Source organism: Pseudonocardia sp. (assembly GCF_050250275.1).
GTDB lineage: Bacteria > Actinomycetota > Actinomycetes > Mycobacteriales > Pseudonocardiaceae > Pseudonocardia.
This window is the reverse complement of the sequence record NZ_JBFWOY010000024.1, coordinates 1-55,645: the sequence shown is the minus strand read 5'-3', so window position 1 is coordinate 55,645 and position 55,645 is coordinate 1. Positions and strand designations below refer to the sequence as shown.

Here is a 55,645-nt window from a genome sequence, read left to right as displayed (position 1 = left end):
CTTCGTCGCGCTGCTGCGGATCTTCTCCGGCCCGCTCGCCGGTGCGCTGGGCATGCACTATCCGCGTTTCCTCCTGGCCAACGCGTGCGGCGGGATCGTGTGGGCGACGGGGACGACGCTGCTGGTGTACGCGCTGGGTGTCGTCGCGGAGCACTGGTTGTCGCGGTTCTCGTGGGTCGCGCTGCTGGTCGCCGTGCTCGCCGGGATCGCCGTGACTGTGTTCGTCCGGCGCCGCACCCGACGCATGGCGGAGTCGGTCGCCGCCGAGGACCGGCAGCGCGACTACGCCGCCGAGTCCGACGACTGAGCCTGCGCCACCAGCATCGACCGGTCGAGCGTGGGCGGGTTGGGGCCGTAGGCGTTGCGCCGCGCGGCCCGCACCCGGAACCCGGGCAGCGCCGTGACCAACCGCAGGATCGTGGGCGGAGACATCGGTGTGCCCCGCTCCCGGGCCCTGGCGACGCGCTTCTCCGTCCGCACCTGTTGTGCCTGCACGGTCTGGATGGCGGGTTCGCGGTCGGCCTGGATCGCGGCCAGCACGTCGGGACCGGCCGTGCCCGCCCGCAGCGCCGGGACCAGCCGGTTGGTGGCCGCGACCGCGTCCTGCAGGGCCATCAGGATGCCGTTGCCGCCGACGGGGGAGATGACGTGCGCGGCGTCGCCGATCAGCAGCAGCCCCGGCCGCCACCACGTGCGGACCCGGGAGATCTCCACCGACAGCAACGTCGTGTCGGCCATCGACGTGAGCGCCCCGACACGGTCGGCGAGCCAGGGGACGTGCTCGGCGACGAACCTGCGGATCGGCTCGACGCCGGCCTCCCGCACCGCGGGGTAGCCGCCCTTGGGCAGCGAGTAACCGACCTGCCAGTCGCTCGGCCCGCCGAGCAGCCCGACGTAGTGGTGCCGTCCGAAGTAGAGGTCCACGTCGGCCTCGGGCGGGTCGTCGTCGAGGCGGGGGAGCCGGAACCACAGGAGGTCGCTGCTCGCACCGAGCGGCTCGGCCGTGAGCCCAGCGAGCCGGCGCACCCGGGAGAAGCGGCCGTCGGCGCCGATGACGAGAGGGGCGCGCAGCTCGTGCTCGGCGCCCGAGCCGGCGTCGCGGTAACGCACCCCCGTGACGGCGGGCGCGCCCTGCGCGGTCTCCCCGTCGACGAGCAGGCCCGTCACCTTGGCGCCGAGGCGCAGTTCGAAGCCGGGGAGCTCGGCGGCGCGGGCGGCGACGAAGTCGAGGAACCGGGCCTGCGGCATGAGCGCGACGTAGTTGAACCGCGTCTGCAGGCCGCCGTAGTCGGTGGTGCGGATGGTGCCGTGCGGGGTGTGGAAGCGGAACCAGCGCGCGGCGAAGTGCGGCTGCGCGAGCAGGTCGTCGGCGATGCCGAGGCTGTCGAGCAGCTCGAGCGTCCAGGGGTGCAGCGAGTCGCCGCGGAAGTCACGGTCGAAGTCGCGGTGCGACTCCAGCAGGGTGACGCGCACACCGCTGCGCGCCAACAGGTACGCGGTGAGCATCCCGCCCGGCCCGCCGCCGACGACGACGCACGCCGGCCCCCGGCCGCTCACGCCGCTTCCCGCGGTTCGAGCCGCAGCACGCGGATGGTCCGCAGGTGCGGGCGGATCTCGTCGGGGGTCGCGTCGGGGCCGACGGGGAACGCGCGGACGGCGAACGGCAGGTCGCGCATGGCCGACAGGTAGGTGGCGACGACGGGGGCCGCCTCGTCGTCGGGGACGGGCAGGGCGGTGGCGGGCTGCTCGTCGTCGCGGGAGGCGATGCTGCAGTCGGGGTCGGCGGCGAGGTTGTGCGCCCAGTCCCGAGCGGTGTCCGGGCACACGAGGTAGTGGCCGCCGTCCAGGCCGACGACACCGATCGGCGTCGAGCGGACGAGCCCGCTGCGACGGCCGCGGGTACGCAGCACCCGGCGCGCGTAGCCGCCGTCGACGATCGGGTCGGGCGGTTCGCCGAGAATTCTGTCGATCATGGACGCGTTCAGCGCAACCAGGTCGGGGCCGGGCACGTCTCGACGGTAACGGCGTCCGCGCGAATGCGCTCGGTGGATCCGCGAACGGTGATCTTCTCGACCGCCGGGGTGCGGCTCGGTCCGGCTGGGCGAACGTCGGGTGCCCCCGGCCGGGCGCCCGCACGGTCACGGCGGCGAGCGTGTCGAGGGCGCGGCCGCGCAGCACTGATGACACGCCCGCGTCCGGCTGGTGCAGGGCGTCGGCGGCGCGCTGGTCGTGCCGAGCAGTCTCGCGCTGCTCAACGGCACCCTCGGGGGCGCCGACCGGGCGCGCGGCTCGTCGACCATGCTTCGTGGCGCTACGTGTTCCTGCTCGACATCGGGGCTGCCCCGGTATCGAACGCCCCGGTCGATCCCGCGGCCCGCGCGGTCTGTTCGCACCTGCTCGAAATGACCGGGCCACGAACTCGCCGGACATGCCCGCGGCGAGGCTCCCGATATCCGCAGTGGCAGTCGGTGGCCGACGGGCCCGATTCGGACACAAAGAAAAATGGCCTGGGAGGACGTCGGTCCTCCCAGGCCAGGAATGGTGCGCCGTCAGGGACTCGAACCCCGAACCCGCTGGTTAAGAGCCAGCTGCTCTGCCAATTGAGCTAACGGCGCAGAGTATTGAATTGTCTTTCAGAGACCCGCTGCGCCCCACCGCTCGGCGCCGTCGAAACGCTATCACAGCGCTTTCCGGCCCCTTCGCGGTGGGGGCACCGCGTTCCGGGTGAGTGACGGGACTTGAACCCGCGGCCCCCTGGACCACAACCAGGTGCTCTACCAGCTGAGCTACACCCACCATGTGCACCGGCCTCAACCGGCGACGGGAGAATACTAGCCCGCCCCCTGATCGCCCCCCACACCGGACCCCGACACCGCGGCGGCGGCGGCCTGGGCCTGCTCGGACGTCGGTCCGGGCGGGGAGACGAACAGCGTCGCGCGGTAGTAGGCGAGCTCACGGATGGACTCGCGGATGTCGGCGAGGGCGCGGTGCGCGAGGCCCTTCTCGGGCTTGGCGTAGAACACCCGGGGGAACCAGCGCCGGCACAGCTCCTTGATCGAGCTGACATCGACCATGCGGTAGTGCAGGTGCGCGTCGAGCTCGGGCATGTCGCGGGCGAGGAAGCCGCGGTCGGTGGCGATCGAGTTGCCCGCGAGCGGCGCGGAGACGGCGTCGGGCACGTGCTCGCGGATGTAGGCGAGGACGGCCTGCTCGGCCTCGCCGAGCGTGACCGTCGAGCGTCGCACCTCCTCGGTCAGCCCGGAGTGCGCGTGCATGTCGCGCACGACGTCGGGCATCGCGGCGAGCGCGGCCTCGTCGGCGTGGATGACGACGTCGACACCGTCGCCCAGGACGTTGAGGTCCCCGTCGGTGACGAGGACGGCGATCTCGATGAGTGCGTCGCGCTGCAGGTCGAGACCCGTCATCTCGCAGTCGATCCACACCAGACGGTCGTTCATCCCGCTACCCTAGGCGCTAGAGTCCGCCGACGTGGGGGAGAACACGAACGCCGATCCGGTGACCGCGGCCCAGCAGATCGCCGCCGGATACGCCACCGAGGGTCTCGCGCTGGAGCTCGGCACCGTCCTCGTCGACGGCGCGGTCGATCCGACGGCGAAGGTCCGCATCCCGTTCGCGACGCTGAACCGGCACGGCCTCGTGGCCGGTGCGACCGGTACCGGCAAGACGAAGACGTTGCAGGGCTTGGCCGGGCAGCTGTCCGACGCGGGTGTGCCGGTGCTGCTGGCCGACGTCAAGGGCGACCTGTCGGGCATGTCCCGCCCGGGCGTCGACGGGCCGAAGATCGCCTCCCGCGCCGCCGACACGGGCGACGACTGGACGCCGACCGCCTACCCGTGCGAGTTCCTGTCGCTGGGCGGGTCGTCGTCGGCGGTGCCGATCCGGGCGACGTTGACCCAGTTCGGCCCGATCCTGCTGTCGAAGGTCCTGGGGCTCAACGACACCCAGGAGTCGACGCTCGGCCTGATCTTCCACTGGGCCGACCAGAAGCAGCTGCCCCTGCTCGACACCAAGGACCTGCGGGCGGTCATCCAGCACCTGACGTCGGACGAGGGCAAGGCCGACCTCAAGGGCATCGGCGGGGTCTCGTCGGCGACGGCGGGGGTCATCCTGCGGGCGCTGGTGAACCTCGAGGCCCAAGGCGGCGAGGACTTCTTCGGGGAACCGGAGTTCGAGCCTGCCGACCTGCTCCGTCAGGTCGACGGCAAGGGCGTCGTCACGCTGCTGGAGCTGGCCGACCAGGCCGCCAACCCCAGGCTGTTCTCGACGTTCCTGATGTGGCTGCTCGCGGAGCTCTACGAGGACCTGCCCGAGGCGGGTGACCTCGACAAGCCGAAGCTGGTGTTCTTCTTCGACGAGGCGCACCTGCTGTTCACCGACGCGTCGAAGGCGTTCCTGCAGCGCATCGAGCAGACCGTGAAGCTGATCCGGTCCAAGGGCGTCGGCGTGTTCTTCTGCACGCAGCTGCCCACCGACGTGCCCAACGCCGTCCTGTCGCAGCTGGGTGCGCGCATCCAGCACGCGTTGCGCGCCTTCACCCCCGACGACCAGAAGGCGCTGGCGCGGACGGTCAAGACGTACCCGGTCTCCAAGGTCTACGACCTGGAGGAGGCCCTGACCTCGCTCGGTACGGGCGAGGCGATCGTGACGGTGCTGTCCGAGCGTGGCGCGCCGACGCCGGTGGCGTGGGCCCGGATGCGGCCGCCGCGCTCGCTGATGGACGCGATCGGCGAGCAGGCCGTCACCGAGGCCGCGAAGGCGTCACCGCTGTACCCGAAGTACGGCGTGACCGTCGACCGTGAGTCGGCCTACGAGAAGCTGACCGCGAAGATCGCCGAGCCCCCGCCGCCGCCCGCCGCGCCGGTCGACGCCCCTCCGCCCCCGCAGCCCGAGCGGCGCCGGGAGAAGGAGGAGCCGGGGATGGTGGCCGAGGTGCTGGGCTCACCGGTGGTCAAGTCGTTCCTGCGTTCCGCGGCCAGCGCCCTGGGCCGCGAGATCACCCGCGGCCTGTTCGGCACGCGGCGGCGCTAGCCCGGCGAACACCGCCGGGGTGATCGCCGCCGCGAGTGCCGCGCCGTCGGCGGCCGTCACGTCGGTCACGGGGTAGCCGCCGTCGCCCGCCGCGGTGACGGCCTCGACCGTGACCAGGCCGGCGCGACGCTGGAAGATGCTCTGCCGGATGCGCCAGCCGATGACGCCGTCGCGTTCCAGCACGACGGTGCGCCGGTGCAGCGAGCCCCAGCGAGTCACGAGGTGCCGCCCGGTGAGCAGGTGGCCGAGGTTGCGGTAGCGGTCGAACCCGACGGGTACCGCGAGCACGAGCAGCACGGTCGTCACCGGACCGGTCCAGTACCAGCCGGGCGCGGTCGTCGCCACGATCCAGCCCGCCGCGCACACCACCAGCGCGGGGACGACGGCCCGGGTCAGCCTGCGCCACAGGGCCTTCCGCGGATGTGGCCGGACGGGGGCGAGGGTGGCGCGCTCGACGGGCTGCCCGGCGACGGCCGCCGCGAGGGCGTGGGCCTCGCCCCGAGACGCGGGCGGCTGCACCGCCCCGCCCTGGCTGCCGTGGCCCAGCCCCGTCGCCAGCACGCGGGCCTGCGCGCCGCGCCCGGCGCGCAGCAGCAGCGGCTCGCTCACCTCGGCGCCCCGCTGACGGGTGCCCGCCACCGAGAGGGACCGCCGGGTCAGCAGGCCGCGGTGCACGCGCAGGGTGCGGTCGTCGTCGCGGGTGAGCCGGTAGCCCCACCAGCGCTCGGTGAACATCAGCAGTGCCCCGATGATCGCGACGACGAGCAGCGCCAGCCCGAGGACGCCGACGGTCAGCCAGACCGCGGCGCTGCGGACGCGGTCGGCGACGTCGGTGGCGAAGGGCAGGTCCCGCGGCCGGATGCCCAGCTCGTTGGTCACGTTCCACGCCGCCGCGACGAGGACGCCGGTGCCCGCGAGGGCGGAGAAGGTCAGCGGCGCGAACCGGATCCAGGGCCAGCGCAGCACGGACAGCACCTGTGGGTGGCGATGGTCGCCGTTCACGACCTGCGGCGGGTCGTCGGCCACCGCGCCGACACCGCGGCCGCCCACGCGTGCGGGCGCCCGGCCCGACTGCAGCAGCTCGGTCCGCAGCCGGGTGGCCTCGGCGACGCTCACGGCGTCGAGCTTCAGCCCGTGGTGGTCGACCGCGGCACCCGACGCCCCGCGCACGTGCAGGACACCGAGCCCGAAGACGCGGTGCAGCAGCGTCGACGTGATGTCGACCGTCCGCAGCCGGTCGCGGGGAACCGAGCGGCGCTGGCGCCGCACCCAGCCGCTGTGCAGCTCCACGCGGTCGTCGGTGATGCGGTAGCGGGTGGTCTTCCACCGGACGACGCCGAACCCGATCACCAGCACCGTGATGCCCAGGGTGATCCACAGCCGCACGGGGTCGCCGCGGCCGGTGAACAGCAGGATCAGCAGCACCGGGAGCAGCCGGACGACGTGCTGCAGCGGCGCGACGACCAGCATCTTCCCGTCGAGGCGCCGCCACGGGACCTCGGCCGCCGGGGCGGGCCCGGCCGCCTCGGTCACGTCGCGTCCCCGGGGGTGGCCTGCGTCGTCTCGGTGAGGACGCGGGCGAGCTCGGCGGCGTCGGGGGCGGCGAGCCCGTGGATCGCGACCGGCCCGCGGGCCGAGGCCGTCGTCACCGTGACGCTGGCCAGTTTCAGCCACTGCTGCAGCGGCCCGTGCTCGGTGTCGACGGTCTGCACCCGCGAGATCGGCGCGATCCGCCACTCCCGCACGACCAGCCCCGACAGCGTGTAGACGGCCTCGTCCGTGACCTCCCACCGGTGGATCCGGTACCGGATCGGCGGCACCACCAGCGTGTAGGCGGCGGCCAGGGCAGCGGTGACGATCGTCGTCACCAGGAGCCATGACGGCCGTCCGCCGAGCACGATCCACACGACCAGCTGCGGCCCGGCGAGCACGACGAGCGCTGCCAGCCCCTGCAGCCGCCACCACTGCACCGCGCGGGGATCGACGCGGTGCGCGGGCGGGCGCAGGGGGAGCGCGACGGCGGTGGTCATGGCTCCACTGTGCCCGGCCGCCGGTGGTACGCGTCGTTCGACCGTCCCCACCGCGCAGTGACATCCGTCAGGAGGCGGCGAACGCGGCGAGCTGGGCGCGGCGCACGATGTCGGTCTGGCCCTGCACCAGGTGGAACATCGCCTCCCGGGCCCACCGCTGCTCGGGGGAGGTGAGCAGCGTCGCGCTGCCCGCGCGCGCCGCGACCAGCGCGTTCGCCGACCGGACGGTCAGCTCCGCGATCTCCCCGCGCAGCCGGATCCGGTCGGCCGTCCGCTCGCCGGCGGGGACGTCGATCAGCAACGCGTGTGCCTCGTCGCGCAGCGCCGCACCGCGTTCGCCGAGTGCCCCCGCGACGTCGCAGACCTCGGGTCGGCGGCGGCCGAGGCGTTCCAGCTCGACCAGGACGCGGCGCAGCAGCCCGAGCGTCGCGGGGCGGGTGTCGGCGGTGCGCAGGGCGTCGGCGGCGGTCCACGCGGCGGCGTCGACGTCGAGCAGCACCTCCGCACCGGCGACGGCCATGTCGTCGAGCTCGAGCGGCACGGTGCGGGTGCCGCCCATGACGGCCAGGGGCGCCGGGGTGCCGACCCGCAGCCCGGGCCGCGGCGCGGTCGGGACCAGCGCGAACACGAACCTCCCGGTCGGGGTCGTCGCCGCGATCATCGTGAGGTCGGTGATGCCCCAGCCGGTGCACCAGGCGGCGGTACCGGTGAGGCGCCAGCCGCCGCCCGCCGCGGGTTCGGCACGGACGGCCGGGGCGCCGGGGCGGCGGATGTGGGCGACGGCGATGCCGGCGAGGGTCGTGGCGGCGGCCAGCCCGGGCCGGTGCCGGGCGGCGGCGGGGCCGTGCCGGTATGCCCCGGCTGCGACGCCCTTGATCGGCGATGTCGAGTCGGCCTGCGGGTTGCGGTGCTGGGTCACGACGAACCAGGTCGCCCCGCAGGTCCCGGCGAGCAGCTCGACGGTCTCCACGTCGACGCGTTGCGCCGCGCCGAGGCCGCCCTCGGCGACCGGGATGCGCACCGACAGCAGGCCCGCCGCCGCCAGCGCACGGGGGTGGGCGGGGTCGACGCCGCGGCCGGGGTCGTCGGCGGCCGGGGCGTGCGGGCCGATCACGTCGGCGCACAACCGGGTCGTCGCCGCGACGGCGGGATGGGCCGCGACCTCGGGCGGCGGGGCGAACAGCTCCTCGACGGTCGGCACGTCCCGACGCTACGTCAGTCCCGGCGCCCGAAGAACCGCGCGCAACCTCACGGTCGTCCCGGTGCCGCAGACCAACCGTGGGGTTGCGCCCGAACAACCGCGCGCAACCCCACGGTCGTCCACGAGCCGGAGTACAGCAATGAGGTTGCGCGCGACGGTCAGCGGGGCGGGGGGAGGTCGTGGCGGAGGACCTTGCCGGTCTGGTTGCGCGGCAACGCGTCGAGGACGACGACGTCGCGCGGCACGGCGAACCGCGACAACGAGCCGCGGACGGCGTTGCGCAGGGCGTCGGCGTCGATGCTCGCACCCGCGGCGGGGACGACGTAGGCCGCGAGGCGCTGCCCGAAGTCGTCGTCGGGCACCCCGACGACCGCGACCTCGAGCACCTCGTCACGTGCCGCGATCAGGGCCTCGACCGGCCCCGGGTGCACGTTCTCCCCGCCGGAGACGATCATGTCGTCGGCGCGGCCGGTGAGCTGCAGCAGGCCGTTCTCGTCGAGGGTGCCGACGTCGCCGGTGCCCAGCAGCCCGTCGTGCCTCTCGACGGTCGTGTCGCCGCGGGTGTAGCCCTCGAACGGCAGGTCGTTGCCGACGAACACCCGCCCCTCGACGCCGGGCGGGACGGGGCGGCCGTCGTCGTCGAGGATGCGCAGCGTGGTGCCGGTGGGCGCGCGGCCGGCGGTGCCGGGGGAGGCGCGCAGGTCGGCGGGCCCGGCGATCGACACCCACGAGACCTCGGTGGAGCCGTAGAGGTTGTAGAGGACGTCGCCGAAGCGGTCCATGAACCCGGCTGCGAGCCCGGCGGGCAGCGCCGACCCGCTGACGGCGACGATCCGCGGCGTGTGCCCCGCCCGCCAGCCCGGCGCCCCGGACTCGACGATGCGCTGCACCATGATCGGCACCGCGAACACGGTGTCGCAGCGGTGCGCGGCGACGACGTCGAGGAGGTCGGCCGGGTCGAACCGCGCCCGCAGCACGACGGTCGAGCCGTGCAGGACGGAGAGGTGCAGGCCCGCCGTGGCCCAGGTGTGGAAGAGCGGTGCGGCGATGTGCACGGGCACGCCCGCGCGCAGCGGGATCTCGGACAGGATCGCCGCGGCGGGAGCGAGCGTCGACGGGTGGGGGCGGCGGGCGCCCTTGGGCGGGCCGGTCGTCCCGGAGGTGAGGACGACCGTGTGGCTGCGCTCGGGCCGCACCGGCAGCCGCCCGCCGGTCGCGGTGGCGATCAGGTCCTCGCACGTCGGGTGCCCGTCGAGGGATCCGCGCGCGACGACGGTCGCGACCTGCGGGGCGACGTCGGTGAGCCGGTCGTGGAGGTCGGCGTCGGCGACGACGGTGTGCACGCCGAGGTCGGCGAGGACCTCGGCGATCTGGGTGGGGGCCATGCCGATGTTGAGCAGGACGATGTCGGCACCGATCTTCTCGGCGGCGACCGCGACCTCGACGGGGTGGCGCGAGTTGCGGCACAGCAGGGCGACGGGCTCGCCGGGGCCGGTCCTGCGGGCGAGCAGCGCGCGGGCGAGGCGGTCGGTGCGCCAGTGCACCTCGCCGTAGGAGAGGGCGCCGGTGTCGTCGATGATCGCGGTGCGGCCGGGGTGGCGTGCGGCGCCTGCGGTGTAGCCGGCGGCGACGCCGATGCCGTAGCGCACCAGCCCGGAGGCGATGCCTGCGATGCGGTCCGGTCGGACCGGCCGCACGACCCCGGACCGGGTGAGCGCCACGATCGCCCTGGCCGTTCCGGTCACCGACCCGATCCTGGCGCGGAGCGTCTCGATCACGGGGTCAGTCTCGCGGACCGGGCCCGTCGGCGCACGGGTCGTGGCGGTCTTCGCGATGGCGGGTACTGCCACTCACCCGGCGGCGGAGGCCAGGCGGCGCGCGGTCTCCTCGATGAAGGCGCCCAGGCGCTTCTCGATCAGCCGTGTGGTCCCCGGGATCTTCGCGGTGAACGAGGACCGCCACGAGATCTCCGTGCCGCCGGAGGCGGTGGGGGTGAGGTGGACGTCGGCGCGGTAGTCGCGGATCGGGATGCCCGAGAGCAGGACGTAGGCGAAGTGGCGGTCCTGCTCGACGGCGACGACCTCCTCGCGGGTGTTCGCCTGCCCGGTGAACGCCCGGATGGCGCCGACGCCGTCGGGGTCGGGGGAGCCCTCGCGTTCGAGGCGGGCGGTGGCGAAGTCGGCCCAGTCGGGCCAGGTGCTGACGTCGTGGAGCAGGGCGAAGACCGCCGAGGGCGGTGCGTCGCTGACGGCGTGGACGTCGATCCTCCCGGTACGCATGTACCAGACGGTACATGTACCACTTGGTACGGTCCAGGGATGAACGCGAACCGTCGCGACGAACTGCTCGCCGCGGTCCTCGAGCACCTCACGGTCACCGGCGCCACCGACCTGTCGCTGCGCGCCGTCGCCGAGGCCGTCGGCACCAGCCACCGGATGCTCAGCTACCACTTCGGTTCCCGGGACGGGTTGGTGCTGGCCGTGGTCCAGGCCGTCGAGGGCGCCCAGCAGCAGCTGGCCGCGGCGCTGGCCGCCGACACCGGGATGTCCGCGCCCGACCAGATGCGCGCGCTGTGGGCCCAGGTCTCGCAGCCGGGGCTGGCACCCAACGTCCGGCTGTTCTTCAGCCTCTACGTCCGCGGGCTGGCGGGGGAGGAGCCGGCGGCCCGGCTGCTCGACGGCGACATCGCACGCTGGGTGGAACCCTCCGCGCGAACCGCGCACGAGCACTACGGCCTACCCCTCGACCAGGCCCGCACCGACGTGCGGCTCGGCGTCGCCGTCGTCCGCGGGCTGCTGCTGGACCTGCTCGCCACCGGCGACCGCGACGCCGTCGACAACGCCTTCGAGCGGTACGTGACGTTGTGGGACAACGCGTTCTGACGGCGTCGGTGGCGCGGCGGCCGGGGGCGACGATGTCGGCGGGGGCGTCGTGGCGTTGTGGCCGGGCCGTGCGGGGGCTGTGAGTGTGCCGGATCGCGGGGCCGGCCGGTCGGGGCCGGGGACAGGGGACGGAGCCGTCCGGCGGCGGGTGCCGAGGTGCTGGGGCACCTCTCGTCGTGGACTGTGATCCGCGGCTCGCGGGCGACCGCCGGCGGGGCTGCGACGCCTGGTCGGGGGCGCCTGCGGGCACCGTCCGTGCGCGTGCCTAACGCGACCGTCACGTGAACGGAGCCCAGCTGCAAACCGACAACTGAAGACTGTTGACAGTTTTCAGCGGGGGGCTCTAGCGTCTCTCGCCAGACCCGGATCGCTCGTCGACCGGTGCATTCACGACAGTCGAAGGGGACGGTGGCGCGGGATGCCGAGTTACTGGGCCAGCTGGTCGGACCTGCCCGAACGGGAGGTGCTGCCCGGGAACTTCCGCACCGCGGTGACGGGCAAGGAGACGGGCGTCAACCGCATCCGGTGGGTCCACCCCACCACGCTGCCGGCGCACACCCATCCCGACGCGGAGCAGACGATGGTCGTCACCAGCGGCCGCATCGCGTTCACGGTCGGTGGGGAGGAGACGGTCCTCGCCGAGGGCGACGTCTGCGTGATCCCCCGCAACGTCGTGCACTCGGGACACAGCATCGAGGGTGAGGCAACCTTCGTGGAGATCTTCGCCCCGACCCGCATCGAGAACCTGCTCGGCTTCCTGGGCGGCGCGTCGATGCCCGACCCCGCCGGTCCCGCCGCCGAGGAGAACCGGTGAGCCTGCAGCAGGTCAGTGCGCACGTCCACGTCGAGACCGCCCACCTGGGCAGCAACAACTCGATCATCGTCGGCGCCGACGGTGTCGCGCTGGTCGACACCCCGCACAAGCCGACCGACGCCATCGCGTGGCGCGCGGTGGTCGACGGCTTCGGACGCACCCGGTTCGTCGTCAACACCGACCACCACCCCGACCACACGATCGGCAACTTCTGGATGGGCGGCGAGGTCGTCTCCCATCGCGGTACCCGGGAGCGCCTCCTGAACGAGGCACCCGACCACGACTACCTGGCCCGGCTGTTCGACCGCATCGATCCCGAGGCGGTTCCACTGCTGGCCGGGTACCGGGTGCGCGTCCCCGAGGTCGTCTTCTCCGACCGGCTCGACCTGCACCTGGGCGACGTCCACCTCGAACTGACCTTCCAGCCGGGGCACACGGCCAACAGCCTGATCGCCTATCTGCCCGAGGACGGTGTCGTCTTCACCGGCGACATCGTCTGCGAGGCGGGCCTGCCGTCGTTCCAGGACTCGCGGTTGTGGGACTGGTTCGACGCGATCGAAAAGGTCTCGTCCTACGACTTCGACGTTCTCGTCCCCGGGCACGGCGAGGTGGCCGGCCGCGCGGTCCTCGACCGCTATCGCGAGTGGGGGCGTGAGGTGGTCGGGCAGGTCGCCGCGGCGATCGGCCGCGGTGCGGACAGCGAGCAGGCAGCCGCGGAGATCCGGTTCGCGGACAACATCCACGTCGACACCGAGGACTACGTCGGCTACCCCGACGACCTCATCGAGATGTTCCAACGGCGGTCGGTCGCCCGCATCTACGACGACCTCGTCGAGCGGCCCGACCTCGCGTCGCGCTAGTCGCGCACACCCTGGGCGCCCCGGCGCCCACACGTGAACACCCGGCGCACCCCCGTGCCGCATCCCCTCGGAGAGTCATCCATGCGCATCTCGAAGATCGTCGTCGCGGTGGTCGCCGCCGCCTCACTCGGCCTGCTGGCCGGCTGCGGCGGTGGCAGCAGCGGGACCGGCGGCGACACCTCCAACGCCTCGGCCGCCGACACGCAGAAGGCGGAGGCGGCCCAGCAGAAGGTCGACGCCGCGAAGGCCGTTCCGGGCACCGACGACCTCGGCCCCGCGATCGACGTCAGCTCCCTCAAGGGCAAGACGATCTACAGCATCCCGATCGACAGCAAGGCCGAGTTCTACCAGGCGGGCGAGGCCGCGATGAAGGTCGTCGCGGAGAAGGCCGGCGTCGGCTTCGTGACCTTCCCCTCCGACGGCACCCAGACCTCCTACCAGCAGGGCATCGCCCAGGCCATCAACGCGAAGGCCGGCGCGATCCTGCTCAACGGGCCGCTGCCCTCGACGCTGGGCCCGCAGATCGACGACGCGACGAACGCCGGCATCCCGGTCATCCCGCTGCACCTGTCCGACAAGGACACCCCACCCGTCACCGGCCTGAAGTACGAGGCGTTCGCTCCGTTCAACGAGGCCGCGCACCTGATGACCCTCGCCGCGATCGGCGCGGGCAAGGGCGCCCCGGTCCACGCCCTGGTCATCCAGGCGTCGGAGACCGGCCCGTCGAAGGGCATGGTCGACACGATCCAGAAGGCGCTGACCGACGAGGCCCCCGCGGGCTCGGACGCCACCGTCATCAACGTCGCGGTGCCGCAGTGGTCGCAGCAGATCCAGAGCCAGGTCCAGTCGGCGCTGCTGAAGAACCCGAACATCAACGCGGTGCTGCCGATCTACGACTCGATGGCGCTCTACGCCGCCCCGGGCATCCAGCAGGCCGCCGGCGGCCGTGAGGTCCCGATCTACACGTTCAACGGCACGCCCTCGATCCTGAAGATGGTCCAGGACGGGACGGTCGCGATGAACGTCGCGGAGAACCCGGACTGGGTCGCCTACGTCAACATCGACGTCGCGTTCCGCGCGATGCTCGGTGCCCCGCCGGTGGCGGCGGAGTCCGGCCCGGTGCGCGTCATCGACAAGACCAACGTCGCGGACACCGGCAACCCGCCGGAGAGCGGCAAGGGCTTCGGCGACGCCTACGCCGGCGCGTTCATGGCGCTCTGGGGCCTGGGCTGATGACCGCCCCCGCGCCGCTGCTGGCCGTGACCGGGCTCGCCAAGGCGTTCAACGGCGTCCCTGCGCTGCGCGGGGTCGACCTCGACGTCCTGCCCGGCGAGGTCCACGGGCTCCTCGGGGCCAACGGCTCCGGGAAGTCCACACTGATCAAGATCCTGGCCGGGTTCCACGACGCCGACGGTGGCACCGTCACCGTCGGCGGGTCCACGGTGGCCGGCCCGTTCGGGGCGCGTGGCCTGCGCGACCACGGCCTCGGGTTCGTCCACCAGGACCTCGGCCTCGCCGGGACGTCCACGGTGCTGGAGCACATGGCGCTGGACTCCCACGGCGACGCCCCCGGGCGGCGCCGGGTGCGGTGGAAGGCCGAGCGGGCCCGGGTGACCGAGCTGCTCCACCGCTTCGACGTCGACGTCGACCCGGACGCCACGATCGACACCCTCTCGCCCGTGCAGCGGGCGATGGTGGCGGTCGTGCGCGCGGTCGGCTCGCAGGAGCTGTCGTCGGGCAGCGGGGGCGGGCAGATCCTCATCCTCGACGAGCCGACCGTGTTCCTGCCGCGCCACGAGGTGGGGCTGCTGTTCGCCCTGCTCGGACGGTTGCGGGCGCGGGGCGACGCCGTGCTGCTCGTCTCGCACGACCTCGACGAGATCCTCGAGGTCACCGACCGGGTGACGGTGTTCCGCAACGGGCGCACCGCCGGCACCCGCGCCACCCGGGGCGCCACCCGCGACGACCTCGTGCAGCTGATCCTCGGTGCCCGCGACGAGCACGTCGCCAAGGGTGCCGCCGCGGTGCGCTCGGACCGGCCCGCGCTGCTCAGCGCGCGTGGGCTGTCCGGGGCGCGGGTCCGTGACCTGGACCTGGACCTGCACGCCGGTGAGGTCGTCGGTGTCACCGGGCTGGCCGGGTCGGGCTTCGAGGAGCTGCCCGACCTGCTCTTCGGCGCCCGCCAGGCCACCGCCGGGCGGGTCGAGCACGGCGGCACCGTCGTCGCGAAGCCGACACCGGCCCGGTCGATGGACGCCGGTGTCGTGCTGATCCCCGCCGACCGCAAGGGGCAGGGTGGGGCGCTGGGCCTGTCGGTCCTGGAGAACGTGTCCCTGCCGTTCCTGACCGAGCGGGCCGGCGGCCTCCACGTCGACTGGAAGAGCCTGGACCGTCGTGCGCAGGAGACCTGCGACCGGCTGGGCGTGGTCCCGGCCGACCCGCACGCACTGTTCGGGCACCTGTCCGGCGGCAACCAGCAGAAGGCGCTGCTGGGCAAGTGGATGGACACCGGCCCGCAGGTCATGCTGCTCGCCGAGCCCACCCAGGGCGTCGACATCGGCGCCCGCCGCGAGATCTTCGCGCTCATCCGCTCCGCCGTGGCCCAGGGCATGGCCGTGCTCTGCGCGACGTCGGACTACGAGCAGCTCGTCGAGATGGCCGACCGGGTCCTCGTCCTCGACGGCGGCCGGATCAGCGCCGAGGTCGTCGGAGCCGACATCACCAAGGACGTCCTGGCGTCCGCCGTCTACGCGGAGGAAGCGTCGTGAGAGCCACCCGTTCCGAGTCCCCCGTGCCGAAGGTCGATCCCGTGACCCCCACCCCGCCGGCGGTGACGAAGCAGCGCAAGGCCCCCGCCGAGCCGGAGCGGTTCGCGCTCATCGGCGTCTGGGCGGTGCTGATCGTCGCGTTCAGCCTGGTCGTGCCGCAGACGTTCCCGACCGCGGCGAACGTCTCCAACATGCTGTCGTCGCAGGTCGTGCTGTTGATCCTGGCGATCGGCCTGCTCTACCCGCTGCGGGCGGGCGACTACGACCTGTCGGTCGCGTCGACGCTCAACCTGTCGACCGTCGTCGTCGCGATCCTGAACGTGCAGCAGGGCTGGAACATCTGGGTCACGGTGGTCGTCGCTATCCTCGCCAGCCTGCTCGTCGGGCTGATCAACGGCTTCGTCGTGACGGTCTTCGACATCAACCCGTTCATCGTCACCCTCGGCATGGGCACGGTCGTGCAGGGCCTGATCTACCTGCTGTCCGACACCTCCACGATCAGCGGCATCGACCGGGCGCTGTCGTCGGCGGTGCTGACGCGGCCCTTCCTGGGCATCCCGGTCGGCTTCTACTACGCGATCGTGCTGGTCGCCGTGGCCTGGTACGTCTTCGACAAGACCGCCTTCGGTCAGCGCCTGCTGTTCATCGGGCAGAGCCACGACGTCGCCCGGCTCAACGGGGTCAACGTCCCCGCGCTGCGGTGGCGCGCGCTGATCATCTCCGCGGGCTTCGCCGGTCTCGCCGGCGTCGTCTACGCCGGGACCACGGCCAGCGCCGACCCGGTGTCGGGGGCGGCGTTCCTGCTGCCCGCGTTCGCCGCCTGCTTCCTGGGCTCGACCGTGCTGCGGATCGGCCGGTTCAACCCCTGGGGCACGCTGATCGCGGTGTACTTCCTGGTCACCGGCATCACCGGCCTGCAGCTGCTCGGCGCCGAGCAGTACGTCCAGCAGCTGTTCTACGGCGGCGCGCTGGTCATCGCCGTGATCCTCTCCACGCTCGTCCGCAGCCGCGGCGAGCGCAAGCGGCGGGCCGAGGCCGCCGACCCCGCGTGAACACGAACGAGCGAGGAGCCAGTCGCATGAAGGTACGTGGAGCCGTCATCCACACGGTCGGCGGTCGGTGGGAGGTCGAGGACCTCGAGCTCGACGAACCGCGCGACCACGAGATCCGCGTCAAGGTCATGGCGTCGGGACTGTGCCACTCCGACGACCACTTCGTCACCGGCGACCTCGCGGTCACGCTGCCGATGGTCGGCGGGCACGAGGGAGCCGGCATCGTCGAGGCCGTCGGCCCGGGCGTCACGAAGGTGGCGGTCGGCGACCACGTCGCGACGCTGTTCATCCCCGCCTGCGGCAAGTGCCGCTACTGCGCCCGTGGCCAGCAGTACATCTGCGACAACGGCGCGGGCATGGAGCACGGCCGCGCCATGGACGGGACCGCCCGCTTCCACGCCGCCGACGGCTCCGACGTCGGCGGCGTGACCCGGCTCGGCACGTTCGCCGACCGGCTCGTCTGCCACGAGAACCAGGCCGTCAAGGTTCCCGACGACATCCCGTTCGAGCTGGCCTGCCTGGTGTCGTGCGGGGTGGCCACCGGTTTCGGTGCCGCGGTCAACGCGGGCCCGGTCCGCCCCGGCGACGTCGTGCTCGTCGCGGGCCTGGGCGGGGTCGGCGCCAACGCCGTGCAGGGCGCCCGGATCGCCGGGGCCGCGCACGTCATCGTCGTCGACCCGGTGCCCTACAAGCAGGAGCGGGCCGAGGACTTCGGCGCGACCGCCGCGTTCGGCACGATCGCCGAGGCCCGGCCGCTGATCGACCAGCTCACCAACGGCCAGGGTGTCAACGTCGGCATCGTGACCGTCGGCCGCGTCGACGGCGACATCATCGGGGAGGTCTTCTCCGCGGTCGGCAAGGCCGGGCGCTGCGTGCTGGTGTCGGTCGGCGCGGCCGACCGCCACATCGCCGTCAGCCCGCAGGACCTCACCAACTTCGCGAAGTCGCTCAAGGGCGTCATGTACGGCGACTGCAACCCGACCGCCGACATCCCCGGCCTGATCGAGCTGTACCGCAGCGGCGTCCTGCACCTCGACGAGCTCGTCACCCGGCGGTACTCGCTCGACCAGATCAACGAGGCCGTCGCCGACATGCACGCGGGCCGCAACATCCGCGGCGTGCTCGTCCACCAGCACTGACCTGCCTTCGAAGAGGACGTACGCATGACTGCAGTGACCGACAGCTCCACCGCGCTCGCCGCCCGGCCGGTGGAGCACACCCGCCTGCACATCGGCGGGGAGTGGACCGATGCCGTCGGTGGCGGCGAGCTCGAGACCGTCAACCCCGCGACCGGTGAGGTCTTCGCCCGGGTGGCGCTCGGCGAGGCCGCGGACGTCGACCGTGCCGTCGCCGCCGCGCGGAAGGCCTTCGAGGAGGGCCCGTGGCCGCGGATGACCCCGCGCGAGCGGGCCGCCGCCCTGTGGCGCCTCGGCGACCTGATCCTCGCCGACGCCGCCGAGATGGGCCGCGTCGAGACCCTCGACCAGGGCAAGCCGTACGCGATCGCGCAGGCCGCCGACGTGCCGTCGGCGGCGGGGCTGTTCCACTACATGTCCGGCTGGGCCACGAAGATCGAGGGCGGGACCATCCCGATCTCGGCGCCCGGGGAGTACCTCACCTACACCCGGCGCGAGCCGCTCGGCGTCGTCGGGCTGATCGTGCCGTGGAACTTCCCGCTGGTCATCACGTCGTGGAAGGTCGCGCCCGCGCTCGCGGCGGGCAACACCGTCGTCCTCAAGCCGGCCGAGGCCACGCCGCTGTCGGCGCTGCGGCTCGCGCACCTCGCGCTGGAGGCAGGCATCCCGCCGGGCGTGCTCAACGTCGTCAACGGCTACGGCTCGACGGTCGGCGCGGCGCTGTCGGCCCACCCCGGTGTGGACAAGGTGTCGTTCACCGGCTCCACCGCGACCGGGCGGCGCATCCTCGACGCCGCGGGCGGCAACCTCAAGCGCGTCACCCTGGAGCTGGGCGGCAAGAGCGCCAACGTCGTCTTCGGTGACGCCGATCTCGACAAGGCGATCGCGGGCTCGTCGGACGCGATCTTCTTCAACGCCGGTCAGGCCTGCGCGGCCGGATCGCGGCTCTACGTCCACGACAGCGTCTACGACGAGTTCGTCGCGGGCCTGGTGGAGAAGGCCCGCGGAATCGTGGTCGGCGACGGGTTCGACCCGGCCAGCCAGATCGGTCCGCTCGCCAGCCGCGAACACTTCGACCGCGTCGGCAACTACCTCGCCGTCGGCGCCACCGAGGGCACCGTGCTCACCGGTGGCGGGCGCGTCGGGGACCGCGGGTACTTCGTCGAGCCGACGATCATCGCCGACACCGCGCCCGACTCCCGCGTCACGAAGGAGGAGATCTTCGGGCCGGTCGTCGTCGCGCACCGCTTCACCGACGAGGCCGAGGTCGTCGCGGCCGCCAACGACACCCGCTACGGGCTCTCGGCCGGCATCTGGACCCGCGACGTCGGCCGGGCGCACCGCGTCGCGGCGCGGCTGCAGGCCGGGACGGTGTGGGTCAACACCTACGGCGTCTTCGACCCGAGCATGCCCTTCGGCGGCATGAAGGAGTCGGGCTGGGGCCGCGAGATGGGCCACGAGGTGCTGCACGACTACACCGACGTCAAGACGGTGTGCGTCGATGTCAGCGCCTGAGCCCGCCACGGTCTTCGACCCCTGGAAGCTGGGGGACACCGAGCTGGCCAACCGCGTCGTCATGGCCCCGATGACCCGCAACCGCGCCGACGACGACGGCGTCCTGCCCGACTACGCCGCCACCTACTACGCCCAGCGCGCCGGTGCCGGCCTGATCGTCACCGAGGGCACCCAGCCCAGCGCCGCCGGCAAGGGCTACCCGGGCACCCCCGGCGTCCACAGCGACGAGCAGGAGCGGGCGTGGGCGCGGGTCGCCGACGCCGTCCACGCCGCGGGCGGGCGGATCTTCTGCCAGCTCATGCACACCGGCCGGATCGGGCACCCGAGCCTGATCCCCGCCGACGCGCACGTCGTCGCCCCCAGTGCCGTCGCCGCGAACGTCGAGGTGGAGACCGCCGACGGCACCATGGTGCCCGCGCCGGTCCCGCAGGAGCTCGACGCCGCCGGCATCGCCCGGATCGTCGAGGACTTCGCGACCGCCGCCGCCCGGGCCGTCCGGGCGGGTCTCGACGGTGTGGAGCTGCACGCCGCGAACGGCTACCTGCTGCACCAGTTCCTCTCGCCCGGTACGAACCGCCGCACCGACCGGTGGGGCGGGACACCGGAGAACCGGGCGCGGTTCGTCGCCGAGGTGACCACCGCGGTCGCCGACGCGATCGGCGCCGACCGCGTCGGCATCCGGATCTCGCCCGGCGGGCAGTTCAACGACATGGCCGACAAGGGCAACGACGACACCTACGTCGCGCTCGTCGAGGCGATCGCGCCGCTGCGCCCGGCCTACCTGCACTCCCTTCGACGCCGGTCGTCGCCGCTGCACGAGCAGCTGCGCAGGCTCTGGCCCACGACCTACGTGCTCAACACCGGGTTCATGGGCGCCAGCGAGATCGACGACGTCACGCCGCTGGTCGCCGACGGCCACGCCGACCTCGTCAGCGTCGGGCGGCTGTTCATCTCCAACCCCGACCTCGTCACCCGCTGGCGCCACGGCCTGCCCCGCGCGGAGTGGGACGAGTCGACGTTCTTCACCGCGGGCGACCGCGGGTACACCGACTACCCGGCCCACCCCGGGCAGTCGCCCGACCAGAGGAGCAGCTCGTGAGCACCGCACCGTTCGACGGCCGCGTGGTCGTCGTGACCGGCGCCGCCTCCGGCATCGGCACGTCCACCGTCGAGGTGTTCCGCGCCCAGGGTGCGACCGTCGTCGGCTGGGACCTGTCCGGCACGAAGGAGGCGGGCCCGCTCGACCTCACCGACCCCGCCGCCACGAAGGCCGCGGCCGAGGCGGTCGTCGCCGAGCACGGCCGCGTCGACGCCCTGGTCAACTGCGCCGGGATCATCACCGAGAACCTGCCGATGGAGCAGACCTCCCCGGCCGACTTCCTGCGCACCTACGAGGTCAACGTCGGCGGCATCGTGAACGCCTCGCAGGCGCTGCACGCCGCGCTCGTCTCCTCGAAGGGCGCGGTGGTCAACGTCGCCTCGCAGGCCGCGCTGGTGTGCCTGCCGCACCAGTCCGCCTACTCGGCGTCGAAGGGCGCGGTCGCCGCGCTCACCCGCTCGATGGCGATCGACTGGGCCGGCGCCGGTGTCCGCGTCAACGCGGTCTGCCCCGGCTTCACCCTCACCCCGATGGCCAAGCAGCAGATGACGCCCGAGCTCGACGCCGCCGTGTCGCGGCGCGTCCCGATGGGCCGCATGTTCGAACCGGAGGAGATCGGCTCGGTCATCGCGTTCCTCGCCTCGTCGGCGGCCTCGGCCGTCACCGGGGTCGTCATGCCCGTCGACGGCGGCTGGACCGCCGGCGAGCCCGCCCTGCCCATGGGAGCGCCCTGATGACGATCGCCTACGTGTCCGGGGCCAGCTCAGGGATCGGTCGCGGTGCGGCCGTGCGGCTCGCCGCCGACGGCGCCACCGTCGTCCTGCTGGGCCGTGACGAGAAGCGCCTGGCCGAGGCGGCGCAGGAGTGCGGCCCGAACGCGGTGACCGCGGCGTTCGACGCGGCCGATGCCGCGGCCGTCGACGCCGCCCTGCCCGCCCTGCTCGACCGCCACGGGTTGCCCGACGTCGTGGTGCACGCCGCGGGCATGACCGTCGTCGGCGCGCTCGACCAGCTGACGCCCGCGCAGTGGCACCAGCAGATCGACGTCAACCTGACCAGCATCTACAGCCTCAACCGGCACCTGTGGCCCGCGATGGTCACCGCCGGTGGGGGATCGGTCGTGCTCGTCGGGTCGACGGCGTCGTTCGCGGGTTTCCCGGCCGACGCCGCCTACGTCGCGTCGAAGGGCGCGGTGCTCGCGATGACCAAGGCGATGGCGCTGGACGGCGCGCCGGTCGGCATCCGCGTCAACGCGGTGTGCCCGGGCTTCATCCTGACGCCGAACCTGCAGGGCTTCTTCGACGCCCAGCCCGACCCGGACGCAGCGTCCGCGGCTGCGGCCGCGGCGGCACCGTTGGGGCGCATGGGGACCCCGGCCGACGTCGCCGGCGCGGTGGCGTTCCTGTGTTCGGCGGAGGCGTCGTTCGTCACGGGGACCTCGATCCTCGTCGACGGCGGCCTGCTCGCGCGGGTGCCGAGTTGACCCTGTCCGCACCCGGCAACCGCCAACTGTTGACAGTTGGCAGTTTGCCTCGCACAGTAGAGACGCCCCGGCACGCTGCGCCGGGCTCGGGCACCGAGCGGGCGACCCTTCTCGGAACCGCACCACCGAACGACCTCCAGGAGGTTCGATGACCAGCCCGGCGCGAACCCTGCGCACCCTCCTCGGTGCACAGGACCGGCCGCTGATGCTGCCCGGTGCCGCCAACGCCCTCACGGCACGCGTCGTGGAGGAGGCAGGCTTCGGCGCCGTCTACGTGACCGGCGCGGGCGTCACCAACACCTACCTCGGCATGCCCGACCACGGCATCCTCACCCTCGACGAGCTCTGCGGGCACGTCGAGGCGATGTGCGACGTGGTCGGCATCCCCGTCGTCGTCGATGCCGACACCGGCTTCGGCAACGCCCTCAACGTGCAGCGCACCGTCCGCCGCCTCGAACGGGCCGGCGCGGCAGGCCTGCAGCTCGAGGACCAGGTCAGCCCCAAGAAGTGTGGCCACTTCGCGGGCAAGGACGTCATCTCCGTCGGCGAGATGGTCGGCAAGGTCCACGCCGCCGTCGACGCCCGCCGCGACGACGACCTCGTCGTCGTCGCCCGCACCGACGCCCGCGCCACCGAGGGCCTCGAGGCCGCCTGCGAACGGATGCTCGCCTACCGCGAGGCCGGCGCCGACGTCCTGTTCGTCGAGGCCCCCGAGAGCCTCGACGAGATGCGCTACATCACCGAGAACGTTCCCGGCCTGCACGTCGCCAACATGGTGGAGGGCGGTCGGACCCCGGTACTGCCGCGGCGCACACTGCAGGAGCTGGGCTTCGCCGTGGCGCTCTACGCGAACGCGACGATGCGCGGCGCGGTGGTCGGCATGCGCGAGGTGCTCGCCCACCTGGACAAGCACGGCGACACGCTCGACGCGGGCCGCCTGATGATCAGCTGGGAGGACCGGCAGTCGCTCGTGCGCAAGCCCGAGTTCGACGAGCTGGAGGAGCGGTACGCAGCGACCGCGGAACGGAGGCGCGCCCGATGAGCCCCACGAGTAGCGAGGCACACGACCTGAGGTTGCGGGGAGGACGCGTCTTCCAGCACGGCGCCGGCCTGCAGGACCTCGACGTCCTCGTGACCGACGGCGTCATCAGCGGGCTCGTCGCCCCCGGCGCGACCGTCGCCGCCACGAGCGAGGTGGACATCGCGGGCAAGGTCGTCCTCCCCGGCGGCATCGACCCGCACGTGCACCTGGGCAAGGACATCCGGGTCCCGCGCGACCCCGAGGACGGCGAGCGCGAGACCGCGTCCGCCGTCGCGGGCGGCATCACGTCGATGCTGATCTACCTGATGAGCGCCGACCCGTACGAGAAGGTCTTCGCGGAGTCCGACGCCGCCATGGCGGGCAACTCCCACACCGACTACGGCTTCCACTTCGTCCTCGGCACCGACGAGCAGGTCGACGCCATCCCGGACTACGTCCGCGAGCTCGGCGTCCCCAGCTTCAAGTTCTTCATGAACTTCCGCGGCGAGGAGGGCAAGTACCTCGGGCTGCCCGGCAACGACGACGCCTACATGTACAACCTGCTCGGCAAGGCCGCCGACGCCGGCGCGCTAGTCTGCCCCCACCCCGAGAACATCGAGCTCGTCTGGAAGCTGCGCGAGCAGCCCCGCGACGAGACCCTCCCGCCGCTGGAAGCCTGGTACCGCAGCCGCCCGCCGGTCGTCGAGGCCGAGGCCGTGCAGCGCGTCGCCTACTTCGCCAGCCAGACCGGTGCCTCGGTGTACGCGGTGCACACCTCCAGCAAGGCCGCGCTCGACGCGATGGCCATGCAGCAGACCGTCTACCCCAACCTGTTCACCGAGACCTGCACCCAGTACCTCACCCTGACCACCGACGCCGACTGCGGCACCTACGGTAAGGTCAACCCGCCCATCCGGCACACCGAGGACGTCGAGGCGCTCTGGGAGGGACTGCGGACCGGCGCCGTCGACACCGTCGGCTCCGACCACAACTCGCGCCACCGCACGGCCAAGGAGAAGGACATCTGGACGGCGTCCGCGGGTTTCCCCGGCACCGGCCTCATCCTGCCGACGACCATCGGCCTCGGGCTGAGGCGCGGCATCGACCTGGAGCGGCTCGTCGAGGCCACCAGCACCCGCGCCGCGCAGCTGTTCGGGCTGTTCCCGCGCAAGGGCACCATCCGCGTCGGCTCCGACGCCGACCTCGCCGTCCTCGACCTCGACACGCCGATGACGGTGCGCGCCGAGACCCAGCACTCCGTCGCCGAGTACTCGCCGTGGGAGGGCACCGAACTGCCGTGCTCGGTCGTGCACACCATCGTCGGCGGAAAGTTCGCCGTCCGCGACGGGCAGCTCGCCGACACCCCGACGGGCACCTACCTGTCGCGCACCAACGGCGGCGCCGCGGCGCTCGCCTCCCAGAAGTCCTCGGCACAGAAGGAGCTCGTGTGACCGACCCGATCTGGGCCCTCGGCGGCGCCGGGGTCATCGACGACGACACGATCGCGCGCTACGACAAGGCCGGCTTCGGCAGGCCCGTCGGCATGGGCTCGCGCCCCGCGCTGCTGATCATCGACGTGCAGTACCGCACCGTCGGCACCACACCGATGCCGTTCGACGAGGCCGTCCAGGAGTACCCGACCAGCTGCGGCGAGGTCGGCTGGGACGCCGTCGCGCACATCGCCCGGCTCGTGTCGGTGTTCCGGGAGAAGGGATGGCCGATCCTCTACCCGCACGTCGCCCCCAAGCAGTCCTACGACACCGGGCGCCTGGGCGCCAAGGTCCCCGCGATCATGGGGATCCCGGCCAAGGGCTACGAGTTCGTCGCCGACGTCGCACCCGCCGAGGGCGACGTCCTCGTCCCCAAGCGGCACCCCAGCGCGTTCTTCGGCACCCCGCTGGCGAGCTACCTCGTGGAGACGGGTGCCGACTCGCTCGTCGTCACCGGGTGCACCACCTCGGGGTGCGTGCGGTCCAGCGTGGCCGACGCGTTCTCCTACAACTTCCGCGTCAGCGTCCCCGCCGACGCCGTCTACGACCGCAGCCCGGTCGTGCACGAGGCCAACCTGTTCGACATGGCCCAGAAGTACGCCGACGTCATGACGACCGACGCCCTGCTCGCGAAGCTGGCCGACCTCCCCGCGAAGGGCGCCTGACCCTCCGCCCCTCTGGAATTGCACGAACGGCCCTTTCCCGCAACTGGACCGCGGGAAAGGGCCGCTCTTGCACAAGGGGTGGGAACTCGGGAAGGGGAGGGCGGGCTCAGTCCGGCTCGGCGGCGCGCAGCACCGCGAGGGCGTTGTTGAGCGAGCTCGTGAGGTGGGCCTCCAGCTTCGCGGCGGCCCCCTCGCCGTCGCGGCCGACGAGCGCGGCGAGGATCTCGCGGTGCTCGTCGAGGGCGGTGCGGGCGCGGCGTGGCTGGTGGGCCGAGCGGGCGCGGGCGAGCCGGATCTTGCGGCCGACGTCGGTCAGCGCCTCGATCAGCGGCGGGTTGGCCGCGAGCCGGGCGAGCCGGGCGTGGAAGTCGGGGTCCTCCGGGTAGGCGCCGGTGGCGTGCACGCCCATGCTGGACTCGGTCTCGTCGAGCATGCTGCCGAGCTCGTCGATGCGCTGCTGCGGGGCGTAGCGCGCGGCGAGGCGCACGGCGTGGGTCTCGAGCGCGATCCGCAGCTCGTAGAGGTCCGACAGCTCGCGGGCGGAGAACGAGCGCACGTACACGCCGCGGTGCGGGACGGCTTCGACGAGCCCTTCACTGGCCAGCCGTTGGATGGCCTCGCGCAGCGGGCCGCGGCTGATCCCGAGGGCCTGCGAGAGGTGGACCTCGTTGAGCCGTTCGGCGGGGGCGAGGGTGCCGTCGAGGATCATCCCCCGCAACACCTCGAGGCTCCGGCCCGCGTAGGTCGCGACGCGGCCGAGCTTCGGCGGACGGGACTGCTCGCTCACGGGTTCTCCTCGCCTCGGGTGGCTGCGACCCGTTTCGTCATCGTGCCACGCAGCCCCTCGGACACTCTTCCGCACGTGGGTGCGACCTCCCTCGGTCGCCGGTGCGGCCGGGGCCCTCGGCCACCGGCTGGCTGCCGCCGATTACAAACTGTCGACAGTGGAAACGCTACTGAGCTGCCATGTCGACTTGGTCACCGGGCAATCTACGGCAAAGTGTTGACAGTTGTCAGTAGGGGGCGCAGCGTAGGGCGACCGGTCGCGGCACCCCGCGCCGGGAGTCAGGAAGTCGACCAGGAGGTCCGACGATGCAGGCAGGTGATCGGCCCGCCCACGCGGGAACCGCCACCGGCGCGGTGCCCGAGACCATCGACCGCAAGGTCGTCTCGGCCGGACTCGTCGGCTCCGTCGTCGAGTACTACGACTTCGGCATCTACGGCTACCTCGCCACGGTCCTGTCCGTCGTCTTCTTCGCCGAGGGCTCCGACCCGACGACCGCGCTGCTCGCCACCTTCGCGACGTTCGCCGCCGCGTTCGTGCTCCGCCCCCTCGGCGGGCTCATCTTCGGCCACCTCGGCGACCGCTTCGGCCGGTCCCGCATCCTCGCCGCGACGATCCTGGCGATGTGTGCGGCCACCGTCCTCATCGGAATCCTGCCCACCTACGCCGCGATCGGCGTCGGCGCCGCGTTCCTGCTCGTCGCCGCCCGGTGCGTGCAGGGCATCGCCTCCGGCGGCGAGGTCGGCGGCGCCGCGGCCTACGTCGCGGAGAAGTCCCCGCCGGCGCGCCGCGGCTTCCTCTGCTCCACGGTGCAGCTCGGCGCGCTGTCCGGTGCGCTGCTGGCGTCGGTGGTCGTCTCGATCGTCAGCTCGGTGCTCACCGCCGACCAGCTGTCCTCGTGGGGCTGGCGGCTCCCGTTCCTGCTCAGCCTCCCGCTGGGCCTGGTCGGGCTGTGGATCCGGTTCCGCCTCGACGACTCCGTCCGCGAGGAGGAGCTGGCCGCCGAGGGTGTCGCGTCCGCGCCCGTCGTCGAGCTGTTCCGGGCCCACCTGCCCGGACTGCTGCGCACCCTCGGCCTGTCGACGCTGCTGTTCGCCGGCTACTACGTCGTCTACGTGTACGCCTCGACCCACCTGCAGCGGACCGGCGGGTTCGACGCCCGCGCCGCCTTCTGGTCGACGACGGTCACCCTGGTCGTGTCGTGCCTGGCGATGCCGTTCTTCGGCCGGCTGTCCGACCGGGTCGGGCGCAAGCCGATGCTGCTGTGGGCGGCCGTCGCGTTCGGCGTGCTCGCGGTGCCGTGCTTCGCGCTGATGAACGCCGGATCGCTGCCCTTGGCGATGCTCGCCCAGGTCGTGCTCGGCCTGCCCGAGTCGGCGCTCATGGGCGTCGTGTTCGCGACGTTCGCCGAGATGTTCCCCTCCCGCGTCCGCTACACCGGCATCGCGCTCGGGTTCAACCTCGCCAGCATGGCCGTCGGCGGCACCGCCCCGCTGATCTGCCTGTGGCTGCTGCGCGTCACCGGCAACCCGCTCTCCCCGGCCTGGTTCCTCGTCGGCGCGGCGGTCGTCACCGTCGCGACGGCACTGACCCTCACCGAGACCCGCGGCTCCGTGCTGCGGACCGTGTGACCTCCCCGAAAGGACTCACCGTGGCAGACAGCCGGCCCGCAGAGGTGGACGTCGACGTCGTCGTGGTCGGCGCCGGGGGTGGCGGGCTCGCCGCCGCCCTCGCCGCGGCCGACGCCGGTGCGACCGCCGTCGTGCTGGAGAAGGAGGAGCGCGCGGGTGGCAACTCGGCGCTGTCCACCGGCTCGGTCCCCGGCGCCGGGACCCGCTGGCAGGCCGCGGCCGGCATCGACGACTCACCGGCCCGCCTGGCCGCCGACCTGCTGCGCCAGTCCGGCCCGCACGACGCCGAGGAGACCGTCGAGGTCCTGGCCGCGGCGAGCGCCGGGCTCGTCGAGTGGCTCGTCGACCGCCACGACATCGACCTGCAGCTGATCACCGACTACAAGCACGTCGGGCACAGCGTGCCGCGGCTGCACGCACCGCCGTCGCGCAAGGGTCACGCGCTCGTCACCGACCTGCTGCGCGCCGCCAAGGCCGCCGACGTCGAGGTCCTCACGCACTCGCCCGTCGACCGGCTCGTCGTCGAGGACGGGGCCGTGCGCGGCGTCGTCGTCTCCGGGTCCCGGTCCGGCACCTACACGTTGCGCAGCAAGGCGGTCGTCCTGGCGGCCAACGGTTTCGGCGCCGACCCGGCCATGGTGTCGCGCTTCGCCCCCGACGCGTCGGGCCTGGAGTACCTGGGCGCCCACGGCAGCACCGGCGAGGCCGTCCGCTGGCTGCTCGACCTCGGCGCGACCATGGGCAACGCCTCGGCCTTCCAGGGCTACGCCGCCGTCGCCGACCCGCACGGGTCGATCACCTCGTGGACGACCGTCGAGCACGGCGGGATCGTCGTCGACGCCACCGGCGCGCGGATCGGGGACGAGTCCATCGGCTACTCCGGCTTCGCCGCCGACGTCGCGCGTGCCGCCGGGCCCGTGCACGTCGTGTTCGACGCCCCGATCCGCGACTCCGTCGCCGCGCACGAGGAGGAGTTCGCCGAGCTCGTCGCCGCGGGCGGGACCAAGGAGGCGCCCGACGCCGCCGCCCTGGCCGCGCTGATCGGCGCCGACCCCGGGGTGCTGGCCCGCACCCTCGACGACGCCGCCGCGGCCGCCACGGGCGACGCGCCGGACCGGGTGGGGCGCACCGGCTGGGGCCGCGGCCCGCTGCAGCGCCCGTACGTCGCGGTCCGCGCGGTCCCCGCCCTGTTCCACACCCAGGGCGGTGTCCGGATCGACGCGCACGCCCGCGTCGTCGGCCCCGCCGGCCCGATCCCGGGCGTGTACGCGACCGGCGGAGTGGCCGCCGGCATCAGCGGACGCACCGGTGGCGCCGGCTACTCGTCGGGCAACGGCCTGCTCAGCGCCCTCGGCCTCGGCATGATCGCCGGCCGGCACGCCGCCTCGCACGCGTGAGCCTTCCCGTGCCGTCCCCTCACGAACAGCGGGCGGCGGTCCCGCCGCGCCACGGGCGCCACCGTGGCGGGTACCGCCGCCCACCCCACGCCGGTTCCCCACCGAACGAGGTACCCCCCGTTGTCTGAGCTGCTCTCGTGGGCCGCGGCCCGCGCCGCCGACGGCGACATCCCCGGGCACGTCCTGCGCACCGCGCTCGTGATCGTGTGCGACGACCTCGCCGCGATGCTCGTCGCCCACACCGAGGACGAGGTCCGGGCGGTCACCGCGCAGGCCGTGGGCGGGCCGGGTCCGGCCGGGGCGCCGGAGTCCACCGTCGTCGGGGCGCCCGGACGGCGCGCCGACCGACGGTCCGCCGCGCTGGCCAACGCCGTCGCCGCCAACTGGACCGAGCTCGACGGCGGCTACCGGCCCGCGACCTGCCACGGGTCGCTGTACGCACTTCCCGCCGCGCTCGCCGAGGTCGAGGCCACCGGCGGGACGCTCGGCGACCTGCTGCGCGCCCACGTCCTGGGCTACGAGGTCGTCACCCGCGTCGCGCGGGCCTACCGGCCGCCGGTACCGCTCGCGCTGCACCCGCACGCCACCCTGTCGCCGATCGGCGCCGCCGCCGCGCTCGCCGCGGCCCGCCGGCTCGACGCCGGCACCTTCGCCGCGGCCGTCCTCGGCGCCGCCTCGATGTCGTTGACCGGCCCGTTCTCCCACGCCACCGGTGGCGCGACGATCCGCAACGCGTGGGCGGGAGCGGGTGCGCAGCTCGGGTTCGTCGCCGTCGACGTCGCCGCGGCCGGGCTCACCGCGAGCCCGGCCGTCCTCGACGAGGTCTTCGCCGCGACGGTCGTCACCCCCGGTGAGCTCACCGCCGGGCTCGGCGAGCGCTGGGGTGTCGAGGACGGCTACCAGAAGCCGTACGCGTGCTGCCAGTACCTGCACGCGAGCGTCGAGGCCGCCGCGACGCTCGTCGTCGCGCTCCCCGACGACGTGGACGCCATCGCGTCGGTCGAGGTCCGCACCCACCCGCTGGGCGCGGCGCTGACCGAGGCCGACCCCGCCACGACGCTGGCGGGTCGGTTCTCGCTGCCGCACGCCGTCTCGACGGTGCTGCACCACCGCACCACCGACGCCGCCGTCTTCTCCGGTGCGCACCTGCACGATCCGGGGACCGCCGCACTGCGCGGGCGCGTCCGGGTCGAGGAGTGGGCCGACACCCCTGCGGCCCCGCACGACCGGCCCTCGACGGTGCGGGTCACCCTGCGCGACGGGCGGGTGCTGGAGGAGACGGTGCTGTCGGCCGCGGGGGGTCCCGACCGGCCGCTGTCCCGGCCCGAGCTGCTCGCCAAGTACGAGACGCTCACCGGCGGGCTGCGCCCCGGATTCGCCGACCGGGTCCGCGACCTGACCGACCCCCGCGGCCCCCTCGACCTCGACGTCCCGCTGCGGGACCTGCTCGACGGCCTGCTCGGGACGGCGGCGGCCCGATGAGCGACACCACCCACGGCGGGACGGCCGCCGAACGCCTCGTCGACGGTGTCCTCGCGATGCCCGGGGCGCTGCCCGCCGGGATCGACGTCCTTGCCCGCCTGCACCTGCTCGACGCCGTCGGCGTCGGGCTCGCCGCCGCCCGGGTCGGGCCCGCACGCGGCATCGTCGGGGTTCCCCGCGCGGCCGGGCCCTGCACCGTCCTCGGGGCGCCCGCCGGGGCCGGGCCCGCCGACGCCGCCCTGGTCAACGGCACTCTCGTGCACTCACTGGAGTTCGACGACACCCACACCGGCTCGGTCATGCACGGCAGCGCCGCGCTCGCGCCCGCGGTCCTGGCCGCGGCCGAGGAGACCGGCGCACCCGGCGACGTCGCCGTCCGCGCGTTCGCCGTCGGGTGGGAGGTGCTCGTCCGGATCGGCCTGGCCACCCCGAGCGGGTTCCAGCGTGTCGGGTTCCAGGGCACCTCGGTCGCGGGGACGGTGGCGGGCGCGGTCGCCGTCGGGCTCGTCCACGGCCTCGACCGCGACGCCCTGCTCGACGCGGTCGGCGTCGCCGCGAGCTTCTCCGCGGGGAACTTCACGTTCCTGTCCCGCGGCGCCACCAGCAAGGCGGCGCAGGCGGGCATCGCCGCGCAGGGGGCGGTGTCGGCCGTCGCGCTGGTGCGCGGCGGCGTCACCGGAGGACGTTCGGTGTTCGAGGGCGACCGGGGATTCTTCGGCCTCTACGCCCACGACGGCTCCGCCGCCGGCCGCCTCGCCGACCTCGCCGCCGATCTCGGTACCCGCTGGCACCTCGCCGACGCCGCGTTCAAGGCCCTGCCGTGCTGCCATTTCCTGCACCCGTTCGCCGAGGCGGTGGCCGCACTCGCCGTGCCCGCCGACCGGATCACGCGGCTGCTGTGCCGCGTCCCCGCCGGGCAGGAGGAGGTCGTCGCGGTGCCGTGGGAGGCCAAGCAGGCGCCCGCGACGGCCGGTGAGGCGCGCTGGAGCCTGCCCTACGTGGTCGCGCTGCAGGCCGTGCGGGGTGCGGTCACCCTCGACGACTTCACCGGCGACGCCGATCCCGACGTCGTCGCCGTCGCGAAGCGGGTCGAGCAGGAGCGCTGGGAGGACTCGGGCTATCCGGCGGTGTTCCCCGCCGAGATCGTCGCCGAGCTCGCCGACGGGTCGGTCCGCACGGTGCGCATCGACGACGTCGACGGCAACGCCGGGCGCCCCTGGGACGAGGAGCGGGTCGTCGCGAAGTTCACCGGCAACTGCGCGCGTGCCGGCGCCGATCCCGACGAGGCGAGCGCCCTGGTCCGGGGATTGCTCGGCGGTGGGGTCCCCGACCTGGCGGCCCTGCCCGCTCTCGCCGCCCTGCCCGCCTCGACCTGACAGCCGCGCGCAACCCCACTGCTGTCCGGCGGCCGATCCGCGACAGTGAGGTTGCGCGGGCCGTCGCCGGGCGCAACCCCACTGCTGCCGGGCGGCCGGATCACGACCGTGTGGTTACGCGCGGTCGTCACCGGGCCCCGGGCGCCCACCGCGCGCAGATCCGACAGCGTCGACTCGTCGTCGACGACGAGGACCCGCACCGCGCTGCCGTCCGCACGCTGCCACCGCCCGCCACCTGCTCGTTCACCCCGGTCATGCTGGCCAGGCTCGCGCGCGGGACTGTGCCCGTGCTGGGCGGATTCTGTGCGTCACCCGTGCGCCGTCGGTGGTGTCCTGCCCGTCACGTCCCGCTGCCGCCCGTGGCCGGGCGGGCCCGCCAGTAGCCCGTCGCGTAGACGCGGCGGCGGTCGAGGCGACGGTCGTCGAGGAGGTGTCTGCGCAGGTCCCGGACGGCGGCGGACTCCCCGGCGAGCCACGCCTGGCCGCCGGCTGCCGGTAGCTCGGCGGTACGCACCGCCGCGACGAGCTGCTCGCCCGCCGCCGCGTCGCCGCGGTGCACCCACGCGACGCGGGCGTTCGCGGGCAGGTCCTGCTGCTCGGCGGCGTCGGCGACCTCGAGGAACGCCAGCACCGGTCCGGTGAACCCGGCGAGCTCCTCCAGGACGGTCGCGACGGCGGGCAGCGCGCTCTCGTCGCCGATGACGACGTGGAACTCCGCCGCCGGGTCGGGCTCCCAGCGCCCACCGGGCTCGGAGACCCCCACCCACGCGCCCGGCTCGGCCGCCCGTGCCCACGCGGCGGCCGGGCCGTGGCCCTCGTGCAGGACGAAGTCGATGTCGAGCTCGCCGGCGGCGGCGTCGAAGCGGCGGACGGTGTAGGTGCGGATCGTCGGGCGTGCCTCGCCGGGCGGCCACACCGGCCCGCCCGTGCTCGCGCGCGGCACCGCGGGGCGGTCCTGGCCGTGGACGGGGAAGAACATCTTGACCCGGCGGTCGGGACCGTCGCCGGGGAAGCCCGTGAGCTCGTCGCCGGCGAGGGTCACGCGGATCATCTTCGGCGTGATCCGGGTGCTGCGGCGCACCTGCAGCAGCCGGGGTGGGGTCATCGTCATCGCCGGACATTCTGCCGACCGGGTCAGGAGGGCCGGTGCGCCAGCCCCGTCCAGACGAGATCCATGAGGTACTCGGTGGCGTCGGCGGCGCTCGTCCGGGGCTGTCCGTCGGGGCCGGCGCCGCGCCACAGGGCGAGCCGCTCGCACGCGCCGACGATGACGTGCGCCCACCCGGCGAGCCGCTGCGGCGACGTGCCCGGGGCCTGGACGGCGAGCAGACCGGCGATGAAGTCGGTCTGCTGGGCCCGGATCCCCTCCAGTGCGGCCGCGGCGGCCTGTGACACCGACGCCTCGGAGTAGAGCAGCGACCACGACGGTTTCCGGGAGTCGAGATGGGAGAAGAACGCGAGGGTGCCGCGGCGCAGCATGTCCTCGGGGCCGTCGGCGGCGGCTGCGGCGGCCGTGGTGACCTCGAGCAGCTCGGTGCGCACCCGCGCGATGCAGGCCAGCAGCAGCCCTTCCTTGGAGCCGAAGTGGCTGTACAGCACGGGTTTGGTGACGCCGACGACCTCGGCGACGGCGTCCATCGACGCGTTCTGGTACCCACGTCCGGAGAACACCGTGACCGCGGCGTCGAGGATCTGCCGCTCCCGCTCGGCGCGGGCGACGCGGCGCCGGGGCGGGCGGGTCTGCATGCCGGCAGACCCTACCGGCGCTAAGTTACCGATGGTAGGTTACCGGCGGTAACAGCACCGTGGGCAACGCAGGAGGGGCAGGCATGGAGGAGCGCAGCGCGGCGACCGTCACCGTGGACACCGCCATCGTCGGCAGCGGGTTCGCGGGCCTCGGCATGGCCGTCAAGCTCGACGAGGCCGGCCGGCGCGACTGGCTGATCCTCGAGAAGGGCGACACCCTCGGCGGCACCTGGCGCGACAACGAGTACCCGGGCTGCGCCTGCGACGTCGAGTCGCACCTGTACTCCTTCAGCTTCCGGCAGAACCCGGCCTGGACCCGCACCTTCGCCCGCCAGCCCGAGATCCGCGCCTACCTGGAGGACGTCGCCGACCACTACCGGCTGCGCAGCCGCATCCGCCTCGGCGCCCACGTCACCGGCGCCGAATGGGACGGGACGGCCTGGGACGTGCGCCTCGCGGACGGCACCGCGATCCGCGCCCGCTTCGTCGTCTTCGGCACCGGCGCCCTGCACGACCCGTCGATCCCCGACATCGAGGGCCTCGACCGCTTCGCCGGCACCGCCTTCCACTCCGCACGGTGGGACCACACGCACGACCTGCGCGGCAGGCGCGTCGCCGTCATCGGCACCGGCGCGAGCGCCATCCAGTTCGTGCCCGCGATCGCGCCGGACGTGGAGTCCCTCACCCTCTTCCAGCGCACCGCCCCCTGGGTGCTCCCCAAGGCCGACAAGCCGATCCCCGACGACGCCCGCCGCCGCTACCGGCGCTTCCCGCTGCTGCAGCGCCTCGCCCGCACCGCCATCTACTGGCGCCACGAGGTGCTGGTCGCGGGGTTCATGAACCCGCGGCTGATGCGGGTGATCGGTCGCGTCGCCACCACCTACCTCGACCGGTCGTTCGCGCAGGACCCGGCGCTCAAGGCCAGGCTCACCCCAGACTTCACCATCGGCTGCAAGCGGATCCTGCTGTCCAACGACTACTACCCGGCCCTGCGTCGCGACAACGTCCACGTCGAGACCACGGGTATCGCTCGGATCACCGAGACCGGCGTCGTCACCACCGACGGTGTCGAGCACCCCTGCGACACCATCGTCTTCGGGACCGGGTTCAGGATCGCCGACAGCCTGTCCCGCATGACGATCACCGGCCGCGACGGTGCCAAGCTCGGCGACGCCTGGCGCGGTGGCATGGAGGCCCTGCTCGGTACCACCGTCGCCGGCTTCCCGAACCTGTTCCTGCTGACCGGGCCGAACACCGGGCTCGGGCACAGCTCGATGGTGCTGATGATCGAGTCCCAGATCCCGTACGTCCTGGACGCGATGAACACCGTCGACACGCACGGGGCCGCCGCCATCGACACCGTCCGCGAACGCCAGGACGACTACAACACGGCGATCCAGGCCAAGCTCGACAAGGCGGTGTGGAGCCAGGGCGGCTGCGGCAGCTGGTACCTCGACGAGCACGGCCGCAACCGCACCCTGTGGCCCGGTGCGACGTTCACCTACCGCCGCCGCACCCGCCGCATCGACCCCGCCGACCACGTCCTGCTGTGAGCCGTACCGTCTGACCGTGCAGGCCTTCACCTACTCCATCCCCATGACGACGCGGTTCCGCGGCATCACCGTCCGCGAGGGGATGCTGGTCGAGGGGCCCGCGGGGTGGGGTGAGTTCTGCCCGTTCCCGGAGTACGACGACGCCGAGGCCGCGCGCTGGCTCGCCGCCGCCCTGGAGGCGGCCCACGACGGCTGGCCCGCGCCCGTGCGCGACGCCGTCCCCGTCAACTGCATCGTCCCCGCCGTCGGACCGGAGCAGGCGCAGGCGATGGTGCGTGCCTCCGGCTGCGGGACGGCCAAGGTCAAGGTCGCCGACGAACCCGGCTCGCTGCCCGCCGACCTCGACCGCGTCGCCGCCGTGCGCGACGCGCTGGGCCCCGGCGGCGCGATCCGGATCGACGCCAACGCCCGCTGGGACGTCGACGAGGCCGTCACCGCGATCCGCGCGCTCGACCGGGCGGCCGGCGGGCTGCAGTACGTCGAGCAGCCCTGCGTCTCCGTCGAGGAGCTGGCCGCGGTGCGCAGGCGGGTCGCGGTCCGCATCGCCGCCGACGAGGCCATCCGCCGCGCCGAGGACCCCCTCACCGTCGACGTCACCGAGGCCGCCGACGTCGCGATCCTCAAGGTCGCCCCCCTCGGCGGAGTGCGCCGGGCGCTGGCCGTCGCCGAGGCCTGCGGGCTGCCGTGCGTGGTGTCGTCGGCGTTGGAGACCAGTGTCGGCCTGGCCGCCGGGATCGCGCTGGCCGCCGCGCTGCCGGAGCTGGAGTTCGCCTGCGGGCTCGGGACGGTCGCGCTGCTGCGCCAGGACGTCGTCGACGAGCCGCTGCACCCGGTCGGCGGCATGCTGCCGGTGCTCCGCCGGGCCCCGCAACCGGTGCGGCGCGGGGCGCTCGCCGCCGACGCCGGGCGCACCGCGTGGTGGGACGCCCGGCTGGCCCGGGTCTCGGCGCCGCCCGCCGCCCGCTCCTGACCGCCGTCCCCCGACGGGCGGGTGGGAACCCCGACCCGGGCCGGCGCGCGGCGGGCGGACCGGCGGCCGGTCCCCGAACAGGGGCGACCTCTCGTCGTGCGGGGAACCCGGCGGTGATCGTCAGCCGGATCCCGTCGGGGTTAGGGTGGCCTGGTCGTGTCCGTAGTGGTCGTCGGGGCCGGACTGGCCGGAATCGCCTGCGCCGCCGAGCTGGTGGCAGCGGGTGTCGACGTGCGCGTGCTCGACCGCGCCGACCACGTCGGCGGCCGGATGGCCACCCGCATCGTCGACGGCCGGGCGGTCGACACCGGCGCCGCCTACTTCACCGTGCGCGACCCCGGGTTCGCCGAGGTCGTCGCCCGGTGGCGCACCGCGGGCCTGGCCCGCCCGTGGACACCGGAGCTGGCCGTGCTCAGCGGCGACGGGCCGGGGCGCTCGCCGGGCCCGATGCGGTGGTCGGCGCCGCAGGGGCTGCGCAGCCTCGTCGAACACCTGGCGTGCGGGCTCCCGGTGCAGCTCGGCCGGAACGTGCGCCGCGTCGGCCCGGGGCCGACCGTCGACGGGCGACCCGCGGGCACCGTCGTCCTCGCGATGCCCGACCCGCAGGCGGTGCGCATCCTCGACCCGGGCCTGGCGGCGCACGCCGCGGCGGCGGGGCGCAGGTGGCGGCCCGTGCTGGCGGTGGCGGCGGGGTTCGCGACGCGGTCGTGGGAGCCGCTGCCCGCGGCCTTCGTCAACGGCCATCCGGTCCTCTCCATGGTGGCCGACGACGGCGCCCGCCGCGGCGACGCGGCCCCGGTCCTGGTGGCGCACACGACGTCCGCGATGGCCCGTGCGCACGACGCCGATCCCGACGCCGCGATCCCCGAGGTGCTCGCCGCGGTGTCGGAGCTGCTGGCCGTGCACGACGAACCGGTGTGGACGCGCGTCTACCGCTGGCGGTACGCGGCGCCGGAGAGCGACCGGGACGAGCCGTTCCTGCTCGGCGACGACGGCGTCGCGCTCGCGGGCGACGGCTGGGGCAGCTCGCGGATCGAGACGGCGTGGCGCTCGGGGACGCTGCTCGGCCGGGAGCTGGCCCGCAGGCACGCCGCGACGTAGCGTCGGGGGAATGGTGGACACCGCGGAACCCGTCCCGCCACTCGACCGGCCCTTCGGCGACGACCGGCCCGCCCGGCTGGCCACGCTCGACGCGGACCCCGCCGCCGAGGCGGTCCTCGCGGAGCTGCGCGCCGCGCTGCCGGCGGACCGGCTGCTCACCGATGCCGACACCATCGGCCCCTACGTCCACGACGAGGCGGAGTGGGCCGAGTACGGCACCCCCGTCGCGGTGGTCCGCCCCCGTACCACCGACGAGGTCGTGGTGGTGGTGCGCAGCTGCGCCCGCCATCACGTCGCCGTCGTCCCGCGCGGGGCGGGGACGGGCCTGTCGGGCGGTGCGAACGCCGTCGACGGCTGTCTGGTGCTGAGCCTGGAGCGGATGAACGAGATCGTCGAGATCGACCCGGGGGAGCGGCTCGCGGTCGTGCAGCCCGGCGTGGTCAACGACCATCTGCGCGCCGCCGCCGCGACGCAGGACCTCTGGTACCCGCCCGACCCCGCGAGCGCGCCGTGGTCGACGATCGGCGGCAACGTCGCCACCAACGCCGGCGGGCTGTGCTGCGTGAAGTACGGCGTGACCCGCGACTACGTGCTCGCCCTCGAGGTCGTCACCGCGGCCGGAGAGGTCGTGCGGGTCGGACGGCGCACGGCGAAGGGCGTCGTCGGCTACGACCTGGCGGGCCTGATGGTGGGCTCCGAGGGGACGCTGGGTGTGATCACCGAGGTCACCGTGCGGCTGCGGCCGTTGCGCACGACGACGCCGCGCACCGTCGTCGGCTTCTTCGACTCGCTCGCCGACACGGGTGCCGCGGTCGCCGCCGTCACCGCGGCGGGCCTGCAACCGGCGGTGTTCGAGCTGATCGACCGGCACAGCCTGCGGGCGGTCAACGAGTGGCGCAACGCGGGCCTGCCCGAGAACGCGGCGGCGCTGCTGCTCGCGCAGACCGACCTCCCGGAGCCCGCCGCGACCGCCGAGGCCGAGGGCATCCTCGCCGCGTTCGAGGCGTGCGGGGCGAAGGACGCGACGATCTCGACCGACGAGGTCGAGGCCGACGCCCTGTTCGAGGCCCGGCGGATGGTGTACCCGGCGCTGGAGCAGCGCGCCGACGCCGTCCTCACCGAGGACGTCTGCCTGCCGCGCCGCCGGCTCGCCGACATGCTCGCCGAGGTCGAACGCATCGGGCAGCGCCACGACACGTTCATCGCCAACGTCGCCCACGCCGGCGACGGCAACCTGCACCCGTTGATCATTGTCGACCGCCACGACGAGGACGCCCGCCGACGTGCGCAGTCGGCGTTCGAGGAGATCATCGACGCCGCGATCGCGCGCGGCGGCACCGTCACCGGTGAGCACGGCGTCGGCCTGCTCAAGCGTGCCGGGATGCGCCGCGAGCAGTCACCCCAGGTGCTGTCGATGCAGCGGGCGATCAAGGCAGCGCTCGACCCGCTGGGAATCCTCAATCCCGGAAAGGTCGTCGGCTGATGTCCGGTTAGGGACGCGATCGAACGGGCACGGACCTGTATGGGTTCCGCCACCGACCTCGCGTCGGCCACCCGCAGGTTCCGTGCCCCCGCCGGGGCGAGCGCACCCCGGCTGAGCGGGTTGCGGGGGGTGACCGCGGCCGCCGACCCGGCTGTCGTCGCCGAGACGCAGCGCTACGACACCGACGACCTCCGCCTCGCCGCCGCCGGCATCCGCCTCGAGCTCGCCACGGGCCCCGACGATGCGCAGTGGCGGCTCACACTGCCCGGTGAGGACGACGTGATCCGGCTGCCCGCGACGGTGCCCGACGTCGAGGGCGCCGACCCGCACAGCCCGCCCGCCGAGCTCGACGAGCTGGTCCGCGGCGTCCGCCGCGACCGGTCACTGCGCCCGGTCGCCCGGGTGCGCACCGTGCGCACGACGACCCGGCTGCTCGCCTCCGGTGTCCTACGGGCGACCCTCGACCGCGCGGACGTGTCGGTGGCGACGCTGGGCGACTCGACGACCGTCGACACCTGGACGGAGTTCGCGCTGCACCCGCCCGCCCGTGGCGCGGCGCTGGCCGCGGAGCTGGAACGCCGCCTCGGCGATGTCGGGGCCGTCGCCGCCGGCCCCGCCGCCGACGACCGTGTCGACGAGCTGCTGGCCCCGGCCCGGCCACGACGGGTGCGTCGGGGGAAGAAGGGCACGGCCGGGCGGGTTCTGGTCGACTACCTCGCCGCGCAGGTCGACGCCCTCGCCGCGCAGGACATCCGGGTACGTCGCGACGAGCCCGACGCCGTCCACCAGATGCGGGTCGCGTCGCGGCGGCTGCGCAGCGCCCTGCAGGCCTACCGTCCGCTCGTCGACCGCGAGCGCACCGACCCGCTCGTCGACGAACTGCGCGACCTCGGCCGGACACTCGCCCCGGCGCGTGACGCCGAAGTGCTGCGGGAACGGATCAGCGCCGGGATCTCCGGGCTCGACCCGGCCCTGGTGCTGGGCCCGGTGCAGGCGCAGGTCACCAGGCACTTCGCCCGGATCGAGGCCGAGGCCCGCGCGGCCGTACTGGCCGAGCTCGACGGTGACCGCTACGCCCGGCTGCGCACCGCGCTCGACGACCTCCTTACCGACCCGCCCCTCTCGCCGCGCGCGCAGAAGCCCGCCGGGAAGGAGCTGCCCAGGGTCGCCGCGAAGACGGCACACCGGCTGGAAAAGGCCGTGGCGCGCATGGAGTCCGACGAGTCGGACGACGCGATCCACCGCGTCCGCAAGGACGCCAAGCGGATGCGCTATGCCACCGAGCTCGCCCGGCCCGCCGCCCCGCGCAAGCAGGTGAAGGCGTTCCGCACGGGACTCAAGGGGCTGCAGACCGCGCTCGGTGAGCACCAGGACTCGGTGGTCTCCCGGGAGGCGTTGCGCGAGCTGGGCGCCCAGGCCCACGCCGCCGGCGACAACGGGTTCACCTTCGGTGTCCTGCACGGCCACGACAGCGCCGCGGCCGCGCTCGTCGAGGCCCGGCTGCCCGGGCTGTGGGACGTCGCCTGGAAGAAGAAGGCACGCCGCTGGCTGCGGTGACCGGTCGGCGACGACAATCGTCGACGTGAGCGAGCCCCGCGACCCCGTCGCCGACCTGCGCCGCATCGCGTTCCTGCTGGAACGCGCACACGAGTCCACGTACCGCGTGCGCGCGTTCCGGGGGGCGGCGTCGGTGCTGCGCCGCAAGCCCGCCGAGGAGCTGGCACGGCTCGCGGAGTCGGGCGAGCTCGTCCGGCTCAAGGGCGTCGGGGAGGTGACGGCGCGCTGCGTCGAGGAGTCGCTCACCGGCGAGGAACCCGTCTACCTGCGGCGGCTGCGCGCCACCGAGGACACCCCGCTCGACGAGGCGGCCATGATCCTGCGCGAGGCGCTACGCGGCGACTGCCACTCCCACACCGACGCCTCCGACGGCGGCTCCCCGCTGGCGGAGATGGTCGAGACCGCCATCGAGCTGGGCCACGACTACCTCGTCATCACCGACCACTCGCCGCGGCTCACCGTCGCGAACGGGCTCTCCGCCGACCGGCTGCGCGCCCAGCTCGACCAGATCGCCGCCCTCAACCAGGCCCTCGACGGCCGGTTCCGGGTGCTCACCGGGATCGAGGTCGACATCCTCGACGACGGCGCCCTCGACCAGGAGGCCGAGCTGCTCGACCGGCTCGACGTCGTCGTCGCCAGCGTGCACTCGAAGCTGCGGATGGCGAAGCCGGAGATGACCGCGCGGATGCTCGCGGCCGTCGCCAACCCGCTCGTCGACGTGCTCGGGCACTGCACCGGCCGGATGGTGACGGGCCGGCGCAAGCGACCCGAGTCGGAGTTCGACGCCCCCGAGGTGTTCGCGGCCTGCGCCGAGAACGGGGTCGCCGTCGAGATCAACTCCCGGCCCGAGCGGCTCGACCCGCCCAAGCGGCTCCTGCGCCTGGCCGTCGAGGCGGGGTGCGAGTTCACGATCGACACCGACGCTCACGCCCCCGGCCAGCTCGACTGGCTCGACAACGGCGTCACCCGCGCGGTGGCGTGCGAGGTCGACCCGGCGAAGGTCCGCAACACCTGGGCCGCCGACGACCTCGTGGCCGCCCACGCGTAGCTCGGCCACCCGCGCGCAACCGCACTGCTCTCCCGGGCGCGAGACGCAGCGGTGAGGTTGCGCGCGGATCTCGTGCTCAGCCGCTGCGGAGCTTGGCGTCACCGATGAGCGAGAACACCCGGATACGGACGACCGGGGTGCCGGGGACGCGGGGGACCGGGGTGAGGTCGACGCGGCGGTCGCCGAGCAGCGTGAAGCCCACCAGCTCGGCCTCGACGCCGTCGGGCACGACGACCTCGGTGTCGCCGATGAGCGACCACACGTCGACGGTGACGGGTTCGGTGCCCTGTTCGGTGACGACGGCGCCGCGCAGGTCGAGCTCGACGTCGCCGATGATCAGCACGGCGGTCGTCTTGCGGCGCAGGCCCCAGCGGCCGCGGCGGCGGATGTCGCCGATGATGCTGACGAGCGTCGAGCGGGCCGGGGAGGTGCTGCCGACGACGGGCGCGGCGGGCAGGTCGGCGACGATCGTGTCGAGCTCGCCGGAGCTCTGCGCCTTCCACACCAGCGACGCGCGGTCGGTGAACTCGTCGAGGGTGAGCCTGCCCTCGCCGACGGCGCGTTCGAGCTGGTCCTGGATGGTGCGGCGGGCCGGGTCGAGGGACTCGGGCGGGGTCTGGTCGGGAGGTTGCGCGACCGTCATGGCCGCCACCCTAGACCAGGTGCTGTCCGATTTGCCTGGAGCCGATCATGCGAGGGTGAAGTCGGCGAAGTCGAACCCGGGGGAGACGACGCAGCTGACGAGTGCGGGCTCGGAGCCGAGGAGGCGGGCGGTCTGCCACACGTCGGGCGGCACCTCGCGCTGGGGCAGCGCGCCGTCGCCGGGAGGGCCGAGGACGGCCTCGTCGGGCGCGCCCGGGGCGGAGCGGGTGCCGCCGAGCGCCAGGCCGACGCTGGAGCCCGCGTGCCAGCACCACAGCTCGGTGGATCGGACGCGGTGCCAGGCGGAGACGTCGTCGAGCAGGTAGAGGATCGCGGTGGCGGTGGGGCGTGGCCCGTGCGGGGTGGCGACGGTGCCGGGGGCGGTCCAGGTGCGCCGGTACCAGCCGCCCTCGGGGTGCGGGGTGAGGTCGAGCAGCCTGGCCAACGCGGGATCGGGCACGGGTGCGTGGTTACCGACTGCGCCGACGGGGCGCAAGTTCTCGTCGACATCGCCACGATCGAGGTACACGACCGGGTGGAAGGGTTCCCCGACGGTCACGGACTGGGGTGAAATGGGAGGCGTCGCGGGACGGAAGGGGCAGACGGTGTTCAAGTCGGTTTCGTCCCGTTCACCGGGTCCGCGACCCTTGGACGTGAGTGGCGGCGGGCGAAAGGATCTGGGGCCGTCCGCCGTCGCTCACGGCCCGCCCGGTGCTCCGGAGCGGGTCAGCTCGTCGGCCGTCGGCGGATCCGCCCCCCGGCGTGAGCAGGTGATCGCCGCGGCCCGGACGGCGGTGTCGAGCACCGTGTCGAGCTCGTCGGAGGCGATGGCGCGCAACGCCTCCCGTGCCGCGGCGCCGAGCAGGCCGCGCGTGTGCAGCCCCGCGAGCAGCGCGGCGGAGAAGGTGTCGCCGGCGCCGACGGTGTCGACGACCTCCACCGGTCGCCCCGGCAGCCGCGTCCGCAGACCGGACGCGGTTCCGGCGAGCGCGCCGTCGGCCCCCAGCGTCACCGCGACCACCGCCGCACCGCGCGCGAGCCAGTCGTCGACCACGGCCTCGTAGGCGGTGCCGGGCAGCAGCCAGTCGAGGTCCTCGGAGCTCACCTTCACCACGTCGGAGAGCTCGACCATCTCGTGCACGCCGGCGAGCACGTCGCCGCCCATCAGCAGCGGCCGGCAGTTGGGGTCGTAGCTGATCGTCGTGGTCGGGGCGGCCCGGCGGACCAGGTCGCGCAGCACCGCCGCCCCGGGCTCCGTCGTGAGCGCCAGCGACCCGGAGTGCAGGGCCACGACGGAGTCGTCCAGCACGCCGGCAAGCTCGGGCGCCCTCCACTGCCAGTCGGCCGTCCCGGCGACGCGGAAGTCGTAGTCGGCGACGCCCCGGGCATCGACCTCCACCACCGCCATGGACGACGGTTCGGCCGCCGCGACGGTGTGGCGCAGGTCGACGCCGTTGCCCTCCAGATGGGCACGCAGCCTGCGGCCGAGGAGGTCGTCGGCGAGCCGCGCGACCATCCGCACCGGTACGCCGAGCCGGGCCAGTCCGACCGCGGTGTTCGCGGGGCTGCCCCCGGGCGCGAGCTCGTGGTAACCGGCGACGGGCGCCGGCACGATGTCGACGAGCGCCTCGCCGGCGACGGCGACGACCCCGGCCGCGGACACGGGTCAGTCCTGGTCGGATCGCTCGATGGTGGCGGCACCCCCGGGGTCGGGCTCCGAGGACGCCTCGGGCTCCCCGGCCGCGATCCTCTCCAGGTTGGCGAGCACGCCGTCGAGGATGGCGGCGAGCGCCTTGGGGGCGAACCGGCGCTCGAAAAACCCGCCGACACCGCCCGCGCCCTGCCACGTCGAGGTGACCGTGACCGTGCAGGTGACGGGCGGGCCGGGAGTGACCTTCCACGTCGTGACCATGGTGGAGTTGCGGTCGGTCTCGACGATCTTGTCGTGCATCGGTAGCGAGACGTCGACGAGGACGTCGCGGGCCCGTTTGCTGGTGGCCTGCAACGTCCAGCCCGCGACCGTGCCCTCGCCGACGGTGCCGCTGTGCAGCACGTAGTCGCGGTAGTGCTCGGTGAGGATGCGCGGGCGGACCGTCTCGTAGTCGGCGAGCATGCGGCGGACCCGGAAGGCCGGGGCGGAGATCGTGCGCGTGGCGGTGGCGGTGACGTCGGCCATGCGCCACATCCTGCCGTCCGTGACGTGGGCGTCGCACAGTGGATCGCTCGCGTCGTGACAGGTCGTGATAGGCATTGCCGGATGCGCGGTCGTCGAATCCCGGTGCTCGTCCTCGCCGGGTTCCTGGGCGCGGGCAAGACGACACTGCTCAACCACCTGCTCGCGCACAGCGCGGACGTGCGGATCGGCGTGATCGTCAACGACTTCGGCAGCATCGGGATCGACGCGATGCTCGTCGGCGGGCAGGCCGACGGCGTCGTCCCGCTCGGCAACGGCTGCCTGTGCTGCGCCGTCGGCGAGGACGGTGTCCGGCCGCTGCTGGAGAAGCTGGCGGGCCCGGCGTCGGAGCTCGACGTGATCGTCATCGAGGCGAGCGGCATCGCCGAGCCCGGCGCGCTGGTGCAGCTGGTGCTCACCGCCGGCACGCCGCGGACGACGTTCGGCGGGCTCGTGCAGGTCGTCGACGCCGCCGAGTTCGAGGCCACCCGGGGCCGGCACCCGCAGGTCGAGGCGCACGTCGGGCTGGCCGACCTCATCGTGCTGAACAAGGCCGACCGCGTCGACCCGGCGACGCTGTGGCGGGTCCGGCGGGCGTGCCGGGAGGCCAACGGCCGGGCGCCGATCGTCCCGGCGAGCCGCGGCGTCGTCGACCCGGGTCTGCTGTTCGACATCCACGTCGTCCCCGGGCGGCAGCTGATGCTCGCCGGCGCCGCCGCCGACGACCACGCGAGCCATCTCCACGCCTCCTACGAGGCCGTCGAGTTCGTCACCGAGCGCCCGATCGACCCGCGGCGGCTCGTGGAGCTGCTCGACCGCAGACCCGCCGGCACGTACCGGGTCAAGGGGTTCGTCGACTTCGGTGTGGCCGGCCACCGGCAGCGGTTCGGGCTGCACGCAGTGGGCCGCTACCTGCGGTTCGACCGGACGCCGTGGCCGCGGGGCGAGCCGCGGCGCACGGGCCTGGAGTTCATCGGGTCGGGTGTGGACGGCGACGCGCTGCGGGCCGCGCTGCGGGCCTGCGAGCGCGCCGAGCCCGCCGGCGCCGACGACATGCTCCCTGTGCTGCGGTACACGTTCGACAGGTGAGCGTCCGGGTCGTACTCGGGAGTAACATAGCGGGTATGGTCCGTGCGTGGGCCCGGCTGCGGGCGTGGCGAGTGGCGTTGCGAGTCGTGTTCGGACTCCCGCGCCCGCTGAAACGCCTCATCGCGGGCCCGCCCGTCCGTATCGACGACCAGCAGCTCGACCTCGACCTCCAGCTGCTCAACCGCGTCGGGGAACTGCTGTCGTCGGAGAACGAGGACCGCCTCGGCGAGGCCGCCCTAGCCGAGCAGCGCCGCCAGGCCGACTTCGCCGCGGAGATCGTCGCCGTCGGGGCTCCCGACGACATCGAGACCGTCGACCTCACCGTCCCCGGGGCGGCGGGGCCGCTCGCCGCACGCCTCTACGTCCCGCCCGCGGTGGCGAGGACGTCGGGGATGGTCGTCTACTTCCACGGCGGCGGGTTCGTGCTCGGCAGCCTCGGCTCGACCGATCCGCTGTGCCGGCTGCTGGCCGCGCAGTCGCAGCTGCGGGTGCTCTCGGTCGACTACCGGCTCGCCCCCGAGCACCCCTACCCGGCCGCGCTCGACGACGCGATCGCCGCGTTCGCGCACATCGCCACCCACGCCGGCGAGTTCGGCGCCGACCCGGACCTGCTGGCAGTCGGCGGGGACAGCGCGGGGGCGAACCTGGCGCTGGTCGTGGCCCACCAGCGGGCCGCCGACGGGCTGCCCGGCCCGGCGTTCGTGCTGGCCATGTACCCGGCTACCGACGCCGAGCGCAGCGGTGGCTCCCGCGACCTGTTCGGCGCCGGTTTCGGTCTGACCGCCGAGTACCTGGCCGAGCTGGAACGCGCCTACCTGCCCGACGGCGTCCCCGACGACGACGCCCGCGGCGCCATCCTGCGCGCCGACGACCTGTCCGGGATGCCGCCGGTCTACCTGTCGACGGCCGGGTTCGACCCGCTGCGCGACGAGGGCGAGGAGCTGGTCACGAGGCTGCGCGACGCCGGTGTCCCGGTCCTGGCGCGACGGTTCAGCGGGCTCGTCCACGGCTACGCGAGCTTCACCGCGATCAGCGCCGCCGCCCGCGACGCCACCCTCGACGCCGCCAGCGCCGTCCGTGCGGGACTGTCGCTCGCCGTCCGTGACCGGGTCGCGGCGCGCGGTATGGAGCGTGTCACCCGCGCGGTCGGCTAACGCCGCGGCAGGATCGTCGATATCTGGTTGTAGCAGTCGGCTTTCACATGTGAACGGAACGAGCACGATGGAACGACCCGTCGCCGGGCGGCACCCCCTGCAGTCGTTGGTCCGTACCCGGCGGGGATTCGTCGTGTTCGACCCGCGGATCGTCGAGGGCACGCACTACTCCATCGACGACCACGGCGCGCTCGTCCACGACCGGGTGCCCGCGGGTGCCACCCTCGGGCTCGTCGTCGCCGCCGGGGCAGCCGGTGCGCTGTTCCTCGGGGAGGGCTGGTGGCGGCTGGCGTGGCTGGCCACCGGCCTGCTGGTCGGCGCGGTGCTGGCGGCGCTGCTGCTCGGGATCGTGCATCTGGTCGACAGCCCCGAGCGGCGCTACCGCAGGCTCACGGGCTCACGGCGGTTCAGCCGCACGGTGACCGACACCACCGACCCGTCGACGTGGCAGCTGTGCGTGCTGGGCTCGCGCGTCGCCGACAGCCGCGCGTGGCGGACCGGGCTCATCGACCCCGACCGGCTGCTCGGCCCGCTGCTCTGGTCGGCGGTCTCGGACGGGGGCTCGGCGGGGACGGTCCGCGACACGCTGACCGAGCTCGCCGACGTCGCCACCGAGCTGGACGCGACGGGGCCGGCCCCGGGGTGGCGGCGCAGCGACGTGGTCGTCCAGGACGACACCCTCGACCGCGTCGTCGTCCTGCGGGCCCGGGCCGACGCGCTCCGCGAGCGGCTGCGCTGCGCCTGACCCGTTGCGCGCGAACGTGCCTGATCATCACCCGGTGAGATTTTCGGTGTCGCCGGTGCTCCGGGTGGGCGCTACGGTCTGGGGCTGACGGCCGGCGTGCGCCGGCGACCTCCGAACGGCAAGGGAGCCCCATCCGATGATCTTCATCGCGCTCAAGGCGAAGATCCGCCCCGAGAAGCGGGACGAGTGGCTCAAGGGCATCGCGCAGTACACCGCTGACGTCAACGCCGAGCCCGGCTGCATCTCCTTCGAGTACTTCGAGAGCACGGAGCACCCGAACGAGTTCGCGATCCTCGAGTCCTTCGTGGACTCGGACGCGGGCTCCGCGCACGTCGCGACCGACCATGTGAAGAAGTTCTTCGAGTGGATGCCCTACCAGGTCGCCGAGCGTCCGAAGATCATCTACCAGGAGCTCGACGGCTGGAACGACATGGCCGAGGTCACCCCGGTCGACTGACCGTGCTCCCGGGTCCCGTCACGGCGGGACCCGGGGCGGCGGCGCAACCCGGAACGGTCGCGGGCCGGCCCCGGTGCCCCGGTGCGGGCGCGTGCGGCTACCGCTTGCGGACGATCGTGAGCCCGTCGGCAATGTGGATCATCGTGGCGTCGACGCGCTCGTCGCCGCGGATTCGGGCGTTGAGTGCCCGCACGGCCTCGGTGGTGTCGGCCGTGTCGGTGGGGTCGATCACCCGGGCGTGGTAGAGCACGTTGTCGACGAGGACGAGCCCGCCCGGCCTGACCCGCGGCACGACCTCCTCCCAGTACAGCGACTGGTTGAGGTAGTCGGCGTCGAGGAACACCAGGTCGTACACCGGTTCGACCGGCAGCGCCCGCAGGATGTCCAGGGCCCTGCCGAGGCGCAGCTCGATGCGGTCGGCCACCCCGGCCGCCGCCCAGTGGCGGCGCGCGATCGAGGTCCACTCCTCGCTCTCGTCGACACAGGTCAACCTCCCGCCGGGAGCCAGGTTCCGGGCGATGCAGATCGACGAGTACCCGGTGAAGGTGCCGATCTCCAGCGCGGTCCGCACCCCGGCCAGGGCCGTGAGCAGCGCGAGGAACGCGCCCTCGTCGACCGACACCTGGAACCGGGCCTCGCTGCCGAGCGTGGCCGTCTCGGCGATCAGGTCCTCCAGGACCTGGTCCGGCGGGGTGACGTGGGCCAGGAGATAGTCGTAGAGCTCGGCGGACATCGGCGTGGGCGTGCGCGTCATGATCGGAACCTACGGCGCCGTGCGCGACCGGCACCCCCCGAACGAGGGCGGGGCAGGGGGCACGGCCGCCTATGATCGCCGCGTGCCCGGCGACGTGCTCATCCGTCAGCTCGAGTACCTCGTCGCCCTGGGCCGCGAGCGGCACTTCGGCCGGGCCGCGGCGGCCTGCCACGTCAGCCAGCCGACGCTCTCGGCCGCGATCCGCAAGCTCGAGTCCGAGCTCGACGCCGTCATCGTCCTGCGGGGCAGGCGGTTCGAGGGGCTCACCGACGAGGGGGAGCGGATCCTCGGCTGGGCGCACCGCATCCTCGCCGAGCGTGACGCCCTCTACGCCGACCTCGACCGGATGCGCGACGGCATCACCGCGACGGCGCGCATCGGGGCGATCCCGACCGCGATCCCGGCGACCCCGTTGATCACCGACCTGTTCGGCAGGCGCAACCCGCTGGCGCGGGTACGGATCGAGGCGCTGCCGTCGCGGGAGATCAGCAGGCGGCTCTCCGAGTTCGAGCTCGACGCCGGCGTCACCTACCTCGACGACGAGACCCCGCCCGGCACCCGCCGCGTCGAGCTGTACCGGGAGCGCTACCTGCTGATGCTGCGCGAGGACGACCAGCACGCGGCCGCCGACGTCGTGACCTGGGAGGCGGCCGCCCGCATGCCGCTGTGCGCGTTGCCGCCGTCGATGCGCAACCGGCGCATCCTCGACGCGACGATGGCGTCGGTGGGGGAGCGGCTGAACCCGGTGGTCGAGGCCGACAGCGTCGACGGGCTGTACGCGCACGTCGCGTCGCGGCGGCTGGCCAGCATCGTCGCCCACACCTGGCTGCACGCGTTCGGTGTCCCGGCCGGGATGTGCGCGCGTCCCCTGGCCGAGATCCTGCCCCGGCCCGTCGTCGGCCTGATCGTGCCCGACCGTGAGCCCGCCTCGATCGTCGCTCAGGAGCTGGTCGACGTGGTGACGGGCGCCGACATCGCGCGCCGGCTCGAGGAGGCGGTCCCCTGAGGCCGCGGCTCGTCAGTCGTGCAGGGAGTCCTCCGCGCGCCGGACCCACGCGGCGAGGTCGTCGTCGCCGGTGACGGCGTCCGGGTCGACGACGACGAAGGCCGCCACGGTCCGCTCACCCATGCGCAGCGGCCGCACGTGCGGCTCGGCGAGCGTGGCGTCGCGCTGCGCGCGTCCGACGCGCACCATCAGCCCGTCACCGGTGACCCCGCAGCACATCCGGCCGCCCACGGCGAACGCGCGGCCGCCCACCATCCGCTTCTCGACGACGTCGGTCCGCCCGCTGAACAGGGCGCGCAGCCGGTCGAGCAGGGGGGCGTCCACCGGGGCAGCAGACCGGGTCCGCGGGGCGGCCGTCAAGCGACCCGCGTCACCTCGTCCCCGGAGCGCCCGCAGGCGCGTCGCTGCTGACCGGAGGAGCCCCGAATCGGAGAGGGGCAGTCATCACCCGGGCGGCGCTGCCGTTGCTGCGCGCCGGTACCCCGGGCGTGCGGGTGGGTCAGCCCGCGGCGTCGGACGCGGGTTTCGGCTCCGACGCGAGCGCTTCCACGTTGCGGATCGCCAGGTCGAGCGCGAGCGCCATCGGCTGCCCGCTGCGCCTGGTCTGGGAGAGGAGGTAGCCGCCCTGGTATGCGGCGACGAGGCCGGTGGCCAGGGCGGCGGCGTCGGCGTCGGGATCGATCTCGCCGCGCTCCTGCATCCGCGAGATCCCGGCGGTGAGGTAGGACTCCCAGTTCTGGAACGTGCCGTTGAGCAGTATGCGGGCGGGCTCGGAGCGGTCGGAGAGCTCGTTGGCGAGCGAGCCGATCGCGCAGCCGTTGGCGCCGTGGCGGGAGTCGACGAAGCGGACGACCGCATCGCGCCAGCGCCGCAGGCCCTGCAGCGAGCTGAGCTGTTCGAGGTGCGGTTCCTGCGCCTCCATCACCCGCGCGGCCTGCATCTTGATCACCGCGGTGACGAGGGCGTCCTTGTCGTCGAAGTAGTGGTAGAGCTGCGACTTGCTGGTGCCGGAGGCCTCGACGACCTGGTCCATGGTCGTGCCGGCGACGCCGTTGGCGTGCATCAGGTCGGCCGCGGCGCGGACGATGCGGTCGCGTGTGAGCGCACCGCGGGCGGTCAGACGCCGCAGTGGAGGCTCTGCCCCGGCACTCGTCACGGACGCGATCCTAGCTCGACGGCGTGATCGTGAACGTCGAGCACGAAAGTATGGACCGCTCAGTCTAGACGATTCGGGGCGCCGTGGCGATCCCGGCGCTGTCGTCGATATGGGCGGTTCCGCGACGTCGACATCGTGATCGAGAAGAAGCCGCTGTTCCGTGGGGGAGCGGGCGTTCGGGAGCCTTACGGTTTCCGGACGGGCAAAATAGACCGGCTGGTACGGGTTGGCTAGCATCCGTGCGTGTCGAGGCAGGAACCCGGGAGGCGCACCTCCGGACGAGCGCGCCGGCGGGCGGCGGTGCGGACCCGGATCGTCCGCGCCGCCGCCGAGGTCGTCGCGCGGTGCGGCGTCGCGGGGGCCACCGTGGAGCGGGTCTGCGCCGCCTCCGGGGTGAGCCGCTCGCAGGTCCGGCGCCACTTCCCCGCCGAGGGCTCGCTGCTCGACGCGGTGGTCGACCTCCACGTCACGGCCGTGCTCACCCGGCAGCACGCCGTGCTCGTGGGCCTGGCGTCCCCGCACGAGCTGCACGCGTGGGTCGAGGACCTGGTCGAGTCGAGCCGCGGGTGCCGGAGCGTGGGCAGGCTTCCGCTCGGGTTCGTGGTGACCCAGTTGGCCGAACGGTCCGACGCGGCGCGGGTCAAGCTCGACGACGCGTTCCGGGCGTGGCAGTCCTACCTGGCGTCGGCCCTGGGCCGGATGCAGGAAGGGGGCGCGCTCGACCCCGCCGCCGATCCGGGCGAGCTGGCCGTCGGCGTCGTCGCGGCGCTGCAGGGCGGGCTGCTCATGGCGCAGGTCGCGCGGAGCGACAAGCCGCTGCGGACGGCTCTGGAGCTGGCCGTCGGCAGCATCGTCGGGGCCGCGCCGGTCGCGTCACGGTGCGCGCCCCGTGGCGGGCGCGCCGCCCCGGCCCCGGTTCCCGCCGCCCCGGCTCCCGGCGCCGCGGCGCCCGCACGTCACGGGCGGTCGTGACCGGCGTCCCGGGCAGACCGGGACGTGTCGGGCGCACGAGCGCGCCACCTGCCGCGGTCGCCGACAGGGCGTCACCAGGGCGTCGCACGACCTCGTCAGGCCGGATCGACCGGGTAGTACTGAGGGGCTTCCTCGCGGTTGTACATGCTGTACCAGCGGATGATCCGCAGCCGGCGCACCCGCGGATCGCCGGGGAACGCGGCCGTCGACTCGAACGTCACGGCGGCGGCCGGGTCGTGCCACACGGTCCGCAGCAGGACGTGGCCGGGCGCCTCGACGGCCTCGTAGACGTCCCACGACGTCAGGCCGTCGGCGTCGAGGTCGAGACCGAGGTGCGCGGCGAGCTCGCCCGCGTCGCGCGTCGAGGCGTGGCGCACGCCCGGCACGCCGACGAGCACGGCGGTGTTCCCGGCGCCCGCGGCGGTCCCGTCGAACCGCTGCCCGGCGAGCACACCGCCGCCGGGCAGGCTCGTGTCGCGCGTGAGCTCGCCGGTGCGCACGGTGTAGTCGACGAAGATCTCGTCGCGCCCCGTCGTCTGGGCCAGCTGATGCCGTGGGTGCGTGCGCCAACGCACCAGCGCCTTCTCGTCCTGCCACGTCGAGAGCGAGAGGACCCAGCCGGGCCGGACGAGGCTCCGGTAGCGGTCGTGGGCGAGGAAGCCGGGCGTCGCGCGGAGGTCGTCGTCGAGCAGGGTCACCAGCTCCAGGTAGGTGTCCCGTCGATGCGGCTTCGGGTGGGCCTCGAACATCACCGCGAACATGCCCCTCCTCGATGTCGCAGCCCTCGTGTCCGCGGGTGCAGACGTGGACGATCGAGTCTAGAACATGAGGTCGGGGTGGGGTACGGGACGCCACCGCGCAGTGCCGCCCCGGCCGAGTGCCTTGTCGACGGGGGGAGCCGGCGGCCAGCCGTCCGCGTGCTGTCTCTGCAGGTAGGGCCGGGATAGTCGGGCCCACGGCGGTGCCGGATCGGTCGGCGGACGGCGGGTTCGACGTGGACCGCGCGGCGCTGCGGTTCCCCGAATTCTGCGCACCAAACCGACGCTCTGGACTGGAATCAGTCGTCCAGTTATGCTGCTGACCCTCGTGCAGTGGGCCCGATCCCGCGCGGGGATCGGCAGGAGTCGGGCCGACCACCGACAGGGAACAGCGGCTCGCCCGGACATCCCGGTGAGCCGGCTCCCCCCGACCGGACGCACTGCCACGACCGACCACCACCATCACCGCGGCGGGACCGACCGTCCGAACCCCGAGCGATCCGGAGGAGCCACCGAATGACCGCCACTCACGACACGACGGACCACGTCCCACCGTCGAGCCAGCCGTCGCTGCACCAGCACGGCGGAGGGGAGATCCAGAAGTTCGGAACCGTCAAGCAGTTCCCCCTCGGACTGTCCTACGACGCTCGCATGTACGCGGCCGAGAAGCTCAACCGGACCTTGGCCGACACCCAGATCCTCCACGCGCTCTACAAGAAGAGCCACTGGAACGTCCGCGGTGCGACGTTCTACCCGTTGCACCTGTTGCTCGACAAGCACGCCGACGAGCAGCTCGCCCTCGTCGACGCGATCGCCGAGCGCATCCAGAGCCTCGGTGCGGTGGCGGTGGGCGATCCGCGCCATGCCGCCGAGCTCACCTCCATCCCGCGATCGCCCGACGGTGTCGAGCAGGTGCCGGCGATGCTCTCCCGGCTGCTCGACGCGCACGAGACGATCCTGATCGACGCCCACAAGGCCGCGGCCAGGAGCGCCGAGCTGGGCGACGACGGGACGAACGACCTGCTCGTCTCGCAGGTCATCCGCACCGGGGAGCAGCAGTGCTGGTTCCTGGCCGAGCACCTGGTCGATGCGCCTCTCGTGCGTGTCTGACGGCCCGCGACCACCACGACGCGCCGGTGCAGGGGCCGTTGCCCAGGGCGCCGCACCCGCACCGTCGTCTCCCGAGAAGGCATCATGACCCGATCAATGTCAGTCCCGGTGACCCGGCCCGACCCGGGCCGGCGCCGCCCGGCGCGGGGCTCGGTGTTCCTCCGGCTGCTGCGGACCACCGACCCCAAGGACATCGCGGTCCTCTACCTGGTCACGTCGTTCGGGTTCTTCCTGGTCGGCGGGGCGATGGCGCTGCTGATCCGGGCGGAGCTGGCCCGCCCTGGGATGCAGTTCCTGTCCCCGGAGCAGTACAACCAGCTGTTCACGATGCACGGCACGGCCATGCTGCTGCTGTACGCGACGCCGATCCTGTTCGGGTTCGCCAACTACATCGTGCCGTTGCAGATCGGTGCCCCCGACGTCGCGTTCCCGCGGCTCAACGCCCTGTCGTACTGGCTGTTCCTGTTCGGGAGCCTGGTCGTCCTGTCCGGCTTCCTCACCCCGGGCGGGCCGGCGTCGTTCGGCTGGTTCGCCTACGCGCCGTTGCACTCGGCGCAGTTCTCCCCCGGCGCCGGGAGCGACCTCTGGCTCGCCGGTCTCATCGTCTCGGGCCTGGGCACGATCCTCGGTGGCGTCAACTTCATCACCACGATCGTCTGCATGCGCGCGCCCGGCATGACGATGTTCCGGATGCCGATCTTCACGTGGAACATCCTCGTGACGGCGATCCTGATCCTCGTCGCGTTCCCCGTGCTCACCGTGGGTCTTTTCGGGATGCTTGCCGACCGGCACCTCGGCGCGCACGTGTTCGACCCCGCCAACGGCGGCGCGATCCTGTGGCAGCACCTGTTCTGGTTCTTCGGCCATCCCGAGGTCTACATCGTCGCCATCCCGTTCTTCGGGATCGTCTCCGAGGTTCTGCCGGTGTTCAGCCGCAAGCCGGTGTTCGGCTACAAGGGGCTGGTGTACGCGACGATCGCCATCGCGGCGTTGTCGGTCGCGGTGTGGGCCCACCACCTCTATGCGACGGGTGCGGTGCTGCTGGCGTTCTTCTCCTTCACCACGTTCCTCATCGCGATCCCGACGGGTGTCAAGTTCGTCAACTGGATCGGCACGTTGTGGAAGGGAAGACTGACGTTCGAGACGCCGATGCTGTTCGCGCTCGGCTTCCTCGCGACGTTCCTGTTCGGTGGGCTGACGGGCATCCTGCTGGCCTCGCCGCCGTTGGACTTCCACGTCTCCGACAGCTACTTCGTGGTGGCGCACTTCCACTACGTGCTGTTCGGCACGATCGTGTTCGCGACGTACTCGGGCATCTACTTCTGGTTCCCGAAGATGACCGGCCGGATGATGGACGAGACGCTGGGCAAGGTCCACTTCTGGCTGACGTTCGTCGGCTTCCACACCACGTTCCTGGTGCAGCACTGGCTGGGCAACGAGGGCATGCCGCGGCGCTACGTGGACTACCTGCCCACCGACGGGTTCACCACGTTGAACACGGTCTCGTCGATCGGCGCGTTCGTCCTGGGTGCGTCGACGCTGCCGTTCATCTGGAACGTGTTCCGGTCCTACCGGTACGGCCGGGTGGTGACCGTCGACGACCCGTGGGGCTTCGGTAACTCGTTGGAGTGGGCCACGTCGTGCCCGCCGCCGCGGCACAACTTCACCGAGCTGCCGCGCATCCGTTCGGAGCGTCCGGCGTTCGAGCTGCACTATCCGCACCTCGTCGAGAGGTTCCGGCGCGAGGCCCACGGCGCGCGTCCTGCCCCCCTACCCGAGAGGAGAACGCCATGACCAGGCTGGGTGACATTCGCGTGTCCGACGGCGACGCTGTGGCCGCCGAGCACATCCGCACCGCACTGCTCGCGGGGACCTTCGTCTACGAGGACGGTTCCACCCAGACGTTCGAACCCTCGGGTGCGACCACGTACAACGATCGGGGCCGGCCGACCGAGGGCCGGTGGTATCTCGGCGACGACGGGCGGTTCTGCTCGTTCTGGCCGCCGGACTTCCGAGCCTGCTACGACCTGCACTGGATCGTCGACGACGAGGAGGTCGCCGGGCTGCGGTTCGTCCCGGACGGCCGCAGCCGTGGCTTCGCCGGTCGGTACCGGCGATGACATCGACCAGGCACGCACCGACCGGCACCGCCTGAGCGCAGGCACCCTGCCGTGTCCCCGGACAGTCCGGCCTCGCCCCGGGGGGAGCGAAGGCGCCGGTCCACGGACCTGGACCGGCGCGCGTGGGGCGCGGCCGGACACCCCCGAGGAGTCGGTACGGCGGGGGTGGTGGGTACGGCCGACCCCCGGGGGGGGTGTCTCTATGGGGTTGTCAAGCGGCTGCGGCCACTGGTGGCAGCGTCGGGACGCTCGGTGGTGCGTAGGGGCGCCGGTCGCGGAGCATGGCGTAGATGACGTCGGTGCGGCGGCGAGCGAG

Annotated in this window: 54 protein-coding genes and 2 tRNA genes (1 of these 56 cut by a window edge); 35 read left to right on the top strand and 21 right to left on the bottom strand. The window is 73.5% G+C overall.

Annotation, left to right across the window (positions count from 1 at the left end; genetic code table 11):
- Positions 1-307: the 3' portion of a DedA family protein gene (locus tag AB7F12_RS21190; protein ID WP_428497299.1), read on the top strand. Its footprint begins 356 nt before the window's first position; 307 of the gene's 663 nt are visible here — the last part of the coding sequence; its start codon lies beyond the left edge, outside the window; the stop codon is at positions 305-307.
- Here the strand turns inward: AB7F12_RS21190 and AB7F12_RS21185 are convergent.
- The 5 genes from AB7F12_RS21185 to orn form a co-directional block, all read right to left on the bottom strand.
- Positions 283-1,557, bottom strand: coding sequence for an FAD-dependent oxidoreductase (locus AB7F12_RS21185; protein ID WP_428497298.1), 1,275 nt, complete (start codon positions 1,555-1,557; stop codon positions 283-285). The two genes, AB7F12_RS21190 and AB7F12_RS21185, sit on opposite strands and share 25 nt — an antisense overlap.
- Positions 1,554-2,009, bottom strand: a complete 456-nt coding sequence (locus tag AB7F12_RS21180) for a nitroreductase/quinone reductase family protein (protein ID WP_428497297.1) — start codon at positions 2,007-2,009, stop codon at positions 1,554-1,556. The genes AB7F12_RS21185 and AB7F12_RS21180 overlap by 4 nt, the downstream gene beginning before the upstream one ends.
- A 530-nt stretch (positions 2,010-2,539) precedes the next feature.
- A tRNA-Lys gene (locus AB7F12_RS21175) sits at positions 2,540-2,615 on the bottom strand.
- Positions 2,616-2,723: 108 nt separating this feature from the next.
- Positions 2,724-2,796: transfer RNA gene (locus AB7F12_RS21170), tRNA-His, on the bottom strand.
- Positions 2,797-2,831: 35 nt separating this feature from the next.
- Positions 2,832-3,458: an oligoribonuclease gene (orn, locus tag AB7F12_RS21165; RefSeq protein ID WP_428497296.1), complete on the bottom strand. Its 627-nt coding sequence runs from the start codon at positions 3,456-3,458 to the stop codon at positions 2,832-2,834.
- 31 nt (positions 3,459-3,489) lie between these two features.
- On the opposite strand from orn, the gene AB7F12_RS21160 reads away from it, so the two are divergent.
- A complete protein-coding gene (locus AB7F12_RS21160) occupies positions 3,490-5,049 on the top strand; it encodes a helicase HerA-like domain-containing protein (RefSeq protein WP_428497295.1) in 1,560 nt (519 codons plus the stop codon).
- Here the strand turns inward: AB7F12_RS21160 and AB7F12_RS21155 are convergent.
- The 5 genes from AB7F12_RS21155 to AB7F12_RS21135 all read right to left on the bottom strand — a co-directional run bounded on the left by AB7F12_RS21155 (position 4,960) and on the right by AB7F12_RS21135 (position 10,559).
- Positions 4,960-6,582: a PH domain-containing protein gene (locus AB7F12_RS21155; protein ID WP_428497294.1), complete on the bottom strand. Its 1,623-nt coding sequence runs from the start codon at positions 6,580-6,582 to the stop codon at positions 4,960-4,962. The genes AB7F12_RS21160 and AB7F12_RS21155 overlap by 90 nt on opposite strands.
- Entirely contained in the window at positions 6,579-7,079 is a 501-nt protein-coding gene (locus tag AB7F12_RS21150) for a PH domain-containing protein (protein ID WP_428497293.1), read from the bottom strand. The genes AB7F12_RS21155 and AB7F12_RS21150 overlap by 4 nt, the downstream gene beginning before the upstream one ends.
- Before the next feature lie 67 nt (positions 7,080-7,146).
- The gene (locus AB7F12_RS21145; protein ID WP_428497292.1) at positions 7,147-8,280 is read right to left on the bottom strand and encodes a hypothetical protein; all 1,134 of its coding nucleotides are present in this window, start codon (positions 8,278-8,280) and stop codon (positions 7,147-7,149) included.
- A 158-nt stretch (positions 8,281-8,438) separates the two neighbouring features.
- Entirely contained in the window at positions 8,439-10,058 is a 1,620-nt protein-coding gene (locus AB7F12_RS21140) for an AMP-binding protein (protein ID WP_428497291.1), read from the bottom strand.
- A 72-nt stretch (positions 10,059-10,130) separates the two neighbouring features.
- Positions 10,131-10,559, bottom strand: a complete 429-nt coding sequence (locus AB7F12_RS21135; protein WP_428497290.1) for an SRPBCC family protein — start codon at positions 10,557-10,559, stop codon at positions 10,131-10,133.
- Between the two features lie 39 nt (positions 10,560-10,598).
- Between AB7F12_RS21135 and AB7F12_RS21130 the strand changes: the two genes are divergently transcribed.
- From AB7F12_RS21130 to AB7F12_RS21065, 14 genes are all read left to right on the top strand, one after another.
- Entirely contained in the window at positions 10,599-11,162 is a 564-nt protein-coding gene (locus AB7F12_RS21130) for a TetR/AcrR family transcriptional regulator (RefSeq protein WP_428497289.1), read from the top strand.
- Between the two features lie 418 nt (positions 11,163-11,580).
- The gene (locus tag AB7F12_RS21125) at positions 11,581-11,976 is read left to right on the top strand and encodes a cupin domain-containing protein (RefSeq protein WP_428497288.1); all 396 of its coding nucleotides are present in this window, start codon (positions 11,581-11,583) and stop codon (positions 11,974-11,976) included.
- Entirely contained in the window at positions 11,973-12,836 is an 864-nt protein-coding gene (locus tag AB7F12_RS21120; RefSeq protein ID WP_428497287.1) for an MBL fold metallo-hydrolase, read from the top strand. The genes AB7F12_RS21125 and AB7F12_RS21120 overlap by 4 nt, the downstream gene beginning before the upstream one ends.
- Before the next feature lie 81 nt (positions 12,837-12,917).
- The gene (locus tag AB7F12_RS21115) at positions 12,918-14,069 is read left to right on the top strand and encodes a sugar ABC transporter substrate-binding protein (protein ID WP_428497286.1); all 1,152 of its coding nucleotides are present in this window, start codon (positions 12,918-12,920) and stop codon (positions 14,067-14,069) included.
- Complete coding sequence (locus AB7F12_RS21110) at positions 14,069-15,604, top strand: sugar ABC transporter ATP-binding protein (RefSeq protein WP_428497285.1); 1,536 nt, start codon at positions 14,069-14,071, stop codon at positions 15,602-15,604. The genes AB7F12_RS21115 and AB7F12_RS21110 overlap by 1 nt, the downstream gene beginning before the upstream one ends.
- 41 nt (positions 15,605-15,645) lie before the next feature.
- Positions 15,646-16,656 (top strand): ABC transporter permease, encoded by a 1,011-nt coding sequence (locus AB7F12_RS21105; protein ID WP_428497284.1) that lies wholly within the window; start codon positions 15,646-15,648, stop codon positions 16,654-16,656.
- A gap of 26 nt (positions 16,657-16,682) precedes the next feature.
- Positions 16,683-17,795 (top strand): NDMA-dependent alcohol dehydrogenase, encoded by a 1,113-nt coding sequence (locus tag AB7F12_RS21100; RefSeq protein WP_428497283.1) that lies wholly within the window; start codon positions 16,683-16,685, stop codon positions 17,793-17,795.
- A 24-nt stretch (positions 17,796-17,819) separates the two neighbouring features.
- Positions 17,820-19,307 (top strand): aldehyde dehydrogenase family protein, encoded by a 1,488-nt coding sequence (locus AB7F12_RS21095; protein WP_428497282.1) that lies wholly within the window; start codon positions 17,820-17,822, stop codon positions 19,305-19,307.
- Positions 19,294-20,406: an alkene reductase gene (locus AB7F12_RS21090; RefSeq protein WP_428497281.1), complete on the top strand. Its 1,113-nt coding sequence runs from the start codon at positions 19,294-19,296 to the stop codon at positions 20,404-20,406. The genes AB7F12_RS21095 and AB7F12_RS21090 overlap by 14 nt, the downstream gene beginning before the upstream one ends.
- Positions 20,403-21,140, top strand: coding sequence for an SDR family NAD(P)-dependent oxidoreductase (locus AB7F12_RS21085; protein WP_428497280.1), 738 nt, complete (start codon positions 20,403-20,405; stop codon positions 21,138-21,140). The genes AB7F12_RS21090 and AB7F12_RS21085 overlap by 4 nt, the downstream gene beginning before the upstream one ends.
- Positions 21,140-21,889, top strand: a complete 750-nt coding sequence (locus tag AB7F12_RS21080; RefSeq protein ID WP_428497279.1) for an SDR family NAD(P)-dependent oxidoreductase — start codon at positions 21,140-21,142, stop codon at positions 21,887-21,889. Before AB7F12_RS21085 ends, AB7F12_RS21080 begins: the two co-directional genes overlap by 1 nt.
- Before the next feature lie 148 nt (positions 21,890-22,037).
- Positions 22,038-22,931 carry an isocitrate lyase/PEP mutase family protein gene (locus AB7F12_RS21075; RefSeq protein ID WP_428497278.1) on the top strand — a complete coding sequence of 298 codons (894 nt, stop codon included), beginning with the start codon at positions 22,038-22,040 and terminating at the stop codon, positions 22,929-22,931.
- Entirely contained in the window at positions 22,928-24,361 is a 1,434-nt protein-coding gene (locus tag AB7F12_RS21070; protein ID WP_428497277.1) for a dihydroorotase, read from the top strand. Before AB7F12_RS21075 ends, AB7F12_RS21070 begins: the two co-directional genes overlap by 4 nt.
- Positions 24,358-25,065 carry an isochorismatase family protein gene (locus AB7F12_RS21065; protein ID WP_428497276.1) on the top strand — a complete coding sequence of 236 codons (708 nt, stop codon included), beginning with the start codon at positions 24,358-24,360 and terminating at the stop codon, positions 25,063-25,065. The genes AB7F12_RS21070 and AB7F12_RS21065 overlap by 4 nt, the downstream gene beginning before the upstream one ends.
- 106 nt (positions 25,066-25,171) lie before the next feature.
- Here the strand turns inward: AB7F12_RS21065 and AB7F12_RS21060 are convergent, their stop codons facing one another.
- Positions 25,172-25,852: a GntR family transcriptional regulator gene (locus AB7F12_RS21060; RefSeq protein WP_428497275.1), complete on the bottom strand. Its 681-nt coding sequence runs from the start codon at positions 25,850-25,852 to the stop codon at positions 25,172-25,174.
- A gap of 305 nt (positions 25,853-26,157) precedes the next feature.
- Here AB7F12_RS21060 and AB7F12_RS21055 point away from each other — a divergent pair, with 305 nt between their 5' ends.
- The 4 genes from AB7F12_RS21055 (at position 26,158) to AB7F12_RS21040 (ending at position 31,735) form a co-directional block, all read left to right on the top strand.
- Positions 26,158-27,480 carry an MFS transporter gene (locus AB7F12_RS21055; protein WP_428497274.1) on the top strand — a complete coding sequence of 441 codons (1,323 nt, stop codon included), beginning with the start codon at positions 26,158-26,160 and terminating at the stop codon, positions 27,478-27,480.
- 20 nt (positions 27,481-27,500) lie between these two features.
- Positions 27,501-28,877 carry an FAD-dependent oxidoreductase gene (locus AB7F12_RS21050; RefSeq protein ID WP_428497273.1) on the top strand — a complete coding sequence of 459 codons (1,377 nt, stop codon included), beginning with the start codon at positions 27,501-27,503 and terminating at the stop codon, positions 28,875-28,877.
- Between the two features lie 120 nt (positions 28,878-28,997).
- On the top strand, positions 28,998-30,359 hold the full coding sequence (locus AB7F12_RS21045) for an MmgE/PrpD family protein (RefSeq protein WP_428497272.1): 1,362 nt from the start codon (positions 28,998-29,000) through the stop codon (positions 30,357-30,359).
- Positions 30,356-31,735: an MmgE/PrpD family protein gene (locus AB7F12_RS21040; protein ID WP_428497271.1), complete on the top strand. Its 1,380-nt coding sequence runs from the start codon at positions 30,356-30,358 to the stop codon at positions 31,733-31,735. The genes AB7F12_RS21045 and AB7F12_RS21040 overlap by 4 nt, the downstream gene beginning before the upstream one ends.
- Positions 31,736-32,075: 340 nt before the next feature.
- Here the strand turns inward: AB7F12_RS21040 and AB7F12_RS21035 are convergent, their stop codons facing one another.
- Complete coding sequence (locus AB7F12_RS21035; protein ID WP_428497270.1) at positions 32,076-32,846, bottom strand: siderophore-interacting protein; 771 nt, start codon at positions 32,844-32,846, stop codon at positions 32,076-32,078.
- A gap of 23 nt (positions 32,847-32,869) precedes the next feature.
- The gene (locus tag AB7F12_RS21030) at positions 32,870-33,481 is read right to left on the bottom strand and encodes a TetR/AcrR family transcriptional regulator (protein ID WP_428497269.1); all 612 of its coding nucleotides are present in this window, start codon (positions 33,479-33,481) and stop codon (positions 32,870-32,872) included.
- A gap of 83 nt (positions 33,482-33,564) precedes the next feature.
- Here AB7F12_RS21030 and AB7F12_RS21025 point away from each other — a divergent pair, with 83 nt between their 5' ends.
- The 6 genes from AB7F12_RS21025 to AB7F12_RS21000 all read left to right on the top strand — a co-directional run bounded on the left by AB7F12_RS21025 (position 33,565) and on the right by AB7F12_RS21000 (position 41,193).
- On the top strand, positions 33,565-35,034 hold the full coding sequence (locus tag AB7F12_RS21025; RefSeq protein WP_428497268.1) for a flavin-containing monooxygenase: 1,470 nt from the start codon (positions 33,565-33,567) through the stop codon (positions 35,032-35,034).
- Between the two features lie 16 nt (positions 35,035-35,050).
- On the top strand, positions 35,051-36,004 hold the full coding sequence (locus AB7F12_RS21020) for an o-succinylbenzoate synthase (RefSeq protein ID WP_428497267.1): 954 nt from the start codon (positions 35,051-35,053) through the stop codon (positions 36,002-36,004).
- A gap of 156 nt (positions 36,005-36,160) precedes the next feature.
- A complete protein-coding gene (locus AB7F12_RS21015) occupies positions 36,161-37,105 on the top strand; it encodes an NAD(P)/FAD-dependent oxidoreductase (protein ID WP_428497266.1) in 945 nt (314 codons plus the stop codon).
- Between the two features lie 10 nt (positions 37,106-37,115).
- Positions 37,116-38,588, top strand: coding sequence for an FAD-binding oxidoreductase (locus AB7F12_RS21010; protein ID WP_428497265.1), 1,473 nt, complete (start codon positions 37,116-37,118; stop codon positions 38,586-38,588).
- Positions 38,589-38,627: 39 nt separating this feature from the next.
- A complete protein-coding gene (locus tag AB7F12_RS21005) occupies positions 38,628-40,145 on the top strand; it encodes a CHAD domain-containing protein (protein ID WP_428497264.1) in 1,518 nt (505 codons plus the stop codon).
- A 25-nt stretch (positions 40,146-40,170) separates the two neighbouring features.
- Positions 40,171-41,193: a PHP domain-containing protein gene (locus AB7F12_RS21000; protein ID WP_428497263.1), complete on the top strand. Its 1,023-nt coding sequence runs from the start codon at positions 40,171-40,173 to the stop codon at positions 41,191-41,193.
- A 76-nt stretch (positions 41,194-41,269) separates the two neighbouring features.
- Here AB7F12_RS21000 and AB7F12_RS20995 read toward each other — a convergent pair whose 3' ends face one another.
- The 4 genes from AB7F12_RS20995 to AB7F12_RS20980 form a co-directional block, all read right to left on the bottom strand.
- Positions 41,270-41,836, bottom strand: coding sequence for a DUF1707 SHOCT-like domain-containing protein (locus AB7F12_RS20995; RefSeq protein WP_428497262.1), 567 nt, complete (start codon positions 41,834-41,836; stop codon positions 41,270-41,272).
- Positions 41,837-41,881: 45 nt separating this feature from the next.
- On the bottom strand, positions 41,882-42,295 hold the full coding sequence (locus AB7F12_RS20990; protein WP_428497261.1) for a cupin domain-containing protein: 414 nt from the start codon (positions 42,293-42,295) through the stop codon (positions 41,882-41,884).
- Positions 42,296-42,532: 237 nt separating this feature from the next.
- Positions 42,533-43,498 (bottom strand): carbohydrate kinase family protein, encoded by a 966-nt coding sequence (locus AB7F12_RS20985; RefSeq protein WP_428497260.1) that lies wholly within the window; start codon positions 43,496-43,498, stop codon positions 42,533-42,535.
- Positions 43,499-43,501: 3 nt separating this feature from the next.
- Entirely contained in the window at positions 43,502-44,011 is a 510-nt protein-coding gene (locus tag AB7F12_RS20980) for an SRPBCC family protein (RefSeq protein WP_428497259.1), read from the bottom strand.
- Between the two features lie 81 nt (positions 44,012-44,092).
- Between AB7F12_RS20980 and AB7F12_RS20975 the strand changes: the two genes are divergently transcribed.
- The 4 genes from AB7F12_RS20975 to AB7F12_RS20960 all read left to right on the top strand — a co-directional run bounded on the left by AB7F12_RS20975 (position 44,093) and on the right by AB7F12_RS20960 (position 47,453).
- On the top strand, positions 44,093-45,097 hold the full coding sequence (locus AB7F12_RS20975) for a CobW family GTP-binding protein (RefSeq protein WP_428497258.1): 1,005 nt from the start codon (positions 44,093-44,095) through the stop codon (positions 45,095-45,097).
- A gap of 35 nt (positions 45,098-45,132) precedes the next feature.
- Entirely contained in the window at positions 45,133-46,251 is a 1,119-nt protein-coding gene (locus AB7F12_RS20970) for an alpha/beta hydrolase (protein ID WP_428497257.1), read from the top strand.
- A 67-nt stretch (positions 46,252-46,318) separates the two neighbouring features.
- On the top strand, positions 46,319-46,996 hold the full coding sequence (locus AB7F12_RS20965; RefSeq protein ID WP_428497256.1) for a hypothetical protein: 678 nt from the start codon (positions 46,319-46,321) through the stop codon (positions 46,994-46,996).
- A 136-nt stretch (positions 46,997-47,132) separates the two neighbouring features.
- Positions 47,133-47,453 (top strand): putative quinol monooxygenase, encoded by a 321-nt coding sequence (locus tag AB7F12_RS20960; RefSeq protein WP_428497255.1) that lies wholly within the window; start codon positions 47,133-47,135, stop codon positions 47,451-47,453.
- A 97-nt stretch (positions 47,454-47,550) separates the two neighbouring features.
- On the opposite strand, the gene AB7F12_RS20955 is transcribed toward AB7F12_RS20960, so the two are convergent.
- Entirely contained in the window at positions 47,551-48,207 is a 657-nt protein-coding gene (locus tag AB7F12_RS20955; RefSeq protein WP_428497254.1) for an O-methyltransferase, read from the bottom strand.
- Between the two features lie 82 nt (positions 48,208-48,289).
- Here AB7F12_RS20955 and AB7F12_RS20950 point away from each other — a divergent pair, with 82 nt between their 5' ends.
- Positions 48,290-49,213 (top strand): LysR family transcriptional regulator, encoded by a 924-nt coding sequence (locus AB7F12_RS20950; protein ID WP_428497253.1) that lies wholly within the window; start codon positions 48,290-48,292, stop codon positions 49,211-49,213.
- Positions 49,214-49,225: 12 nt separating this feature from the next.
- Here the strand turns inward: AB7F12_RS20950 and AB7F12_RS20945 are convergent, their stop codons facing one another.
- The gene (locus AB7F12_RS20945) at positions 49,226-49,537 is read right to left on the bottom strand and encodes a TfoX/Sxy family protein (protein WP_428497252.1); all 312 of its coding nucleotides are present in this window, start codon (positions 49,535-49,537) and stop codon (positions 49,226-49,228) included.
- A 175-nt stretch (positions 49,538-49,712) separates the two neighbouring features.
- The gene (locus AB7F12_RS20940) at positions 49,713-50,369 is read right to left on the bottom strand and encodes a TetR/AcrR family transcriptional regulator (protein WP_428497251.1); all 657 of its coding nucleotides are present in this window, start codon (positions 50,367-50,369) and stop codon (positions 49,713-49,715) included.
- Between the two features lie 243 nt (positions 50,370-50,612).
- Between AB7F12_RS20940 and AB7F12_RS20935 the strand changes: the two genes are divergently transcribed.
- Positions 50,613-51,341, top strand: coding sequence for a TetR/AcrR family transcriptional regulator (locus AB7F12_RS20935; RefSeq protein WP_428497250.1), 729 nt, complete (start codon positions 50,613-50,615; stop codon positions 51,339-51,341).
- 95 nt (positions 51,342-51,436) lie between these two features.
- Here the strand turns inward: AB7F12_RS20935 and AB7F12_RS20930 are convergent, their stop codons facing one another.
- Positions 51,437-52,102: an antibiotic biosynthesis monooxygenase family protein gene (locus AB7F12_RS20930; protein WP_428497249.1), complete on the bottom strand. Its 666-nt coding sequence runs from the start codon at positions 52,100-52,102 to the stop codon at positions 51,437-51,439.
- A gap of 513 nt (positions 52,103-52,615) precedes the next feature.
- Between AB7F12_RS20930 and AB7F12_RS20925 the strand changes: the two genes are divergently transcribed.
- From AB7F12_RS20925 to AB7F12_RS20915, 3 genes are all read left to right on the top strand, one after another.
- Positions 52,616-53,209 carry a Dps family protein gene (locus AB7F12_RS20925; RefSeq protein ID WP_428497248.1) on the top strand — a complete coding sequence of 198 codons (594 nt, stop codon included), beginning with the start codon at positions 52,616-52,618 and terminating at the stop codon, positions 53,207-53,209.
- A 96-nt stretch (positions 53,210-53,305) separates the two neighbouring features.
- Positions 53,306-55,003, top strand: a complete 1,698-nt coding sequence (ctaD, locus tag AB7F12_RS20920) for an aa3-type cytochrome oxidase subunit I (protein ID WP_428497247.1) — start codon at positions 53,306-53,308, stop codon at positions 55,001-55,003.
- Entirely contained in the window at positions 55,000-55,329 is a 330-nt protein-coding gene (locus AB7F12_RS20915; RefSeq protein ID WP_428497246.1) for a hypothetical protein, read from the top strand. The genes ctaD and AB7F12_RS20915 overlap by 4 nt, the downstream gene beginning before the upstream one ends.
- Positions 55,330-55,645: the final 316 nt, after the last annotated feature.

Bases quoted from the DNA above. Each gene is read 5' to 3' on its own strand.
- AB7F12_RS21035 (WP_428497270.1), bottom strand. From the start codon at position 32,846: ATGACGATGACCCCACCCCGGCTGCTGCAGGTGCGCCGCAGCACCCGG.
- AB7F12_RS21100 (WP_428497283.1), top strand. From the start codon at position 16,683: ATGAAGGTACGTGGAGCCGTCATCCACACGGTCGGCGGTCGGTGGGAG.
- AB7F12_RS21150 (WP_428497293.1), bottom strand. From the start codon at position 7,079: ATGACCACCGCCGTCGCGCTCCCCCTGCGCCCGCCCGCGCACCGCGTC.
- AB7F12_RS20915 (WP_428497246.1), top strand. From the start codon at position 55,000: ATGACCAGGCTGGGTGACATTCGCGTGTCCGACGGCGACGCTGTGGCC.
- AB7F12_RS21005 (WP_428497264.1), top strand. From the start codon at position 38,628: ATGGGTTCCGCCACCGACCTCGCGTCGGCCACCCGCAGGTTCCGTGCC.
- orn (WP_428497296.1), bottom strand. From the start codon at position 3,458: ATGAACGACCGTCTGGTGTGGATCGACTGCGAGATGACGGGTCTCGAC.
- AB7F12_RS21070 (WP_428497277.1), top strand. From the start codon at position 22,928: ATGAGCCCCACGAGTAGCGAGGCACACGACCTGAGGTTGCGGGGAGGA.
- AB7F12_RS21115 (WP_428497286.1), top strand. From the start codon at position 12,918: ATGCGCATCTCGAAGATCGTCGTCGCGGTGGTCGCCGCCGCCTCACTC.
- AB7F12_RS20970 (WP_428497257.1), top strand. From the start codon at position 45,133: ATGGTCCGTGCGTGGGCCCGGCTGCGGGCGTGGCGAGTGGCGTTGCGA.
- AB7F12_RS21090 (WP_428497281.1), top strand. From the start codon at position 19,294: ATGTCAGCGCCTGAGCCCGCCACGGTCTTCGACCCCTGGAAGCTGGGG.
- ctaD (WP_428497247.1), top strand. From the start codon at position 53,306: ATGTCAGTCCCGGTGACCCGGCCCGACCCGGGCCGGCGCCGCCCGGCG.
- AB7F12_RS21025 (WP_428497268.1), top strand. From the start codon at position 33,565: ATGGAGGAGCGCAGCGCGGCGACCGTCACCGTGGACACCGCCATCGTC.
- AB7F12_RS21130 (WP_428497289.1), top strand. From the start codon at position 10,599: ATGAACGCGAACCGTCGCGACGAACTGCTCGCCGCGGTCCTCGAGCAC.
- AB7F12_RS20960 (WP_428497255.1), top strand. From the start codon at position 47,133: ATGATCTTCATCGCGCTCAAGGCGAAGATCCGCCCCGAGAAGCGGGAC.
- AB7F12_RS21080 (WP_428497279.1), top strand. From the start codon at position 21,140: ATGACGATCGCCTACGTGTCCGGGGCCAGCTCAGGGATCGGTCGCGGT.
- AB7F12_RS21135 (WP_428497290.1), bottom strand. From the start codon at position 10,559: ATGCGTACCGGGAGGATCGACGTCCACGCCGTCAGCGACGCACCGCCC.
- AB7F12_RS21075 (WP_428497278.1), top strand. From the start codon at position 22,038: ATGACCAGCCCGGCGCGAACCCTGCGCACCCTCCTCGGTGCACAGGAC.
- AB7F12_RS21030 (WP_428497269.1), bottom strand. From the start codon at position 33,481: ATGCAGACCCGCCCGCCCCGGCGCCGCGTCGCCCGCGCCGAGCGGGAG.
- AB7F12_RS21010 (WP_428497265.1), top strand. From the start codon at position 37,116: ATGGTGGACACCGCGGAACCCGTCCCGCCACTCGACCGGCCCTTCGGC.
- AB7F12_RS20925 (WP_428497248.1), top strand. From the start codon at position 52,616: ATGACCGCCACTCACGACACGACGGACCACGTCCCACCGTCGAGCCAG.
- AB7F12_RS20975 (WP_428497258.1), top strand. From the start codon at position 44,093: ATGCGCGGTCGTCGAATCCCGGTGCTCGTCCTCGCCGGGTTCCTGGGC.
- AB7F12_RS21095 (WP_428497282.1), top strand. From the start codon at position 17,820: ATGACTGCAGTGACCGACAGCTCCACCGCGCTCGCCGCCCGGCCGGTG.
- AB7F12_RS21040 (WP_428497271.1), top strand. From the start codon at position 30,356: ATGAGCGACACCACCCACGGCGGGACGGCCGCCGAACGCCTCGTCGAC.
- AB7F12_RS21055 (WP_428497274.1), top strand. From the start codon at position 26,158: ATGCAGGCAGGTGATCGGCCCGCCCACGCGGGAACCGCCACCGGCGCG.
- AB7F12_RS21125 (WP_428497288.1), top strand. From the start codon at position 11,581: ATGCCGAGTTACTGGGCCAGCTGGTCGGACCTGCCCGAACGGGAGGTG.
- AB7F12_RS20965 (WP_428497256.1), top strand. From the start codon at position 46,319: ATGGAACGACCCGTCGCCGGGCGGCACCCCCTGCAGTCGTTGGTCCGT.
- AB7F12_RS20955 (WP_428497254.1), bottom strand. From the start codon at position 48,207: ATGACGCGCACGCCCACGCCGATGTCCGCCGAGCTCTACGACTATCTC.
- AB7F12_RS20980 (WP_428497259.1), bottom strand. From the start codon at position 44,011: ATGGCCGACGTCACCGCCACCGCCACGCGCACGATCTCCGCCCCGGCC.
- AB7F12_RS20995 (WP_428497262.1), bottom strand. From the start codon at position 41,836: ATGACGGTCGCGCAACCTCCCGACCAGACCCCGCCCGAGTCCCTCGAC.
- AB7F12_RS21110 (WP_428497285.1), top strand. From the start codon at position 14,069: ATGACCGCCCCCGCGCCGCTGCTGGCCGTGACCGGGCTCGCCAAGGCG.
- AB7F12_RS20930 (WP_428497249.1), bottom strand. From the start codon at position 52,102: ATGTTCGCGGTGATGTTCGAGGCCCACCCGAAGCCGCATCGACGGGAC.